At 34.0% G+C, this 57,671-nt stretch carries 48 protein-coding genes and 1 pseudogene (2 of these 49 running past the window's edge); 3 read left to right on the top strand and 46 right to left on the bottom strand.

What is annotated here, in order from left to right; genetic code table 11:
• The 29 genes from truB to ylqF all read right to left on the bottom strand — a co-directional run.
• On the bottom strand, positions 1-711 hold the 5' portion of the coding sequence (gene truB, locus HMPREF3239_RS09900) for a tRNA pseudouridine(55) synthase TruB (protein WP_053029329.1). Its footprint begins 207 nt before the window's first position; 711 of the gene's 918 nt are visible here — the first part of the coding sequence; the start codon lies at positions 709-711; its stop codon lies beyond the left edge, outside the window.
• Between the two features lie 316 nt (positions 712-1,027).
• Positions 1,028-1,378 carry a 30S ribosome-binding factor RbfA gene (rbfA, locus tag HMPREF3239_RS09895; RefSeq protein ID WP_053029328.1) on the bottom strand — a complete coding sequence of 117 codons (351 nt, stop codon included), beginning with the start codon at positions 1,376-1,378 and terminating at the stop codon, positions 1,028-1,030.
• A gap of 136 nt (positions 1,379-1,514) precedes the next feature.
• A complete protein-coding gene (locus HMPREF3239_RS09890; protein WP_070855539.1) occupies positions 1,515-2,111 on the bottom strand; it encodes a DUF5780 domain-containing protein in 597 nt (198 codons plus the stop codon).
• Between the two features lie 478 nt (positions 2,112-2,589).
• Positions 2,590-4,743 carry a translation initiation factor IF-2 gene (infB, locus tag HMPREF3239_RS09885; RefSeq protein ID WP_070855538.1) on the bottom strand — a complete coding sequence of 718 codons (2,154 nt, stop codon included), beginning with the start codon at positions 4,741-4,743 and terminating at the stop codon, positions 2,590-2,592.
• 4 nt (positions 4,744-4,747) lie between these two features.
• Positions 4,748-5,065 carry a YlxQ family RNA-binding protein gene (locus HMPREF3239_RS09880; protein WP_053029325.1) on the bottom strand — a complete coding sequence of 106 codons (318 nt, stop codon included), beginning with the start codon at positions 5,063-5,065 and terminating at the stop codon, positions 4,748-4,750.
• Positions 5,062-5,346, bottom strand: coding sequence for an RNase P modulator RnpM (gene rnpM / locus HMPREF3239_RS09875; protein ID WP_011275933.1), 285 nt, complete (start codon positions 5,344-5,346; stop codon positions 5,062-5,064). The genes HMPREF3239_RS09880 and rnpM overlap by 4 nt, the downstream gene beginning before the upstream one ends.
• A 25-nt stretch (positions 5,347-5,371) precedes the next feature.
• The gene (gene nusA, locus HMPREF3239_RS09870; protein WP_053029313.1) at positions 5,372-6,604 is read right to left on the bottom strand and encodes a transcription termination factor NusA; all 1,233 of its coding nucleotides are present in this window, start codon (positions 6,602-6,604) and stop codon (positions 5,372-5,374) included.
• A 20-nt stretch (positions 6,605-6,624) separates the two neighbouring features.
• Positions 6,625-7,092, bottom strand: a complete 468-nt coding sequence (gene rimP / locus HMPREF3239_RS09865; protein ID WP_070855537.1) for a ribosome maturation factor RimP — start codon at positions 7,090-7,092, stop codon at positions 6,625-6,627.
• A 175-nt stretch (positions 7,093-7,267) separates the two neighbouring features.
• Positions 7,268-11,584, bottom strand: coding sequence for a PolC-type DNA polymerase III (locus tag HMPREF3239_RS09860; protein ID WP_070855536.1), 4,317 nt, complete (start codon positions 11,582-11,584; stop codon positions 7,268-7,270).
• 257 nt (positions 11,585-11,841) lie between these two features.
• Positions 11,842-13,542, bottom strand: a complete 1,701-nt coding sequence (locus tag HMPREF3239_RS09855; protein WP_070855534.1) for a proline--tRNA ligase — start codon at positions 13,540-13,542, stop codon at positions 11,842-11,844.
• 18 nt (positions 13,543-13,560) lie between these two features.
• On the bottom strand, positions 13,561-14,847 hold the full coding sequence (rseP, locus tag HMPREF3239_RS09850) for an RIP metalloprotease RseP (protein ID WP_070855531.1): 1,287 nt from the start codon (positions 14,845-14,847) through the stop codon (positions 13,561-13,563).
• A gap of 210 nt (positions 14,848-15,057) precedes the next feature.
• A complete protein-coding gene (locus HMPREF3239_RS09845) occupies positions 15,058-15,840 on the bottom strand; it encodes a phosphatidate cytidylyltransferase (protein WP_053029303.1) in 783 nt (260 codons plus the stop codon).
• 3 nt (positions 15,841-15,843) lie between these two features.
• Positions 15,844-16,614, bottom strand: a complete 771-nt coding sequence (locus tag HMPREF3239_RS09840; RefSeq protein WP_070855529.1) for an isoprenyl transferase — start codon at positions 16,612-16,614, stop codon at positions 15,844-15,846.
• 225 nt (positions 16,615-16,839) lie between these two features.
• Positions 16,840-17,394: a ribosome recycling factor gene (frr, locus tag HMPREF3239_RS09835; protein WP_070855527.1), complete on the bottom strand. Its 555-nt coding sequence runs from the start codon at positions 17,392-17,394 to the stop codon at positions 16,840-16,842.
• Positions 17,395-17,411: 17 nt separating this feature from the next.
• Positions 17,412-18,134: a UMP kinase gene (gene pyrH, locus HMPREF3239_RS09830; protein ID WP_053029298.1), complete on the bottom strand. Its 723-nt coding sequence runs from the start codon at positions 18,132-18,134 to the stop codon at positions 17,412-17,414.
• Positions 18,135-18,270: 136 nt separating this feature from the next.
• A complete protein-coding gene (tsf, locus tag HMPREF3239_RS09825) occupies positions 18,271-19,149 on the bottom strand; it encodes a translation elongation factor Ts (protein ID WP_053029296.1) in 879 nt (292 codons plus the stop codon).
• A 164-nt stretch (positions 19,150-19,313) separates the two neighbouring features.
• Positions 19,314-20,102: a 30S ribosomal protein S2 gene (gene rpsB / locus HMPREF3239_RS09820; RefSeq protein WP_070855525.1), complete on the bottom strand. Its 789-nt coding sequence runs from the start codon at positions 20,100-20,102 to the stop codon at positions 19,314-19,316.
• Positions 20,103-20,380: 278 nt separating this feature from the next.
• The gene (gene codY, locus HMPREF3239_RS09815; RefSeq protein WP_070855523.1) at positions 20,381-21,154 is read right to left on the bottom strand and encodes a GTP-sensing pleiotropic transcriptional regulator CodY; all 774 of its coding nucleotides are present in this window, start codon (positions 21,152-21,154) and stop codon (positions 20,381-20,383) included.
• Between the two features lie 21 nt (positions 21,155-21,175).
• Entirely contained in the window at positions 21,176-22,579 is a 1,404-nt protein-coding gene (gene hslU / locus HMPREF3239_RS09810; protein WP_053029292.1) for an ATP-dependent protease ATPase subunit HslU, read from the bottom strand.
• A gap of 57 nt (positions 22,580-22,636) precedes the next feature.
• On the bottom strand, positions 22,637-23,182 hold the full coding sequence (hslV, locus tag HMPREF3239_RS09805) for an ATP-dependent protease subunit HslV (protein WP_053029290.1): 546 nt from the start codon (positions 23,180-23,182) through the stop codon (positions 22,637-22,639).
• Positions 23,183-24,046, bottom strand: a complete 864-nt coding sequence (gene xerC / locus HMPREF3239_RS09800) for a tyrosine recombinase XerC (RefSeq protein ID WP_239469276.1) — start codon at positions 24,044-24,046, stop codon at positions 23,183-23,185. It abuts the gene before it with no gap.
• Between the two features lie 174 nt (positions 24,047-24,220).
• Positions 24,221-25,528, bottom strand: coding sequence for an FADH(2)-oxidizing methylenetetrahydrofolate--tRNA-(uracil(54)-C(5))-methyltransferase TrmFO (gene trmFO, locus HMPREF3239_RS09795; protein ID WP_070855519.1), 1,308 nt, complete (start codon positions 25,526-25,528; stop codon positions 24,221-24,223).
• Positions 25,529-25,552: 24 nt separating this feature from the next.
• Entirely contained in the window at positions 25,553-27,622 is a 2,070-nt protein-coding gene (gene topA, locus HMPREF3239_RS09790; RefSeq protein ID WP_070855518.1) for a type I DNA topoisomerase, read from the bottom strand.
• Between the two features lie 179 nt (positions 27,623-27,801).
• Positions 27,802-28,665 carry a DNA-processing protein DprA gene (dprA, locus tag HMPREF3239_RS09785; RefSeq protein ID WP_070855516.1) on the bottom strand — a complete coding sequence of 288 codons (864 nt, stop codon included), beginning with the start codon at positions 28,663-28,665 and terminating at the stop codon, positions 27,802-27,804.
• 262 nt (positions 28,666-28,927) lie between these two features.
• Complete coding sequence (locus HMPREF3239_RS09780; protein WP_053029280.1) at positions 28,928-30,157, bottom strand: aminoacyltransferase; 1,230 nt, start codon at positions 30,155-30,157, stop codon at positions 28,928-28,930.
• A gap of 294 nt (positions 30,158-30,451) precedes the next feature.
• Positions 30,452-31,357 carry a succinate--CoA ligase subunit alpha gene (gene sucD, locus HMPREF3239_RS09775; protein WP_053029278.1) on the bottom strand — a complete coding sequence of 302 codons (906 nt, stop codon included), beginning with the start codon at positions 31,355-31,357 and terminating at the stop codon, positions 30,452-30,454.
• Between the two features lie 21 nt (positions 31,358-31,378).
• Positions 31,379-32,545, bottom strand: a complete 1,167-nt coding sequence (gene sucC, locus HMPREF3239_RS09770; RefSeq protein WP_053029276.1) for an ADP-forming succinate--CoA ligase subunit beta — start codon at positions 32,543-32,545, stop codon at positions 31,379-31,381.
• A 111-nt stretch (positions 32,546-32,656) separates the two neighbouring features.
• Entirely contained in the window at positions 32,657-33,424 is a 768-nt protein-coding gene (locus tag HMPREF3239_RS09765; protein WP_070855515.1) for a ribonuclease HII, read from the bottom strand.
• Positions 33,405-34,292 (bottom strand): ribosome biogenesis GTPase YlqF, encoded by an 888-nt coding sequence (gene ylqF, locus HMPREF3239_RS09760; RefSeq protein ID WP_053029272.1) that lies wholly within the window; start codon positions 34,290-34,292, stop codon positions 33,405-33,407. The genes HMPREF3239_RS09765 and ylqF overlap by 20 nt, the downstream gene beginning before the upstream one ends.
• Before the next feature lie 235 nt (positions 34,293-34,527).
• Here ylqF and HMPREF3239_RS09755 point away from each other — a divergent pair, with 235 nt between their 5' ends.
• Together HMPREF3239_RS09755 and HMPREF3239_RS09750 are read left to right on the top strand one after the other, a co-directional pair.
• The gene (locus HMPREF3239_RS09755; protein WP_070855514.1) at positions 34,528-37,122 is read left to right on the top strand and encodes a YfhO family protein; all 2,595 of its coding nucleotides are present in this window, start codon (positions 34,528-34,530) and stop codon (positions 37,120-37,122) included.
• A 1-nt stretch (position 37,123) separates the two neighbouring features.
• The gene (locus HMPREF3239_RS09750) at positions 37,124-39,733 is read left to right on the top strand and encodes a YfhO family protein (protein ID WP_070855513.1); all 2,610 of its coding nucleotides are present in this window, start codon (positions 37,124-37,126) and stop codon (positions 39,731-39,733) included.
• 160 nt (positions 39,734-39,893) lie between these two features.
• Here HMPREF3239_RS09750 and rplS read toward each other — a convergent pair whose 3' ends face one another.
• The 16 genes from rplS to HMPREF3239_RS12805 all read right to left on the bottom strand — a co-directional run bounded on the left by rplS (position 39,894) and on the right by HMPREF3239_RS12805 (position 56,484).
• The gene (gene rplS, locus HMPREF3239_RS09745; protein WP_002448843.1) at positions 39,894-40,244 is read right to left on the bottom strand and encodes a 50S ribosomal protein L19; all 351 of its coding nucleotides are present in this window, start codon (positions 40,242-40,244) and stop codon (positions 39,894-39,896) included.
• 107 nt (positions 40,245-40,351) lie between these two features.
• Positions 40,352-41,086: a tRNA (guanosine(37)-N1)-methyltransferase TrmD gene (gene trmD, locus HMPREF3239_RS09740; protein WP_070855511.1), complete on the bottom strand. Its 735-nt coding sequence runs from the start codon at positions 41,084-41,086 to the stop codon at positions 40,352-40,354.
• Positions 41,086-41,589 carry a ribosome maturation factor RimM gene (gene rimM / locus HMPREF3239_RS09735; protein WP_070855509.1) on the bottom strand — a complete coding sequence of 168 codons (504 nt, stop codon included), beginning with the start codon at positions 41,587-41,589 and terminating at the stop codon, positions 41,086-41,088. The genes trmD and rimM overlap by 1 nt, the downstream gene beginning before the upstream one ends.
• A 119-nt stretch (positions 41,590-41,708) precedes the next feature.
• The gene (rpsP, locus tag HMPREF3239_RS09730) at positions 41,709-41,984 is read right to left on the bottom strand and encodes a 30S ribosomal protein S16 (RefSeq protein WP_011275962.1); all 276 of its coding nucleotides are present in this window, start codon (positions 41,982-41,984) and stop codon (positions 41,709-41,711) included.
• A gap of 237 nt (positions 41,985-42,221) precedes the next feature.
• Positions 42,222-43,592: a signal recognition particle protein gene (ffh, locus tag HMPREF3239_RS09725; RefSeq protein ID WP_070855507.1), complete on the bottom strand. Its 1,371-nt coding sequence runs from the start codon at positions 43,590-43,592 to the stop codon at positions 42,222-42,224.
• 27 nt (positions 43,593-43,619) lie between these two features.
• Positions 43,620-43,952 (bottom strand): putative DNA-binding protein, encoded by a 333-nt coding sequence (locus HMPREF3239_RS09720; RefSeq protein WP_053029260.1) that lies wholly within the window; start codon positions 43,950-43,952, stop codon positions 43,620-43,622.
• Positions 43,939-45,165, bottom strand: coding sequence for a signal recognition particle-docking protein FtsY (gene ftsY / locus HMPREF3239_RS09715; RefSeq protein ID WP_053029258.1), 1,227 nt, complete (start codon positions 45,163-45,165; stop codon positions 43,939-43,941). The genes HMPREF3239_RS09720 and ftsY overlap by 14 nt, the downstream gene beginning before the upstream one ends.
• Positions 45,162-48,731, bottom strand: coding sequence for a chromosome segregation protein SMC (gene smc, locus HMPREF3239_RS09710; protein ID WP_070855506.1), 3,570 nt, complete (start codon positions 48,729-48,731; stop codon positions 45,162-45,164). The genes ftsY and smc overlap by 4 nt, the downstream gene beginning before the upstream one ends.
• Before the next feature lie 73 nt (positions 48,732-48,804).
• On the bottom strand, positions 48,805-49,557 hold the full coding sequence (gene rnc / locus HMPREF3239_RS09705) for a ribonuclease III (RefSeq protein WP_306431568.1): 753 nt from the start codon (positions 49,555-49,557) through the stop codon (positions 48,805-48,807).
• A 71-nt stretch (positions 49,558-49,628) separates the two neighbouring features.
• Positions 49,629-49,862 carry an acyl carrier protein gene (locus HMPREF3239_RS09700; RefSeq protein WP_001830184.1) on the bottom strand — a complete coding sequence of 78 codons (234 nt, stop codon included), beginning with the start codon at positions 49,860-49,862 and terminating at the stop codon, positions 49,629-49,631.
• Between the two features lie 177 nt (positions 49,863-50,039).
• Positions 50,040-50,777: a 3-oxoacyl-[acyl-carrier-protein] reductase gene (gene fabG / locus HMPREF3239_RS09695; RefSeq protein ID WP_053029252.1), complete on the bottom strand. Its 738-nt coding sequence runs from the start codon at positions 50,775-50,777 to the stop codon at positions 50,040-50,042.
• Complete coding sequence (gene fabD, locus HMPREF3239_RS09690) at positions 50,767-51,696, bottom strand: ACP S-malonyltransferase (protein WP_070855502.1); 930 nt, start codon at positions 51,694-51,696, stop codon at positions 50,767-50,769. Before fabD ends, fabG begins: the two co-directional genes overlap by 11 nt.
• On the bottom strand, positions 51,689-52,675 hold the full coding sequence (gene plsX / locus HMPREF3239_RS09685; RefSeq protein WP_053029247.1) for a phosphate acyltransferase PlsX: 987 nt from the start codon (positions 52,673-52,675) through the stop codon (positions 51,689-51,691). Before plsX ends, fabD begins: the two co-directional genes overlap by 8 nt.
• Position 52,676: 1 nt before the next feature.
• The gene (fapR, locus tag HMPREF3239_RS09680) at positions 52,677-53,237 is read right to left on the bottom strand and encodes a transcription factor FapR (protein WP_070855501.1); all 561 of its coding nucleotides are present in this window, start codon (positions 53,235-53,237) and stop codon (positions 52,677-52,679) included.
• 135 nt (positions 53,238-53,372) lie between these two features.
• Positions 53,373-55,424: an ATP-dependent DNA helicase RecG gene (gene recG, locus HMPREF3239_RS09675; RefSeq protein WP_070855498.1), complete on the bottom strand. Its 2,052-nt coding sequence runs from the start codon at positions 55,422-55,424 to the stop codon at positions 53,373-53,375.
• Between the two features lie 244 nt (positions 55,425-55,668).
• Positions 55,669-56,484 (bottom strand): thermonuclease family protein, encoded by an 816-nt coding sequence (locus HMPREF3239_RS12805; RefSeq protein ID WP_070855496.1) that lies wholly within the window; start codon positions 56,482-56,484, stop codon positions 55,669-55,671.
• Positions 56,485-56,611: 127 nt separating this feature from the next.
• On the opposite strand from HMPREF3239_RS12805, the pseudogene HMPREF3239_RS12340 reads away from it, so the two are divergent.
• A pseudogene (locus HMPREF3239_RS12340) lies at positions 56,612-57,128 on the top strand (transposase); the annotation flags it as partial.
• On the opposite strand, the gene fakA reads toward HMPREF3239_RS12340, so the two are convergent.
• A protein-coding gene (gene fakA / locus HMPREF3239_RS09665) for a fatty acid kinase catalytic subunit FakA (RefSeq protein WP_070855494.1) crosses the window boundary here: on the bottom strand, positions 57,104-57,671 show its final stretch. It continues 1,091 nt past the right edge of the window; the window shows 568 of its 1,659 coding nt (coding positions 1,092-1,659); its start codon lies off the right edge, out of view; its stop codon occupies positions 57,104-57,106. The pseudogene HMPREF3239_RS12340 and the gene fakA overlap by 25 nt on opposite strands.

Below are 57,671 nucleotides of genomic sequence, written 5' to 3'. Positions count from 1 at the left end.
ACCATATTCTATAGGAAAAAGCTGCGATTGTAATGCGTCTTGCTCATGTAATTGAGAAATTTGCTCTAATGTGAGACTATCCTCAACATCAAAACCACCTGAATTCGTTCGCGTTAATAAAGACATGTGTGCCGGATAACCTAATTGTTTACCGATGTCCGTAGCGAGTGTACGAATATAAGTTCCTTTACCACATTTCACCTTAATATTAAAATGACATTTCTTATTTTCAAATTGGAGATCAGATGTACGCTCAATTAAATCAATTTTCACTTGACGCACTGGCCTTTCAACTGTTTCACCATTTCTTGCGTATTCATATAACTTTTTCCCATTGACTTTAACAGATGAATACATGGGTGGAATTTGTTCTATAAGGCCTTCAAAAGTTCTCAAAACGTCATCTATGTCGGTTGTATTAACCTCATTTTCAAGAACCTCAACTTTATCTATAACTTCACCCGTCTGGTCTTCAGTAGTAGTACTTTCTCCTAATGTAATGGTCGCATGATAGGATTTACCCATGTCCATGACGTAATCACTTACACGTGTTGCAGGACCAATACATATAGGCAATACACCTGACACTTCAGGATCTAAGGTTCCAGTATGACCAATCTTCTTAGTTTTTAAAATCTTTCTTAGTTTGAAGACGACATCATGACTCGTCAATCCACGTTCTTTATAAACGGGTAAAATACCGTTATACATTTTTTCACGTCCTTCATTTTAACTACCTCTATGTATCATAACTTATCTGACTGAATATGTGTTATGAAAATTAATTGTTATAACTTAAATTGACTTAGCAAATCACACTTTTCACTTACTATCAATATTCCCTTGAAACTCAAAATGAGACGGGAGTGGAACATCATTCGATTTGAATTTATTGTCCCACCCCCGTATAGGCGACGATTATTTTGAATAGCTTAAAAATTAGTGTTTATTCTATTTCTCGTTCAATTTATATTTGTAATGTTAATAAAATAACAAAGTATATTGCTATAACTTAGTTAATAGACAATTATCTATCTTGCTTATGCAAATCTTGAATCATTTTCTCAATTTTATTACCATACTCAATTGATTCATCATATTCAAAGAATAATTCTGGAATAATTCGTAGTCTCATTCTTGAACCTAATTCAGATTTAATGAATCCTTTCGCTTTATCTAATGCTTTAAATGTATCATTAACCTCTTTTTCACTACCTAACACAGTAAGGTACACTTTGGCTTGTGATAAGTCGTTTGTTAATTCAACATCTGTAATTGTGATAAAGCCCACTCTAGGATCTTTAACTTTATTATTTACGATATCCATAATTTCTTTCTTCATTTGTTCGCCAACGCGTTCTGCTCTCATGTTACTCATGGATATTTCACCTCTTTAAAAAATTTGTCTTTTCATTATACCCTTATAACTATGCTCGTAAAGACATAGAAACTAAATTTATCATAAAATTTATTCATTATTTTATTATATCTTATTAGCGCTAAAAACAAAATTTCTAATGTTCATTATCAATTGAAATCGTTGTATTTTTGCTTCCTTTAATATCCTTTAATCGTTTTTGACCATAAATTTTCTCAAATTTATCATAAAGTGGATTCTTCCAAGTGTGGCCTTCAAAATCTTTATATTCAGAAACAATAAACTTATATGTTTCAATATCTTTATCATCTTTTAAATTAAATATTTCTTTCTTACTATCTCCATGGCCGGTCAAATTAATTTCTTCATCTACGTAATTGTTAATATAAGAATCACCACTAAGAGCCATAGCAAACTCAGGTTTAACCGGTAAACCGTTTTTGTCCCATGCTGCTACTGCTACAGTCACTTCTTTAATATCTTTATTACTCTCATTTACTATAATTGGATTTAATTGATCAAACGCACGTACATATCCATCATTAGTGTCTTTATCAATAAACTTTACTGTCCCGACGTGCACATCTTGATTATTTAATTTTTTATCAAGTGATGTTGCATTATATGAAGTTAACATTCCACCTTCTTTTCCAGCTTTTACAGAATTACATCCTGATAATAGTATAACCCCACTCAAGCAACAGCCTATTGTTAAATTTGCAAATTTTTTCATAGTTTTCCCCTTTGAAATCTCAAATTTTTCATTTTTATAATGAATATATAATATCAAATTTTTCATTTTTATTACTATATAACTTTTTCTTATTTATTTACTTTTTTATCTTAAAATATAAATAGATAAGAAAGTTTTAAAGTGATTTTCTATTTTGGGATTTGAGAACTTAGATTTTGTCTATGCATAAAGAAGCATTTTGTCGAGACTGTTTTTTAGAAGCATTAATTTCATGAAAATAAACACACTAGTACTTAAGTAAGTAAATCTAAAAGGATAATGAAATGTAGTTGAACGCGAGCTCCAATATAAAAAATCTTGAAAAGAGATTTCACAAACTAAGCAAGTTGGGCAAGCGCGCCTATCATACGAGGTATTGTAAAATGAAAAAGCCAGTAAATGAATTTATAAAAACTCATTTACTGGCTATATTGATGAAATTATGTCCCAGACTCAGTCCACTTCATAACTCATCGTTTTATCTTTCGATTTCAACCATCTCGAATGCTTCGATAATGTCGCCTTCTTTAATATCATTGAATTTTTCAATTGTGATACCACATTCATAACCTTGGGCTACTTCTTTAGCATCATCTTTGAAACGTTTCAATGTGTCTAATTCACCTTCGAATAACACAATTCCGTCTCTAATAATACGTACACCTGCGTTACGAGTAATCTTACCTTCTGTAACATAACTGCCTGCAATTGTACCAACTTTAGACACTTTAAATGTTTGACGTACTTCAGCTTGTCCGATAACTTGTTCTTCAAATTCAGGATCAAGTAAACCTTTCATAGCTGATTCAATTTCTTCAATAACGTTATAAATAACACGATGAAGTCTCATATCAACATTTTCTGCTTCTGCAGCACGTTTAGCACCAGCGTCAGGACGCACATTGAAACCAATGATAATACCATTTGACGCATTAGCTAATGTAACGTCTGATTCATTAATTGCACCAACTGCCGTATGAATAATACGCACGTTAACGCCTTCAACATCAATCTTCATAAGAGAAGCGGCAAGTGCTTCAACTGAACCTTGAACGTCACCCTTGATAATAACATTAAGGTCTTTCATTTCACCTTGTTTCATTTGTTCGAACAAATTATCTAATGATACATTTTTGCTTTCTTGACGTTGTTGAATAACGCTAGCTTCATGGCGCGCTTCACCAATACGACGCGCTTGTTTCTCATCTTTGAAGACAACGAAGCGGTCCCCAGCTAATGGTACATCATTAATTCCTGTAATTTCAACAGGCGTAGAAGGACCAGCTGATTTAATTCTTTGGCCCAAATCGTTAACCATTGCACGAATTCGTCCAAATGTATTACCTACTACGATAGAATCTCCGACGTTTAAAGTACCATTTTGAACTAATAATGAAGCGGCAGGACCACGAGATTTATCTAATTCTGCTTCAATTACTGTACCAATCGCTTGTTTATTAGGATTCGCTTTTAATTCTTGCACTTCAGCAACTAAACCAATCATTTCTAATAAATCATCAATACCGTCACCACTTAATGCTGAAAGTGGAACAAAGATTGTTTCACCGCCCCAATCTTCAGGAATTAAACCATATTCTGTTAATTCTTGCATTACACGATCAGGGTTTGCAGTTGGTTTATCAATTTTATTCACTGCTACAATTGTAGGAACATTAGCTTCTTTAGCATGGTTAATTGCCTCAATTGTTTGTGGCATTACACCATCATCGGCTGCAACAACTAAAATTGTAATATCTGTTACTTGCGCACCACGCGCACGCATTGTAGTAAATGCTGCGTGTCCTGGCGTATCAAGGAATGTGATTTTTTTGCCTGCATTTTCAATTTGATAAGCACCGATATGTTGTGTGATTCCACCCGCTTCTCCTGCTGTTACTTTAGTGTGGCGAATTGAATCAAGTAATGTTGTTTTACCATGGTCAACGTGTCCCATAATAGTAACTACCGCTGGACGTTCAATTGCATCAGAATCATCTTCTTCTTCATCAAAATAAATTGATAAATCTTCTTCGTTCACTACGACTTCTTTCTCTAGTTCAACACCATAATCGTCGGCAATTAATTCTAATGTTTCTTCATCTAACGCTTGGTTAATATTGGCAACAATACCTAATAAGAATAACTTTTTAATAATTCCTGCTGATTCAATATTAAGTTTATCAGCTAATTCGCCAACTGTGATACCTTCTTCATATGTGATTTTAGAAGGCATTTCTTTTGGTTCTGCTGCCGGCTTATTGTTTTTGTTACCTTTATTATTTTTATTGTTTTTGTTATTCTTGTTGTTTTTATTATTTTTGTTATTGCCTTTGTTATTGTTATTTTTGTTGTTATGATTGCCTTTTTGATTCACGTTACCTTTGTTATTTTGTTTATTATTTTTATTATTGTTATTGTTTTGTTGTTTTTGGTGATTATTTTGAGTGTTTTGTTTCGTATCATTACCACTTTCTTGTGGTTTAAACTTTTTATCAAGCGATTTAATTTGATCGTCCTCTAACGCTTGCATATGGTTAGAAACTTCAACATTCATACTTTTTAACTCATCTATAATCTCTTTACTCTTTACATTTAATTCTTTCGCATATTCGTAAATTCTTTTTTTACTCATATAATCACTCCTTACAATATTCATCTATCATCGACGTAAGCTTAGACGCAAACCCAGAGTCTATAACTCCTATGTTTACACGTTCCGACTTACCTAAAGATTGTCCTAATTCTGCTCTTGTACTAAAAATCCTAAATGGGACATGATACGTTTCACATTTATTTTTTATATTTTTCAAAGTGTTTTCTGAGGCATCCGATGCCATGATAACAAGTTTAATATTATTTTTCTTAATCTCAGTAAGCAATACAGATTCGCCAGATTTCACTTTACGCGCTCTCATTGCTAAACCTAAAAAATTTAAAATTTGTTCTTTATTCATTTAGGAATCTCTTCTCTATAAATCAAACGTATAATTTCTTTATAAACAGGGTCTAGCTTTTCAGAATCTGCATTAAAATATCTTTCAAGTACGCCCTTTTCTTGAGCTGCTTCTACACTTTGTACATCTTTTGAAACATAAGCGCCTCTACCTTGTTGTTTGCCAGTACCATCAGCAAAAATGTCGCCTTCTTTGTTAATTACAACGCGAATCATATCTTTCTTGGGACGCATTTCATTTGTAATAATACATTTGCGCATTGGAATCTTTTTCTTCTTCACTTAATTACTCACCCCAATTATTTGCTTATACGTCTTTGTCTTCACTGTCTACTTCATCAGTATTTTCAGAAGGTTCATCGATTTCTGCTGCTAATTCTGCAGTAGTTAAATTCGATTCTTCTAAATCAACATCATCAATTTCAATATCTTCATCATTAGAATCAGATAAAACAATATCATCTGCTAATGCTTCTGATTCAATCACAGGGTAAATTCCCGCTTCGCGCGCATCAGTTTCAGATTTAATGTCAATTTTCCATCCAGTCAATTTCGCAGCTAATCGTGCATTTTGACCTCTTTTACCAATAGCTAATGATAATTGATAGTCAGGAACAACAACAACAGTAGATTGATTGTCTTCGTCAACGATAACTTCTAATACTTGTGAAGGACTTAAAGCATTACGTACAAATACTTTTGGATCTTCATTCCATTGAACAATATCAATTTTTTCTCCACCAAGTTCTTCAACTACAGCTTCAACACGCGCACCTTTAGCACCTACACATGCGCCTACTGCATCAATGTCTGGATTATCAGAATAAACACTAATCTTAGAACGATCACCGGCTTCACGAGCTACTGATTTTACAATCACTGTACCATCATAAATTTCAGGTACTTCTTGTTCAAATAAACGTTTTAATAAGCCAGGATGACTTCTAGAAACATAAATTTGTGGTCCTTTAGTTGTTTGTTCTACTTTGTTAACATAAACTTTGATGCGTTCGTTAGGAATATATTTTTCATTTGGACTTCTTTCAGCTTCAGATAAAACCGCTTCAATTCTCCCTAAATTTACATATACATAACGATGATCAACTCGGTCGATAACACCTGTTAAAATATCGTCTTCTTTGTCAATAAATTCAGTGTATAAAATTTCTCTTTCCGCATCACGTAATCGTTGCATTACAGCTTGTTTAGCTGCTTGTGCACCAACACGGCCAAAATCTTTTGGTGTAACATCTTCTTCGTAAATATCGCCAACTTCATAAGCTGGATTTTTAACGAGTGCAGTACTTAAATCTACTTCATCTCTATCATCAAATACTTCTTCGACAACATCTTTACGTGCAATAACTTTGAATGTACCTTCATCCATATTTAACTCTACACGTACGTTTCTAGCACTATCATAGTTCTTTTTATATGCAGTAATTAAAGCTGCTTCAATCGCATCAATTAATACTTCTCTTGGAATTTTCTTTTCTTTTTCTAAATATTCAGTTGCTAATAAAAGTTCATTACTTGCCACAATTATTCCTCCTCATCACGTTAAATCATAACAGCGTGACGTGCTTTTGCAATTTTATTTCTTGGTATTTCAATTTGTTTTGTTTTAGCTTTCTCTTTAACTTCCATAGTAATTACATCATCATTAACAGCTTTTAAAATACCGAGCCATTCTTTACCGCCTTCAATTGGCGCATATAATGATACAAACACTGGTTTTTCAATTGCATTTTGATAATCTTTTTCTTTTTTTATTGGACGTTCTGCACCCGGTGATGCAACGTCTAAGTAGTACATTTCTGGAATTGGATCATTTTCATCCATTACTTCGCTGATTTTTTCAGAGGCAAGTGTGCAATCATTTAAATCGACACCGCCTTCTTTATCAATTGAGATTCTTAAGAAATGATCTTTCCCCTCTTTAGTGTATTCAACTTCTACTAATTCAAAATTCAATTCGTCTAAAACAGGAGTTATGATTGTTTCTACTTCCTCAGTGATTTTACTCATACAGGCCTCCTTTTTCGGCAAATAGAAAAGAGCGGGTATATGCCCACTCTTTCTGCCTGAGTCTAATTTTTTACGCACAATAAGTATATCACACTTTAATTCCTTAAACAAATGTATACTAACTGTGTCAATAGGATTGACGAAATGAAATCAAATGTTCACAACATAAGTTCGTTTACATATCAAAGATAGATAACTGTGCTTTGTCTGGTAGGTCAGGTAACGAACCTAAATCATCAAGGTACTCGATGATTTTTTGAGATAATCCAGCTTTCTTATTTAAATCTTCTTTAGATAAGAAAGGACCATCTTCTCGTGCTTCTACAATACGTTTAGCAACATTCTCTCCAAGTCCAGGCACAGAAATAAATGGAGGGATTAACGTATCTCCTTCAATAATAAAGTCAAATGCCTGACTTTTCTCGAGACTAATCGGTTGCATACGGAAACCACGGTGCGCCATTTCATTCATGATTTCTAACACAGTAAGCACATCTTTCTCTTTTTTACCGAGGTCCATGTATCTAGAATACATATCTTTCACTGTATTCTTAATACTTTCTTTATCTTTAATCATTGTAATCAAATCAAAGTCTGAAGCACGAATTGTAAAGTATGCTGCGTAATAATAAAGTGGATGATGCACTTTAAAGTATGCAATTCTCACTGCCATTAATACATATGCAGCCGCATGGGCTTTAGGGAACATGTATTTAATTTTCAAGCAAGAATCTAAATACCAGTCTGGTACATCATTCTCTTTCATAGCGTCTATCATTTCATCAGTTAACCCTTTACCTTTTCGCACTGACTCCATCGTTTTGAAGGCCATAGAAGGTTCTAATCCTGCATACATTAAATAAACCATTATATCGTCACGACAGCCTATAACGCTTGATAAATCACAAATACCTGTTCGGATTAATTCTTGTGCATTACCTAACCATACATCGGTACCATGAGATAATCCTGAGATTTGAACTAATTCTGAAAACGTCGTTGGCTTAGTATCTTCCAACATTTGTCGAACAAACCCTGTTCCAAATTCAGGCACACCAAATGTCCCTGTCTTACAAAGAATATCTTCTTCAGTTACACCCAATGATTCCGGACTACTAAAGATTTGCATCGTTTCTTTATCATCGACCGGAATGGTCTTTGGATCTATACCAGATAAATCTTGTAGCATACGAATCATTGTAGGATCATCGTGTCCAAGTATATCTAGTTTCAACACATTATCGTGGATAGAATGGAAGTCAAAATGTGTCGTCATCCAAGAAGCACTTTGATCATCTGCTGGAAATTGGATTGGCGTGAAATCATAAATGTCCATATAATCCGGAACAACAATAATACCACCAGGGTGTTGACCGGTTGTACGTTTGACACCTGTACATCCTTTAACAAGGCGATCGATTTCAGCACCACGTTTGTGGATACCTTGATCATTTAAATAACCTTTAACATAACCAAACGCTGTTTTTTCAGCAACAGTACCTATTGTTCCAGCACGGAATACCTTGTCTTCTCCGAACAGCACTTTAGTGTAGTTATGTGCGTTAGGTTGATATTCACCACTAAAGTTCAAGTCAATATCAGGTACTTTATCCCCTTTAAATCCTAAGAACGTTTCGAACGGAATATCTTGCCCTTCTTTGATAAGATCGGCACCACAAGTACTACATTTTTTATCAGGTAAATCAAATCCTGAACCTACAGAACCATCATCAAAGAACTCACTTGTTTTACAATTAGGGCAAATGTAGTGAGGTGGGAGCGGATTAACTTCAGTAATTTCTGTCATCGTCGCCACAAAACTTGAGCCTACCGAACCACGTGAACCTACTAAATAACCATCATCCAATGATTTTTTCACAAGACGTTGAGAGATCAAATAAATAACTGAGAATCCATTCCCGATAATACTTGCAAGTTCTTTTTCAAGTCGATCAATTACAATTTGTGGTAAATCCTCACCATATAATTTTTTAGCATTTGTATAGCTTAATTCACGTATTTCTTCATTCGCACCATCCATGCGTGGTGTGAATAGCTGATCTTTAATCGGAATAACTTTATCTATTCGGTCTGCTAAGTCATTGGTGTTTTTAACTACAATTTCGTGTGCTTTTTCTTCACCTAAGAAGTGGAACTCATCTAGCATCTCATCTGTTGTTCTAAAATATGCTTCAGGTAATGTTGAGCGATTTAAAGGATTACCGGGTTGTGAGGCAATCAATATTTTACGTGCAATGGCATCATGCTCATATAAATAATGTGCGTTACCTGTTGCTAAAACAGGAATACCAGTACTTTCTCCAGCTTTCAAGATACGGTCATAGATTTCGTATAGTGTTTCTGTATCTCTAATCAGCTCTCTATCAATCAAATCTTGATAAAGTTTTGGTGGTTGGACTTCAATAAAGTCATAATACTTAGCAATTTTTTCAACTTCTGACTGATCTCTTTGCATAACAGCCGTGAATAATTCACCTTCATCACATGCAGTTCCTACCAAGATACCTTCACGATATTCATTTAATAATGATCGTGGAATTCTTGGTGTACGATAGTAATATTTAACTAAAGAAGCACTTACAATCTTAAATAAGTTTTTTAGACCTTCTTGTGTTTGAACAATTAATGTTACATGTGTTGGTCGTGCACGTTTATATGCATCCTCATTCGATAGTTTTTGGTTGATGTCTTTGTGGTTTGTTACGCCTAATTCTTTCATTTGTTGGACCATTTTAATGAAAATATATGCCGTAGCTTCAGTATCATAAATGGCTCTATGGTGCTGTGTTAGTTCTACACCATATTTTTTAGCTAAAAAGTTTAAACCGTGTTTACCATATTCAGTATTAATCGTACGTGATAATTCTAATGTATCAATGACACCATTCGTTGATGGGCCAAACCCAAGTCTTTCATATCCTGTGTCGATGAAGCCCATATCGAATGATGCATTATGCGCTACAAATATAGCGTCGCCAACCCACGTTTTAAATTCTGTTAGTACTTCATCAATTTCAGGCGCATCTGTTAACATATCATCAGTAATATGCGTTAAATTTATAATCGTTTCTGATAATTTCTCATGTGGATTACTGAAACGTTCAAATTTATCAATAATTTCTCCATCTTTTACTTTAACAGCAGCCAATTCTATAATTTGGTCATATTGGTTTGACAGTCCTGTCGTTTCAACGTCAAACACGACATATGTAGCTTCTTTAAGATCTCGGTCTGTAGGTTTATAAGCAATAGGTACTCCATCGTCTACAAGCATACCTTCCATACCATAAATCATTTTGATGCCTTTTTTTTCAGCTGCGCCATGCGCATCGGGAAATGCTTGCACGACATTATGGTCAGTAACTGCTATCGCTTTATGTCCCCATTTAGCAGCTTGATCAACATACGCACTTATGTTAGGAATGCCATCCATTTGGCTCATTGATGTATGCAAATGGAATTCTACTCGTTTTTCTTCTGCTTTATCTTGCTTTGGCGCCTTTTTGATTTCTTCAATATCAGACATCATCATAACCAAATCTCTGACAAATGTGTCTTCTTCAATACGTCCTTGAGCACGAACCCATTTACCAACACTAAGTGCCTTAAAGTGATCTAAATCGTCTTTATTTTTTCGTGTAAACATTTTAAGCACTAAAGAGTCCGTATAGTCTGTCACTTTTAATTCAACAATGTGACGGCCACTCTTCAATTCTTTAAGGTTAATATCAAATATAACACCCTCAATTGCAACTTTGAATTCTTCTTCAACAATTGACTCAATAGGTTTAATATTTTCAACTTGTATTGGTTTACCAATTTGGCATTTTTCAACATTGCTTTCGTTATTATCTTGTTGTTTCGCTTTCTCAGCTTTCATTTTTTCGATTTTTTCGGTAGCTTCACGCGCACTCTTCTCATCTTCCTCTTGAATATGCGCTTCAAGTGAGGCTAAATCATCATAAGAACTTGAGTCATCTGTTTCAAATACGACTTTATCTATATCAAAACCACATTTACGAAATGCTTTTACTAAGCTACCATTACATACTTTATCAAAGTGATTTCTTTCGATGTCATTTGAGGTCATTACTTTGAGCACATTGCCTGACATAATTAAACGTTTCTGTTTAAGCTGACCTTTCACTTTAGGCGATAGTGCAGTGTGTTCAATACAATGACCAAAATATTTAATGGCATGTTCATCTTGGTTACTTGTATCTTGAATTGTAAAATGCCAATCAACTTTGGCAATGTCTTTAAATTCTTCAGTAATTGCATTTGTAAAAATTAAATAATCTTCGTGTGATAGAAAATATGGCAATGTAATTTGAAATTCCCACGTTCTATTTTTATTTGACACATCTACTCGCGTTAATTCACCTTGTTCAATAATTGTTTGATCAAGTTGATTGGAAACTTTAATTTGGTCCGCAAGTACTTTAAATTTTTCTTGATTCGTCATTGCCATGACAGATAACCACCCTTATATTTAACTCTTTTCTCAATTTTGTTTTAACGTAAAGTGTTATGTTCTAACTACAAACTTGATATCTATTATACTACTTTGAGTGATGCATTTCATTTGCTGCGTTTAATTCTTTTAATAAAAAAGAGGCTTAGACAACTATGAAATTGTCTTAACCTCATTTCGATTAGTGCATTGATTGCTATATTAACTCAGTAATGACTTAGACGCTTAAATCATACGTCTAAGCGTTCACCATATTATAATTGACTGTATAATGTAGCGATATAGTCAATTAAATCATTTATATGAACATCTTCACTCTCACCAGTTTGACGCACTTTGACTTCGACGATACCATCACTCGCATTTTTACCTACGACAATTCGTATAGGTAAACCAATTAAATCTGCATCGTTGAATTTAACGCCTGCACGATCTTTACGGTCATCATAAAGTACATCATATTGTTGTTGCAATGTTTCATACAATTGATTACCTAATTCAAGTTGTTCATCTTTTTTAGGATTTATTGTTATTAAGTGTAAATCAAACGGTGTTACTGATTTTGGCCAAATAATACCATTTTCGTCATTATTTTGTTCGACAATAGCACTTAATGTTCTTGATACACCAATACCGTAACATCCCATGATTAATGGTTTAGCTTTACCTTGATTATCTAAGAATGTTGCGTTCATTGCTTCTGAGTATTTTGTTCCCAATTTGAATACTTGACCAACTTCAATACCTTCAGCAAATTTCGCGTCACCAGAGCCATCACTTAATGGTTCACCTTCTAAGATAAAGCGGAAATCACCATATTCATCAACATTAAAGTCGCGTCCATTATTGGCATTTACATAATGGTAGCCATTTTCATTTGCACCTACAACTAAATTATTTAAATCTTTAACAAAATTATCAGCGTAAATTTTAATTTCTTTATCATGAATTGGTCCTAATGATCCTGGACTTGCACTTAATAAATTAATAATTTCATCTTCAGTTGCCATCTCAACATGATCTGTTCCGAAGTACGCTTTAACTTTGACATCATTTAACTCATGGTGACCTCTGATTAAGAACATGATAAATTCACCATCAATTTTGAATATCATCGTTTTCACAATTTCATCCAATGGACGATTTAAAAAGTCTGCTAATTCTTGAGCAGTTTTAACATTAGGTGTTTCAATCTTTTCAAGTGGTGCAACTTCAGTATGTTTTTCATTTGGATAATATGCAACTTCAGCTTTTTCAATGTTAGCTGCATAATCACTATGTTCACTATAAACAATCGTATCTTCACCAATTTCACTTAGCGCCATAAATTCATGTGTATGATTACCGCCAATCGCACCTGAATCTGCAACTACTGGACGCGCATTAATACCAACGCGTTTGAATATACGACCGTAAGCGTTGTACATATCTTGATACGTATCATCAAGTGATGCTTCATCAGCATGGAATGAATAAGCATCTTTCATAATAAACTCTCTACCACGTAATAACCCGAAACGTGGACGCTTTTCATCACGGTATTTAGACTGAATTTGGAATAAAGATAATGGTAATTGTTTATATGACTTAAGTTCATCTCTCACGATAGAAGTGACTACTTCCTCATGCGTTGGTCCTAGTGCAAATTCACGACCATTACGGTCTTTTAATCGCATAAGTTCTGGACCATAGGCACCCCAACGACCTGACTCTTCCCAAAGTTCTGCTTGTTGAAGCGCAGGCATTAAAATTTCAACAGCATCTATACGTTCCATTTCTTCACGAATAATTTTAGAAATATTATTTAAGACACGAGAAGCGAGTGGCAAATAGCTATAAATACCACTTGTGCTTTGTTTAATTAACCCTGCTTTTAATAATAATTGATGACTTAATGCTTCTGCTTCAGCAGGTACATCTCTCATTGTTGGAATGAAAACTTTCGATTGTTTCATCACTTACTCCTCCTTAATTTATAAGAAATAACGTTGTATGTCGTTCCAAGTTACTAGAACCATGATAATTAAGACAAATATAGCACCAGCTGCTATTATCATTGTTTCAGCTTTCTTATTCACTGGTCTTCTAAAGATGGCTTCATAAAGTACGAATAAGATTCGACCACCATCAAGTGCTGGGATTGGTAACAAGTTCATTATACCTAAGTTAACACTTAACAGTGCAGTGTAATACGTTAATGCAATAACACCCTGTTTCACAACAGAATCGACATTATGATAAATACCCACTGGACCATTTAACATGTCTAAAGAAAATTGACCAGTAAATATACTTGCAATCATTGTGCCTACTGCTTTAAATATTAACGTACTCGCACTTACAAACTGATCAAACCCTAAAGCTATTGGTTTAATTAATGTATGTTCTTTTTCCGGCTGGAAGCCTAAAATGTATGTCGTTTCAGAATTTAATTTTGTTTGTTTAATTACTTGTTTCTTAGGTGTTATATCAACTGACTTGATTTGATTATCTCTTTCAAATTTTATCGTTGTTTTGTTATCTTTAATTTTATTCGCAGCAGATTGTATATCGTCAAAATCCTTTGTTTTATATGGACCTACTTGAACAATTTTATCCCCAGCTTTTAATCCTGCTTGTTGTGCAGGGTAGTTATCAGCTAATTGCGCTACTGAAGTAGTAGGTGTACCTTGGAAATAAGCTAATGCAATAAATAAAACCAAAGCCAATATAAAGTTAAACAAAGGGCCTGCAAATAATGTTAAAAATTTTGGTAATGGTTTCTTGTGTGCAAATTGGCGATGGCGTGGTGCAATTTGGATTAAGCTTCCATTTTCAACGAAATAGGCCTTCTCAGCAATGTTAAAGTGATGGCGCTCATTGTCATATGATGTAATACCTTCTATATATAAATCTTCTTTAAAGTCACATTTTTTGACTTCGATTGCTTCTATTTTTTGAAATTTATGTTGATCATCTAAAATAATATGCGTAATTTCATCTTTATCATTAAGCTTAACTTTAACATTCATGCCTGGTTCAACTGGCGGTTCTTCTAAACCATCCCCAGCCATTCTTACATATCCACCGACTGGTAATAGACGGATTGTGTATAACGTTTCATTCTTTCGGAAACTAAAGATTTTGGGTCCCATACCTATCGCAAATTCAGGACACATTATTCCAGCACGCTTAGCAAAGAACATGTGACCATATTCATGTACTGTAACCAGTACACCAAACACGATTATAAATGAGACAATAGTGATTAAATAACTCACGTGTTACACCTCAATTAAATTAATTTTCTACTTTATTCATAAGAATGATGTAGATTATCTATGATTTAGTTAAATTATTCAAGAATTTTACTTTTAATAAAAGGAGTTAAGAATTACATCATCTACTATATCTAGTCAAATGTGCACTCAATAACTCCTCAATTATAGCACTATACATTTTTCATATATAAATAAAACATTAAAATCATACTACATTTGTATTAATAAAATGTTGAGTAATGGTAAAACAAACATAAAGCTATCAAAGCGGTCTAATATGCCGCCATGACCTGGTAAAATTCGTCCAGAATCTTTAACACCAAAATGACGTTTAAATCCTGATTCAACTAAATCACCTAGTTGACCAAAAATACTTAAGATGATTGTTACTAATAATAGTAACCAAATGTTTAAATTAAAATCAACAAACCATAACATAACAATTGGTACTATTAAACTACAAATTAAGCCACCAATAAAGCCTTCGATTGTTTTATTTGGACTGATCACTGGCCACAATTTATGTTTCCCCATCAAACGACCGAAAATATAAGCCCCTGTATCAGTTAACCATACCACTAAAAATGCATAAAGTATGTAATGTAAACCATCTGAACGTGTTGCATAGAAATACATAAATCCAATGCCTACGTATGCAACTGACATCAGACAAAATGCTGCGTCCATAAAACTAAATCTATTCTTAGACAATACAGTATAACTTAATAAAATAAAACTCATTGCGATTAAACTTTTTAACTGAATATCACTAACCCAGTCACCTGCTGATTGAGGCAACATAATAATGATTAATGCTAATGCACTAAAAATGCCAGGGACTGAAAGTAATTTAATCATATTCATATTTAAGAGTTCTTTTAAAGCAATTAAAGCGAGTAAGTACGCAAACAACATGAGTGTTGTTCCACCCATTAATAAAATTGGGAGAAATATTATCAAAGCAATAATTGCGGTTAAAGTTCTAACTTTCATACGCTACTCCTTACTTAACCCTCCAAAGCGTCTTTGGCGAGATTGATATATTTTTAAACAATTTTTAAATTCTTCACCGTCAAAGTCTGGCCATAATTTCTCATTGAATATAAATTCACTATAAGAAGACTGCCAAATAAGGAAATTACTAATACGTTGTTCGCCAGAAGTACGAATTAATAATTCAGGATCTGGGTATGAATGTGTCATTAAATGCTTGGTTATCATTGATTCGTCAATATCTTTACTGCCTTGACCGTTATGTTGAAGTTCATCATAAATTGATTTCATACTTTGTACAATTTCAGCACGTCCACCGTAATTAATAGCAAATATCAATTTTAATCCTGTATTATTTTTAGTTTTTTCTTTTGCGTGTTCAATCGCTTCTATCGTCGATTTAGGAACGGCTTCCAGAAATCCAATTGTTTCAATTTGAACATTTTTTTCAATGAGTTCTGGTAAGAATGTTTTCAAAAAATTTACAGGCAAATTCATGATATAATTCACTTCATTTTCAGGTCTAGACCAGTTTTCAGTTGAAAAAGCGTATAAGGTTAAGTATTTAATGCCCAAATCACTTGCTTCTCGCGTTACCGTTTTAATCGTTTGCATACCTTCATAGTGACCTTTTATTCTAGGCATTTTACGCTTTTTGGCCCAACGTCCATTGCCATCCATGATAATCGCTACATGTTCAGGTAAATTATGTAAATCTAAATCATCGTTCTGACTGATTTTAGTCTTATTTCTTTTTATTAGCTTTTTAAACATGGTCTTTCCTCCGAGCCTGATCATCTCTATTATATTATATTAGTTATTTAAGAAATCATCTATCATTTTATCATACTCGATAATGGCATTGAATAAGCAAATGAAAAAACTGTACCAAAGTCTGAATTGGCACAGTTTAGACTAAAATAATTTATAGTAATGTATAAAGTACGCTTTAAATACAACTTACACATTATTAAATGAATTAATTTATTGTCGAACTCATTAAACAGACATAATGTCTTTTTCTTTGTCTTCTACTAATTGATCAATTTCCTTAATAGAATTATCAGTTGCTTTTTGTACATCTTCTGTTTGACTTCTTAAGTCGTCTTCAGTAATGTCTCCATTTTTTTCATCTTTTTTCAATTGGTCGTTAATATCGCGACGAATGTTTCGAATTGAAACTTTCGCATCTTCACCAATTTTCTTAACATTTTTCACTAACTCTTTACGACGTTCTTCAGTTAAAGCAGGAATTGTGATACGAATAACTTCGCCATCACTTGTAGGATTTACACCTAAGTTCGCAGCGTTAATTGCTTTTTCGATATCAGCCACTGAAGTTTTATCATATGGAGAAATAACTAATAAACGTGCTTCTGGCACATTGATACTAGCTAATTGTTGAACTGGAGTTGGAGCTCCATAATAATCAACTGTTACGCCACTTAATAAATTTGAATTTGCTCTTCCAGCACTGATATTTGCTAATTCACGTGATAAATTATCGATAGATTTACTCATTCTAGCTTTAGTGTCTTGAATAATGTCACTCATACTAATTACACCTCTAATTATTTAGTTATTAATGTACCTATTTTCTCGCCCATAACTGCACGTTTAATATTTCCTTCTTCCATAATTGAGAATACATTTAATGGAATATTATTATCCATGCAGAATGATGAAGCTGTTGAATCCATCACTTGTAATCCTTCTTGTAACATTTGGATATGTGTTAAGTGATCATACTTAACCGCATTCTTATCTACTTTAGGGTCTGCTGAATATACACCATCAACATTATTTTTACCCATTAAAATAACATCGGCTTCGACTTCTGCTGCACGTAACGCTGCAGTTGTATCTGTAGAGAAGTAAGGATTGCCAATACCTGCTGCGAAAATTACAACACGTTTCTTCTCTAAATGTCTAATAGCTCGTCGACGAATATAAGGTTCAGCTACTTGTTTCATTTCAATAGAAGTTAACACTCGAGTGTCACATTCTAATTGTTCTAAACTGTCTTGAAGTGCAAGAGCGTTCATAACTGTAGCAAGCATACCCATGTAATCCGCTGTACCACGGTCCATACCTAAGTCACTACCAGTTTTCCCTCTCCAAATATTACCGCCACCAACGATAACTGCGATTTCACAATCCATCTTAGCAACTTCAGCTACTTGCTGTGCTACACTTTTAATAATGATTGGATTAATACCAAAACCTTTGTCTCCTGCGAGTGCCTCACCACTAAGTTTTAATACTACACGTTTATATTTAGAAGTTTGCGCCATTGTTTTTTCCTCTCTATTGTAAAAATATGTAATATATACAAGTAAAGAAGACACTGACGCGCCTTCTAACATAAAGTATGACTTTATAATAGAAAACCTCAAAGGTGTCTTCTTTCTTGTAAATCCTGTCGACAGATTATTTCATTTGACCTTTAACTTCATCTGCGAAGTTTTCTTCACGTTTTTCCATACCTTCGCCTACTTCATAGCGAACGAAGTCAACAAGTTTACCACCTTTAGATTTTAAGAAAGCTTCAACTGTTTGATCTGGATCTTTAACAAAGTTTTGATCAACTGCACAAATTTCTTGAAGATATTTACGTAAACGACCTTCAACCATTTTTTCAACGATTTTTTCTGGTTTACCTTCATTTAATGCTTGTTGTTTTAATACTTCTTTTTCGTGGTTGATTTCTTCTTCTTTAACTTGTTCAGAAGAAACATATTTTGGATTGATAGCTGCGATGTGCATTGCTACATCTTTAGCAGCTTCTTCATCAGTAGAACCTTCAACTACAGTTAACACACCAATGCGTCCACCCATGTGTAAGTATGCACCAAATGCATCGTTATCAGATTTAGTTCTGATTTCGAAACGACGGATGCTTAATTTTTCACCGATTGTTGAGATTGCTTCTTTCATTCTTTCATCAACTGTTTTACCACTTGATAATTTAGTTTCTAATAAAGCATCTACTGTTTCAGCTTTGCTATCAAGAATTTGATTAGCAATTTCTTTAACTAATTCTTGGAAGCCTTCATTACGAGCTACGAAGTCAGTTTCAGAGTTGATTTCAACGATAGCAGCTTCGTTTCCTTTAACTTCAACATGTACTAAACCTTCAGCTGCAATACGGTCTGCTTTTTTAGCTGCTTTAGCGATACCTTTTTCACGTAAGTAATCAATCGCTTTATCGATGTCACCATCAGTTTCTGTTAGCGCTTTTTTACAATCCATCATACCAGCGCCAGTTCTTTCACGTAATTCTTTAACAAGTTTTGCTGAAATTGCCATTAATTATTCCTCCAATATTTCTAATTGTAATAATAGATGATACCTAAATATTACCATTAAAGTCACTATAATTTCCAATACTCTAGTTAACTTTAATTATTATTTTTTATTATTTGAAAAAAGGGCGATAAGCATTACATCTTATCACCCATTTAAACTATATCTTAGTTTGATTCAACAGTAGTATTTTCTTCAGTTGATTCTGATTCTTGAGATTCTTCTTTTTCATCTAAATTGATGTTTTGCTCTGCAGCTACTTCATCGTTAGAAACACCTTGTTGACCTTCTAAGACAGCGTCAGCCATTTTACCAGTTAATAATTTAACGGCACGAATAGCGTCGTCGTTCGCTGGGATAACATAATCAATTTCATCTGGATCACAGTTAGTGTCAACAATACCAACGATTGGAATATTTAATTTACGTGCTTCAGCAATCGCGTTGCGCTCTTTACGAGGGTCAACGACGAATAATGCTTGAGGCATTGATTTCATATCACGAATACCGCCTAAGAATTTGATTAAACGGTCGTATTCTTTTTTAAGTTCAACAACTTCTTTTTTAGGTAAAACGTCGAATAAACCGTCTTCTTCCATTTTCTCGATTTCAGAAATACGTTTAATACGTTTAGAAATTGTTTTATAGTTAGTTAAAATTCCGCCTAACCATCTTTGGTTAACGTAGAATTGACCAGCACGTTCTGCTTCAGCTTTAACTGATTCTTGTGCTTGTTTTTTAGTACCAACGAATAAGACTCTACCGCCATCTTCTGATACTTGTTTGATGAAGTTATACGCTTCTTCAACTTTTTTCACTGTTTTTTGTAAGTCAATGATATAGATACCATTTCTTTCAGTGAAGATATATTTTTTCATTTTTGGGTTCCAACGGCGTGTTTGGTGACCGAAGTGAACACCGGCTTCTAGTAATTGTTTCATTGAAATTACTGCCATTTTAAATTCCTCCTAGTGGTTATTTACCTCCATAATAAACTCATATAAAGACAATGATTGAATTGCACCCTCTACATGTGCGTTTATTATGTGTGTATTGGCTTTATAGCCGACAATAATAATATCATACTTTTAATTGCCGTGCAACGTTAATTTATTGATTACGTCAATACGTAACTCTTTCGATATTTCGAGCAATTAAAAAACTGCTGCAGATACATGTTTTAGCCTCGCAGCAGTTAAACTTCAATTTATTAGAATAATTATGCTAATACTAATTATTTATTACGTTCTAATTCTTCAAGAAATTTTTCTTTTTTAACTTTAATAAAGGTACCTTTCATCCCTAAGGATCGTGATTCGATTACACCAGCACTTTCAAGTTTACGTAATGCGTTAACGATAACTGAACGTGTGATACCTACTCTATCTGCTACTTTAGAAGCAATAAGTAAGCCTTCATTACCACCTAATTCTTCAAAGATATGCTCAATAGCTTCTTTTTCTGAATAAGATAATGAATTAATAGCCATTGTAATAGCTGCTTTATCACGCGCTTCTTTTTCAACTTCATTATGCTTCTCACGTAAAATTTCCATTCCAATTACTGTAGCAGCATATTCACCTAATACTAAATCATTTTCGTTAAAGTCATCTTTAACACGACCAAGTACTAATGTACCTAATCTTTCTCCCCCACCAAGAATAGGAAATACAGTCGTACGACTGTCGTTAAATAATTCTTTGTCTTCTGGAGGGAATACTGTTAATTCATTATTAATATCAATATTTGATTCAGTTTGTCTAACATCCATTAATAGTTCAATATACTCACTAGGAATATGTTTACTTTCTAACATGTCATTGATTCTTTGACTCTTTAAAAGTTCATTCAAACTTGAACCTAAAATTTTACCTCTACGTGAAACAATAAATACGTTCGTTACAGTAACGCTACTAATTGTTTGAGCAACGTCCTTAAAGTCAACGGCAATACCCTTATGTTTTTGTAATAGTGTATTTAATTCTCTAGTTTTAGATAATAAGCTCATAAAATTTCTCCTTTATTTATATTATAAAATAAATGCACTTAAATCTTTATTTGTTGAAATAGATTTCAACTTATCATCAACATATTGTGGTGTTATATCTACTACAGCATTTGGCATGCTAGGTGCCTCAAATGATAAATCTTCAAGCATTTTTTCTAGGATTGTGTGTAAACGACGCGCACCAATGTTATCAGTGTCTTGGTTTACTTGATAAGCCATTTCAGCCAATCTTGTAATCGCTTCCTCGGTAAAGTTCACAGTGACCTCTTCAGTTTGGAGTAGTGCCTCATATTGCTTAATAAGTGATAGTTTAGGTTCTGTTAATATTCTGTAGAAATCATCCACAGTTAAGCTTTCTAATTCTACTCTAATCGGGAAACGACCTTGCAATTCAGGTATTAAATCGCTAGGTTTAGATACATGGAATGCCCCCGCACCAATAAATAGCATATGTTCAGTATTTACAGTACCATACTTAGTTTGAATCATGCTACCTTCTAAGATTGGCAAGATATCTCGTTGAACACCTTGTCTTGAAACATCTTGACCACTATTAGCATTATTCGTTGCTACTTTGTCAATTTCATCAATGAAGATAATACCCATTTGTTCTGCCAACTCTAATGCTTCTTGATTCGCCGTCTCTTGGTCTATTAACTCATCCGCGAAATCATCAGCTAAAATCTTACGCGCTGTTTTAACAGGCACTTCACGTTCAACCTTACGTTTAGGCATGAGTTGATTCATCATATCTTGCATTTGCTGATTTTGATTAGTACCTAGCATTCCAAGCGCACCTGGATCTTGTTCAACTTTAATTCTAACTTTCTCTTCTTCAAGTTTACCATCTAATAATTGTTTTTTGATTTCTGAACGCTTCGTTTTAATTTCTTCAGTTGGTGTTTCTTCTTCCTCATCATCATTATTACCAAAGTTTGGAATTGCGCCACCAAATAATGACTCTAATGGATTGTTATTATTTGATGCTTTTTTCTTCATACTTGGCACTAATAATTTAACTAATTTTTCATTTGCTTTATTAAGCGCTTCATCTTTGACCAAGTCTTTCTTTTGATCTTTAACAAGTCTTACTGCCACATCCACTAAATCACGAACCATACTCTCAACATCTCGTCCAACGTAACCTACTTCAGTAAACTTAGTGGCCTCCACTTTGATAAATGGGGCGCCAACAACCTTAGCCATACGTCTAGCTATTTCCGTTTTACCAACACCAGTTGGACCAATCATTAAAATATTCTTAGGCGCGATTTCTTGTTTAGTTTCTTCGTCAAGCAAACTTCTTCTATAACGATTTCTTAACGCAATGGCAACTTTACGTTTAGCATCATCTTGCCCAACTATATATTCATTTAATTTAGATACGATATCTTTAGGTGTTAATTTTATACCATTTGCATCCATATCTTTTACCTCCAACCTAATATACGTCCATTTATATTCATTTCCATTTGTTTAACGTTAAAGTGTTTCCACTATAATATTATCATTAGTGAACACACAAATGTCAGATGCAACTTTCAAACTTTCATAAGCCATTTCTTTTGCTGATAAATGACTAGCATGGCGTTTCAACGCTCTTCCAGCACTTAATGCGTAGTTTCCACCTGAACCAATTGCAATTAAATCATCATCTGGCGCAATCACTTCTCCAGTTCCGCTCACCACTAATATTGCATCTTTGTCCATTACAATTAACATTGCTTCTAATTGACGCAGTTGTTTATCCCCACGCCATTCTTGTGCTAGCTCAACAGCTGCACGTTCTAAGTTACCACTAAATTGTTGTAACTTTGTTTCGAATTTCTCGAACAATGTGAAAGCATCTGCAACACTTCCAGCAAATCCAGCAAGCACTTTCCCTTCGTATAATCTACGAACCTTACGTGCTGTTTGTTTCATAATGACTTGCTCACCAAGTGTCACTTGTCCATCACCAGCCATTGCCGCTTCACCATTGTGTCTAACAGCATAAATCGTTGTTGCATGTAATGATGTTTTACTCATTTATTTACTCTCCTTTTTCGCTCGAGGATGTGCATTTAAATACACTTTACGTAATTGTTGATTAGATACATGTGTATATCGTCCACTGGTTGATAGATTTACATGTCCTAATAAAGATTGTACCGTTCTCAAATCCGCTCCTTGATTGAGTAAGTGTGTTGCAAACGTATGTCTAAGTTTATGGGGATGAATTTCTGTCACTCCTGCTGTACGTTTTACAACATCATTTAATACATACCTAACGCCCCTTTCAGTTATAGGTGCGCCATTCATATTAACTAACAAATATGAATGTTTGGCATGTTGTATCGGTTTGAATTCACTTAAATATTGTTCAATACTTTGGCGACAAAATTCTCCAAACGGAACAAATCGCTCTTTGTTTCCCTTTCCTAGTACCTTTACACCAGGTAAAGACATATCAATATCTTTAAGTTGTATATTTACTAGTTCTGAAACACGTATACCAGTTGCATACAATAATTCTAAAATAACTCGATCACGTAATCCCTTTTTAGAATCTTGAGCTACAGTTTTAAATAAAGCCTCCATCTCTTCTTCATAAAAAAACTGTGGTAAATAGTTTTCCTTCTTAGGATGAACCAGTTGAACAAAAGGATTGATGATTGTCTCATCTTGTGTCATCCAAAACTCATAGAAAGTTCTTAACGTTGAAATCTTCCTTGATACAGTAGTACGTTTCAAATTTTGCGAATATAAATAACTTAAATAATTTCGAGCATCTTTATATTCAAAATTTTTTATGCTTAATAACTCTTGATCTAAAAAACGATTAAATTGTACTAAATCATCATGATATGATTTTAAAGTATGGTCGGAGAAATTCCTTTCAACTTTGAGCATATTTAAGAATGTAACTTGGATTTCTTCCACTTAAAAATCCCCTCCATCATATGCATTGTAGCATATAACATGAAAGGGACTAAAACAATTAGCTATAGAATTCAAAATCTTTTGAGAATTCTTTAAAACTTTGAATTGACACATTTTCTATCAATTATAAAGTTTATATTATTTTTAAAGTGTTTTCTTATAATTTTCTAAATATTCGAGTGCTCTATTTGCTTGTGCCTCGTAACGTTCTTTTTTATCTTTGATACGTTTTTCAAGTGATGGGAGTAAACCAAAATTAGCATTCATAGGTTGGAAATTCTTTTCATTTTTGGCATGAGAGATGTAATATGCCATACTACCTATCATTGTTTCTCTTGGGAATATTACTTCACCTTTATCTAATATTTTATGAGCTAGATTGATGCCAGCAACAAGGCCACTTGCTGCACTCTCAACATAGCCTTCAACACCTGTCATTTGACCTGCAAATTGAATTCGATCTTCTTTAATCAATTCATACTTTTCATTCAACACGTCAGGAGAGTTAATAAAAGTATTTCGATGCATGACACCATATCGAACGATATCTACATTTTCTAAACCAGGGATAAGGCGAATGACTTCTTTTTGAGCACCCCATTTTAAGTGTGTTTGGAAACCAACAATATTATATAGCGTGCCTGCAGCATCATCTTGTCTTAATTGAACAACAGCAAATGGACGTTTGCCTGTTTTTGGGTCTTCAAGTCCCACTGGTTTCATGGGTCCAAATAATAATGTTTTACGTCCACGTTCAGCCATTACTTCAAAAGGCATACATCCTTCAAAGTATTTTTCTTTTTCGAATTCATTTGTTGGTGCAACCTCTGCTTCAAGTACTGCATCATAAAAGCGATTGAATTCTTCTTCGGTCATTGGACAATTCAGATAAGCTGCTTCACCTTTATCATAACGTGATTTCAAATACACTTTATCCATATCTATGGATTCTTTTTCTATTATTGGAGCGGCAGCATCATAAAAATAAAGTTGATCTTTACCAGTTATGTCTACGATTTCTTTAGCTAAATTTTCAGTAGTTAATGGGCCCGTAGCAATAATCGTATACCCTTCAGGAATACTATTTATTTCTTCATTAATTACTGTAACGTTTGGATGATTTCTTAAAGTTTCAGTAATGTAACCAGAAAAATCATGTCGATCAACTGCTAATGCACCACCGGCAGGCACTCTCGCTTTATCAGCAGTAGAAATAATTAACGAGTCTAATCGTCTCATTTCTTCTTTTAGTACACCTACACCATTTGTTAAAGCATTACCACGAAGTGAGTTAGAACATACTAGTTCTGCAAATTTATCAGTATGATGCGCTGGTGTTTGTTTAACAGGACGCATTTCAATCAAATTAACCTTGATTCCTCGTTGAGCTAATTGGTAAGCAGCTTCTGAACCAGCTAAGCCTGCGCCAACAATATTTACAGTTTGACTCATGGTTTTCCTCCTTTTAATTTCTATCTATTTTTGAACTTCTTCTTTGTAATCACAGTTAGAACATATAACTTGTGAGCTACGTCCTTTTTTATGTTCCATTAAGTAATGATTACACTTAGGACAATCACGGCCAACAGGTTTATCCCAAGAAATAAAATCACATTCGGGATAATTTGAGCAACCATAGAATAATCTATTTTTCTTAGATTTTCTTTCAACAACATCTCCATCTTTACATTTAGGACATGTAACACCAATCGTTTTAATAATCGCTTTCGTATTTCTACAATCTGGGAAGTTTGAACATGCCATGAATTTACCATAGCGTCCCATTTTAATTACCATAGGCGAACCACAAACTTCGCAATCTTCACCGGCTGGTTCATCTTTAATTTCAACTTTTTCCATTTCTTCCTCAGCACGTTCAACGTCTAATTTGAAACTTCCATAAAAGTTATCAATTACTTTTCTCCACCCGATATCTCCTTCAGCAATTTTATCCAATAATGTTTCCATATTAACCGTAAATTCCACATCAATAATTTCAGGGAAATAGTCCTTTACTTGTTCGTAAACGATTTCACCTAATTCTGTAGGAATAAATCGTTTGCTTTCAAGTTTGACGTAATTACGTTTTTGGATTGTATCAATAGTAGGTGCGTAAGTTGATGGTCTACCGATTTTTAGTTCTTCTAATGTTTTGACTAAACGTGCTTCTGTATATCGTGGCGGTGGTTGTGTGAAGTGTTGTGCTGGCTCAATTTGCGTCGCAGTTACTTCATCACCTTTACTTAAATTTGGTAATTTGTTTTCTTTTTCATTATCTTTATCGTCTTTGGCCTCAACATAAAGTGTCATGAAACCTTTAAATTTAATTGTTTGACCGTTCGCTCTAAATTTAATGTTATTTTGAGTAACATCTAAAGCAACCGTGTCTAGGATTGCTGGTGCCATTTGACTTGCCACAAAACGTTCCCAAATCAATTTATATAAACGATGCTGATCTCTCGTTAAGTACGATTTCATTTCATCAGGTGTGCGTAAAGTACTCGTTGGACGAATTGCCTCATGGGCATCTTGGTCACCTTGTTTACCTTTCGCTGTTCGATTAGAAATATAATCTTTACCATACTTATCTTCAATATATTTTTTTGCTTCGTCTTTTGCTGTTTGTGAAATACGAGTAGAGTCCGTTCGCATATATGTGATTAATCCAACTGTGCCTTGTCGTTTTAGATCAATACCTTCATATAATTGTTGCGCAAGCATCATTGTTTTTCGCGCTTTAAAGTTCAACTTACGCGCGGCTTCTTGTTGTAATGTTGATGTTGTAAACGGATTAGCAGGATTTCTAGTTTTTTCCTTTTTATTCACATTTGTTATTTCAAATTTATCGCTGTCTAGTTCAGTTGTGATTTTTTCAACATCTTTTTTAGTTTTTAACTTAAATGGTTTGTTTTTATAATGAAGAAACTTAGCAGTAAATTTTGATTTTTTATATCTAAATTCACCTTCTATAGACCAATATTCTTCAGGCTTAAAGTTACGAATCTCGTTTTCTCTATCGATAACTAATCTTAAAGCAACAGATTGAACACGTCCTGCTGAAAGTCCTTTTTTCACTTTCTTCCATAAAACTGGTGAAATGTTATAACCAACTAATCTATCTAAAATACGGCGTGCCTGTTGTGCATCTACTAAATTCATTTCAATGCCACGAGGGTGTTTGAAACTTTCTTTTACAGCATCTTTTGTAATTTCATTAAATACTACTCTGTTTTCTTTTGTATCATCAAGTTCTAAAATTTTTGATAAATGCCAAGCAATCGCTTCACCTTCACGGTCAGGGTCACTCGCAAGAAAGACATTTTTAGCTTTCTTAGCGTATTTTTTTAAATCTTTTACTACTGGTCCTTTACCGCGAATTGTAATATATTTCGGTTCAAAATTATCTTCTACATCGACACCCATTTGACTTCTTGGTAAATCTCTAACGTGTCCCATAGAAGCTATCACTTTATACTTTTTACCTAAATATTTTTCAATGGTTTTAGCTTTTGCAGGCGACTCAACTATGACTAAATTATCTGCCAAAGTGAATTCCCCCTTGCTATTTCAATTACTAAAGATAAATGATAAACGGTCAATTTTGATTTTGTCAATGTTTAAATTCTATTTAAGTGTTTTTTAAACTTATTTTAATAATATTTTTAGCTATATATTAGAAATAAATGTACATTATTTATACAATAAAACGGCTATATTTATGTATGTTAATAATCACAAGTGATATCATCTGCTTTAGTAACAATCATCGCTCCTTCTTGTGCACGTCTCAAATTCCCTTTCGTTAATGGGTTGAAAAGTGAGCCTGGCAGTACGTATACATTTCTATTTTGTTCTAGTGCACAATCAATAGTAATTTGACTACCACTCTTAACCCGAGCTTCAGTAATTAATACACCTTTAGAAAGACCACTTATCAATCGATTGCGTTGCGGAAAGTAATAGCGTCTGATACGTTCAAAGGGTGGATATTCACTTATGACTAATCCTTTTTCTTCAATTATATTGCGTAATTCTTGAGTTTCTTTGGGATAATGATGTAAATGGCCATAACCTAAGATAGCTATAGTTGGAAGATGGTATTTCAACGCGAATTGATGCGCCATACTATCGGCACCTTTCGCCAAACCAGAAATGATTGTTAAAGGAATATGCGTAAATTGTGGAAATAAGTATTGAATTGCTTTAGCAGAATACTGTGTTGCGCTTCTTGAGCCTACAACGCCTAATGTATTTAACGATGTTAGCAAGTTAATCTTACCGCGGTAAAATAATACAAATGGATAATCGTAAATTTCTTTTAATAGTTTAGGATAGTTCCCATGAAATATTGTTATAAAATTTATATTATATTGGTTAAGAAATGATAGAATATCTTTCTCGTCTAGATCATAGAATTTATTGTAACAATGGCCCTGGTGATATAAAGTGTCCCAGATTTTAATTGTGCCAATTTGGTCATTATTAGAGTAGCTAAAAAAGTCAGGATACAATCTTAATAAATGATGAAGATGTTGTGTCGTATATCCCGCCCATATCAATTTCAAAAGTATCATATCGTTGTTAATCATGAAGTCGTCTCCTTTGATAACATTATAGAATAAATATGTCTTGGTGCACATTTCAATTACAATACAATTTAGCACAAATATTCATTAACACTTAATGAGTAATTTCTACATTGAATTATGTAAACTATCCAATATAGATTAAAACAAATAAAATAATCTGAAACTTAAAAGTCTCAGATTATTTTGAAGTTATCATGTTACATGTGTCCGCAGACGAAAGGTTCAAGTTGACGTTAATTTAGTTGTTCCCAATTAGTTTTACTCATTTTCGGTATAGCTTGTATAAAAATTTATTGACTGGCTTAATAAAATCCCCTACGTATTCCTCAATAAAGGCATTAAATCCTTTTTTAAACTGTTGCACACCATAATCTTCTGCTTCATTGCCAAAGTCACCAGTAATTCCATAAAAATTGTACCGATGAATACCTAGTTGTTTCGCGTGACATATCATATCCCATTGTAATCGATATGCCCCCATAAATTCATTATATTTAGGATTTGAGCCACTTGATAAATAATACATTTCATGCGCATTATGAATAAATAATGCCGCTGCTAAATCTAATAATGTACCATCTGTAATGATTAACTGCTCAGTATTTCTAATTTTATTATGCGTGCTATCTAATTGCTGTTTAATTTGTTGATATTTCACTTTTGTCTTTTTTGAATTGACATTGACATCTAGCATTTGTTTGATTTCAGTCATCGCACATTCTAAATCATTAGCTTTGGACTTTAAGGTTCTTAAATAATGATTTAAATCAATATAAGCTAGTTTCAAACACGCATTGTCTCCATAAGTGTCTAACATCTTTCTAAAATAGGGTTCTTCTTGAAAATGGAAACCATGTTTTTCTTCAGCCATGTGAAATAATCTATAAAATCTATTCGTATCTTCAATAGACAATGTTTTAATTTGTACATTCATTTCTATTGTTTTTAAGATATTGCGTCGCGTTTGATACGACATCTCTTTTAACAATTGTTGTTCGCTTTTATCTTTTAAATTTAAAATAGAATGCCATCTAATTTGACTCATTCCTGAGTAACCAGTAGTAAATCCTTGATGTTGATAACCAAGTCGATTCATTACTTCAAACCAGTTATCGTTATTAATGTGTTCAATTATGTCGCCATCAGCAGTTCTAACATTCTCAACTATATATGGATCAACCTGTATAAAAATGCCTCTTCGACGACGTACATATTGTGTTAATTTTTTAAAGAAAAATTCAACTAATGACAAATTAGAATAATCCATGACTGGCCCACGATGTGTATAAAAATATTTGAATGCCTTTAACACTCGAGCATCTGTCAATAAACATGCTGCAATAACAGTGTTATTTTCCTTCACTCCGACAAGGTGAGCACCTAAATGTCGTTCCTTACGATAAATATATAAATCTTTTACCTGTGTATAATGTGAAAAATGATGATCTACGAATGTATTAAATTCTTCTATGCTAAGCTTTGTAAAAATCATATTTAAAACCCACTTCCAATCATTTATGATGGCCCTAATATAAGATACGTCTTCAGTGCAAATCATAAATTCAAAGCGGTCTTATTATTGAATGTTGTCGTTTCATGTTGTTCTCCCCTATCATTCATACACTATAAATATAATATCACTATTAAATAAAAAAATAAATATATTTCTCGAAAATTTATTATAAAAAGAGACGTATTTTAAAACAAAATAACTCCGTTCAAAGTATTTAGAAGTTATAATACTTTGGACGGAGTATAGTGGATCATTTATTGATTTACAATCTCATTATTTAATTGTTAATAATTCTTCATAGATACCAGCGTCTTTAGCTGCTTCGATTAATGTTGTACCGATTTCAGAAGGTGTATCAGCAGTTTTTACACCACAATCATTTAATGTTTTAATCTTTTCGGCTGCTGTACCTTTACCACCAGAGATGATTGCACCAGCGTGACCCATACGTTTGCCTGGAGGCGCTGTTTGACCGCCAATAAATCCAACAACTGGTTTATTCATATTAGCTTTAATCCATTCAGCAGCTTCTTCTTCCGCTGTACCACCGATTTCACCAATCATTACTACAGCTTTCGTATCTTCATCTTCATTAAATGCTTTAAGCACGTCGATAAAGTTTGTACCGTTGACTGGGTCGCCACCAATACCTACAGCTGTAGTTTGACCAATACCTTCTTCAGTCAATTGATGAACTGCTTCATATGTTAATGTACCAGAACGAGATACAACACCAACGTGACCTTTTTTATGAATATAGCCTGGCATAATACCAATTTTACATTCATCAGCAGTAATAACACCTGGACAGTTAGGTCCTACTAAACGTGTTTTTCTACCTTCTAAATAACGTTTAACTTTGACCATGTCTACAACAGGAATATGTTCAGTGATGCAAATTACCATATCTAAATCTGCATCCGCAGCTTCTAAAATAGAGTCCGCAGCAAATGGCGCTGGAACATAAACTACAGATACATTAGCACCTGTTTCTTCTTTAGCTTCAGCAACAGTGTTATAAACAGGCACGCCTTCAACAACTTGTCCACCTTTACCTGGTGTTACCCCTGCGACAATTTGTGTGCCATAATCAAGCATTTGTTTTGTATGGAAAAGGGCAGTAGACCCTGTAATACCTTGTACCATTACTTTAGTATTCTTATCTATAAATACACTCATCTTAGTGTTCCCATCCTTTCCTTACGCTTCTTTAACAAGCTTAACAATTTTTTGTGCACCTTCAGCCATTGTAGCTGCTGGTTCAATTGCTAAACCTGATTCATTTAAGATTTCTTTACCGCGTTCTACATTTGTTCCTTCTAAACGGACAACTAGTGGTAAAGTTAATTCAACTTCTTTAACTGCTGCCACAATACCTTCAGCGATAACATCACATTTCATGATTCCACCGAAGATGTTTACAAAGATACCTTTAACATTGTCGTCACCTAAGATGATTTTGAATGCTTCAGTAACTTTTTCTTTTGTAGCACCGCCCCCTACGTCTAGGAAGTTAGCTGGATTTCCACCAAAATGATTAATTGTATCCATTGTAGCCATAGCTAAACCAGCACCATTAACCATACAACCAATATCTCCATCTAATGCAATGTATGATAAGTCATATTTAGATGCTTCGATTTCTTTCGGATCTTCTTCTTCTAAGTCTCGTAATTCTTGAATATCTTTATGTCTAAATAATGCGTTATCATCGAAATTAATTTTAGCATCTAACGCTAAAACGTCACCGTCTCCAGTAGTAACTAATGGGTTAATTTCAACGATTGAGCAGTCTTTTTCAATAAATACATTGTATAGAGAAATTAAGAATTTCGCTGCTTTGTTAATTGATTCTTTTGGAATATTAATATTGAAAGCAATACGACGCGCTTGATATGGTGATAATCCAACAACTGGATCGATTGTTTCTTTGAATATTTTTTCTGGTGTTTTAGCAGCAACTTCTTCAATTTCAGTACCGCCTTCTTCTGAAGCCATTAAAGTTATGCGGTCAGTTGCACGATCAATAACAAAACCTACGTAATATTCTTTTTGAATATCGCAACCTTGTTCGATGTACAAACGTTTTACTTCTTTACCTTCAGGTCCAGTTTGATGTGTGACTAATTGCTTACCTAATAATTCATTGGCATAAGTTTCAACCTCAGATAATGATTTAGCAATTTTAACTCCACCTGCTTTACCTCTACCCCCAGCGTGGATTTGTGCTTTAACCACATAAACCTCAGTGTCTAATTCTTTTGCCTTCTCCACTGCTTCTTCAGCAGTAAATGCAACTCGTCCTTCTGGAACGGCTACGCCCATAGAACGAAATATTTCTTTACCTTGATACTCGTGGATATTCATCTTCCATCCTCCTACTTCTTAGGTTAAGTTCAGTTATAATTATAGAAAATGAAAGCGCTATTGTAAACTGAAAGTATTCTACTTTTTGCAATTAATTTAAAATTCAAATAATTACGTCATAGATTTGATTGGTTCGAAGCTACGTCGATGATGAGGCGTAACGCCATAGTTATCTAAACCTTCTAAGTGTGCTTTCGTTCCATAACCAACATTTTTTTCAAATTCATAACCTGGATATTCCTCAGCAATTTCTCTCATCAAATCATCTCGATACTCTTTTGCCATTATACTCGCTGCTGCAATTGATACACTCTTAGCGTCACCTTTAATAATCGATGTTTGAGGGATTTGAGTGTCTAAAGCCATTGCATCTATGAGTAAATGATCTGGCTGATTTACCAGTTGAGTCAAAGCTCGATTCATTGCTATTTTAGTTGCATTATAAATATTGAATTCATCAATTTCTTTAGGACTTGCTATACCATAGGCGTATTCAAGTACACCCACTTTAAGTTGTGCATTAAGCACTCGTCTTTTAGTCGCCGATACTTTCTTAGAGTCATCTAAACCTAAATAGCGATGACCTTGATTTAATATAACCGCACATGCAACCACGGGCCCTGCAAGCGGACCGCGACCCACTTCGTCAATCCCACAGATTAATGCTTCGGGATGGGTAGCTAACAACGCATCCTCAAATTGATTCATTTGATAATAGTGGTCGACAATGTCTTGTTCTTTAAGCAGTTGTTTACGACGTCTTGATATAGCTTGGTGTACACCTTTACGGGTGTCTTGGTTGAATTCATGCTGCTCTAATTCATCTAATGAATGTATGTCAGCTAATATACGTTTAATTTCATTTATTGTCTGTGTCATTTTCTAATTCACACTTCATTTCTGAATATAAGTCGAAACAATATGTACCAATTTTAGCATTGCGTACATCGTTTATGATAAGTTCAATAACCGCTTCATAATCCACTTCATTTCCTCTTTGTAAAAGACCGCGTCGACGACCAATCGCATCAAACCATTCTAATATTTCGGCATCTGCAGGTACATCAATTTTATAATGTTGTTTAAATCCATCTAAATCATGATGAATTAAAAATTGTAGACCATAGATTGCAACTTCATCTAAATGTACGATGCTATCTTTAATCGCACCCGTTAGACTTAATTTCTTACCAACCGTTTCATCTTCAAATTTAGGCCATAAGATACCAGGTGTATCTAACAATTGTAGCGACTGTCCTACTTTAATCCATTGTTGTTGTTTTGTCACACCAGGTTTATTACCAGTTTGAGCAATATTCTTTCTTGCTAATTTATTAATTAATGTCGATTTACCCACGTTAGGTATCCCCACAATCATAGCTCTGATGGCCCTTGGTTTAAGACCTTTAGCTTTCTCACGCTCAAATTTTTCTTTTGTTGCAGCAATCGCCGCAGTTTCGACGCCCTTTAAATTTTTACCATGTTTTGCATCTACTGCAACAGGATAATATCCTTTATCTATAAAGAAGCTTTCCCATTTCTGCATCTCATTTAAATTAGCCATATCTTTTTTATTGAGAATAACCACACGTGGTTTCTGTTTAATTACTTCATCAATCATTGGATTACGAGAACTATATGGAATTCGTGCATCAACTAATTCAAATACAACGTCTACTTTCTTCAGTTGTTCTGTAACTTCTCTTTTAGCTTTTGCCATATGTCCTGGATACCATTGTATTGCCATTGATTGTCACCTTACTTTCTTTATATTTTACTTTAACTTGTTGATTATAATTGAAATTATAAATAAGAGCCACTGTTTAATTGGTTCACCCTTTATTTTAGCATTCATCATTTAAAACGAGAAAGTGCAATAAAAGGAATCATGGTAAAAAGCATAATTACTTTTATTCATATGAACTATCCCCTACAATTTAAATGTACTATTTAAATTTCAATCCGATTATTAGAGGTAAGTTATGAAGAAAATATTTATATATATAGGTATATTTTTTACTTTGTCACTCTTAGGACATAGCTATATTATTTACCGCTTCATTCATGACGGTATATTATTTACAGGTCCAAATGATGGTATTGAACAGATGGTACCGATTCAGATGTTTTTATTTGAAAAGTGGAGTCACGGTAACCTCTTTTATGCTTCTGATTTTGGATTAGGTGGAGACTTTTTCACTGATTTAAGTTATTACTTTTCAACGAACATCCTATTTATTATCAATGTTCTATGTATCATACTATTAAAAACGATTATACATATAAACACACAAGGCTTACTATTTTGGATGGTAAATGCACTCGTTATCTCTATAATTAAAGCTACAATTGCAATGTATTGTACCTATCTTTATAGCAAATACTTATCACGTAATACGTGGATAAGTCTTATCATGGCGTTTTTATTTGTCATGTCGCCACTATATTATCGCTTTACAGTGTATTGGCCATTCTTTAGTGATGTCTTCATTTGGTTGCCGTTACTCTTGCTCTCGATTGAACGCGTGCTTCAAAAACAGAAATTGGGTCTTTTCATTGTTACAGTCACACTGATCATGATAAATAATTTCTATTTTGCATATTACCTTTGTCTAATAGGTGCAGGTTACATACTTATTCGTATCATCTTTAGACATTCAAAAGATATTATTTCACGCGGTAAAGCGATAATATTATTTGTAATTAGTGCTATTTTAGGATTAGGTAACAGTTTATTTATGTTTTTCCATGGTGTTCAAAGCTTCCTAAACAATCGTCGTGTCCCCTTCTCTGGAACGGTGGATACCTTTGAAAAGCTGAATATTAACACAAATATCTTCTTTGATAACTATTTAATTGTGTTACTCTTCTTAACAATTCAAGCGCTATTGTGCTTTAAGCTTTATAAACATTACTACTATCGCTTATTCGCCATGTTAACACTAGTGTTTATCTTACTCAGCTTTGTGCCATTTATTGATCAGGTGTTTAATGGATTTTCCGCACCACAAAAACGCTGGCATTTTATACTTTCATTCAATTCAGCAATGTTAATTGGGTTATTCATTAAATATTTTAGAACATTAAAAATTAAAACTTACGTATTTAGTAATATTATTGCTGAACTCATCATTTTCGCCAGTGCGATTACGTATCATAAATTTGTAGCTTGGCTTATCCTTGTGCCAATCGTTTCAATTATAGGTTTACTTATTTTAATTTTAAAAGACAGACATTACCGTATTAATTTAAGTTATATTTTTGGAATATCTATTCTCTTACTTAATATAATGGTTTCTTTCGTCTTTATTAAAAATCAAATTTATTTTAAAGATCATGAAGAACGTGCGAATACGTTTTATATTAACTCAAGTTTATATAGTTCAGATTTACAACGTTCTTTAGTCAATATAATGAATAACAGTAAACGGGAAGATGAACGTATTGATTGGCGTGTAAATGAACAGGATAATACACCGATGTATCAACACTTTAAGGGATTGAGTTTGTATTCTAGCATCTTCCATCATCATATTCTGGATTACTATTATGATGCCCTTAAAATCAATCTTGCCGAAGAGTCGTTAAGTCGCTATCAATCAACGAATGGTCGACAAAATATCGCAAGCCTTTTCTCGGTACGCTATATGATGTTGAAAGATTACCAAGGCAATTTGCCTGCTTATTTTAAAAAAATTAAAACAAGTGGACAATACACTATATATGAAAATTCACTTAACTTACCAAGCGTAAAAGTAACAAATAACATCTATGATTCTAAATCTTTAAACACAGCTATCGATCGAGAACATGCAATGTTGAACGGTGTCGTAATGGATAATAAAGGTACGTCTTATAAATCATCGTCGCCAAATTTATTATCGAAAGTCGATATGCAACATCAGAATATTAAACTTAATGGTAAACATCGCTATAAAGTTACCGGTGAACAAGGTGGCACAATAAAACTACATTTACCGAAACATTTACGTGATAAATACGATGACTTTTATTTAACTATGAAGATTAAGCGAGGCAATCCTGATAGTAATTACACAGTTGCGATTAATAATTATGCAAATCATCGCTTGTTTAACAACTCTACTTATCGTACAGGGGTAGATACGCAACTTTATCGAGCGCAATCAGATAAAAATGGTGATATTACGATAACCCTTTCACCTGATGGCGAATTTTATATCGAATTACAACAATTAAATGGCGAGAATTATGATACGCTTAAAAAGGCACATAGGGATGCTCATTTTAGTGCTGGTTATAAGGATATTAAAAATGGTGTTCAAGTCAATCTCAATCATCATGATGGTGGTATTGCTGCCATTAATATTCCTTACCGTAAAGGTATGCATGCGTACGTAGATGGTGCACCTGCCAAAGTTCAGAAAGTTAATTATATGATGACTGGTGTTTCAGTCAATAAAAATGCTAAGCAGATTGTCATCAAATATCAACCACCTTACTGGAATACTATGATTATCACATCACTCATAAGCATGCTTTTAAGTGCTATATTTATTAAAAATTATAATTTAAAAAAACGAAAGATGAGGAAGTAAATTGATTAAAAAAATATGGTCGAAACCTTTATGGAGATTTGGTTTTATTTTTATCATAGCTAATATCGTAACACTAACGATTTATTATCCATTTATACGTGATTATCTTAAAGATGGTGTAGTGTTTAGTGGATCTGGCGATGGCTTTAGACAAATGATGCCATTTCAATTATATTTATATGAACATTACACACACTTAAAAGGATTTTACGATCACTCATTTGGACTGGGTGGGGATTATGTAAAAGGTTTAGCATACTATTATTCCCTATCCCCCATCATGTGGGTCAATTTTATTTTTGTATGGATTGGCGAGCAATTATTTCATTGGCAACCGCACAATATCCGCTTTTGGCCAACAAACCAACTCATTGTAGCTTATGTCCGTACGATAATCACTTTTATTTGTGCATTTTATTATTTTAGATATTTAAGATTAAAATCTGTACCTCTATTAATAGCAACACTACTATATGGTGCATCAACAGTCGTATTATATTACAATTTCACATGGTCATTTTATGGTGACCTATTAATTGTATTACCATTATCTTTATGGGGAATGGAACGCTTTTTCCAACGTAAGAAGATTGGTTTGTTTATTTTTGCAGTAGCGATTACACTCTTTTCAAATTTCTATTTTACTTATTATCAAGCCATTGTGTTAGGTATTTATTTCATTTTGCGAGTTGTGTTTCAATATCGCTATGATATCGTATCACGCTGGCAGAAATGTTACTTATTAATTATTGGTGCTATGTTTGCGCTTTTATCAAGTATATTAGGATTTTACACTGGTGTATCATCATTCTTAACTAATGATCGTCAACAAAATTCAGAATTTAATATTTCTTTGTTTACTGATTTAACAAAAAATAATTATTACATATTTTCAAATGGTTTCTATGTCACAATTTCACTTGTCGCACTCGTGGCATTGTTAACGCCTAAATTATATAAACACTACTACTATAAAGTTTTTGCGATTATAACTTGGTTCTTACTTATTGGTTCATTATCACAATACTTTGATAGTGCTTTTAACGGATTCTCTTTACCGCAACGTCGCTGGGTTTATTTCTTAGTGTTATCTACAAGTGGACTTATTGCGTTATATATTCATCACTTATCTGAAATAACAATGAAACAGTATTTAGTTGCTGCTATACCTGTATTTATTGCAGGATTGTGCCGATACATCATTGCCGATGATTTTGTGGATTGGATGCCTATAGCATTATTTATCATCATTGTATTAGGTTTATTCATTTATCGTAAATCTCTACTTAAGCAACCAATAATCATGTTATCGTTGATTGTGCTCTTTTTCGGCCAGCAAATTGTAATGACACATGATTCAAGACAAAGAACAATAGATCCATATGCAACGACAATCCATACTTTAAATGATCCATCATACTTTGATGACACAATTGCCAAAAAAATCGATACGATCAAACAGCATCAAAATGACCCATTTCACCGTATCGATTATATGTCAGCATACGCACTAAATTCACCATTTATTTATCACTATAATGGTATATCGCTATATTCTAGCATTTTTGATGGCGATATATTGAAATATTATGATAAATTAATGCAAATCAATATGCCTGTGGATAAAAATAGCACGTATCGCTTTTTAGGAAATCGTGCGAACTTAGCTGCGCTATGGAATGTTCAAGATCGTTTACGTCATCCTGAAGATCAAAATATGCCTTACGGATTTAAAAAGAAAGATACCATTTTGAATGGTAAAGATACGCTCATTCACTCCGAAAATACGATTGACTACCCAGCAGCTCATGTGACGAATCGAATTTATAATTCTAATGACTTAAAGTCACCATTAGATCGTGAGCAAGCAATGTTAAAAGGCATCGTCTTAAATGGTCAGCCAGAGAAAGCGAATACTTCATTTAAATCAAATCAAAACTTGTTAGACAAAGCGAACATGTCGACAAATGATTCAACATGGCACAATCACAAACATCTTACTGTGCAAAAGGATAATGGTGGTGTTACGTTATCTTTACCTAAATCAGTCGCTAATCAATATAAAGATATGTATGTGGAAATGGATGTCGAATTGCTGTCGCCTGACAAAGCGCATTCAGTCGGTGTTAACGAATATTCACAAAGCCGAAATAATCTAAGTTATAAATATCGACGTTTTGTCACTCCTGTTACAATGCGCGTAAAAGCATCTAATAAACTTAATATTCAACTATCGAAAGGTAATTATCGTTTATCTGTTAAAGGCATCTATGGTGAAGATTACAGTACTTTACAAAAAGCGTCTAAAGACGTTACACCTGTGAAGGTTAAAAGCATGAGAAATGGTTATATTGTTCATAAACCCAAGAATGCATCAGGCTATGTTGTACTACCAACTGTATATGCAAAAGGCATGCATGCATACGTCGATGGTAAAGATGTACCTGTACAACAAGCAAATGGTATTATGACGGCAATACCGGTAAATAAAGGTGATAAGGTGATTAAAGTCTCTTATACCCCGCCGCATTTCTATCTACTTATCATTTTAAGTATCATCGGCGTTATAGGTAGCGTACTATTTAGCTTATGGGTAAAAAGAAAACAATAAACTGAAATAAACAACTACGTCTAAGGTCAGACTTCAAAATTTTAAATACAATAAATAAAAGCTTCCAATCTCAACTTGAAAAAGAAGATGATTGGAAGCTTTGTTAGTAAGACAAACGTTGTAACTAACCTTTATCTTATTCATATACTCAATTTGCTGATTAACGAATTTCTTGGATTCTAGCAGCTTTACCACGTAAACTACGTAAGTAGTATAATTTAGCACGACGTACTTTACCACGACGTTTAACTTCGATTTTTTCGATTTTTGGAGTGTGTAATGGGAATGTACGTTCCACACCTACACCTGAAGAAATTTTACGAACTGTGAAAGTTTCAGAAATTCCTCCACCACGGCGTTTGATTACAACACCTTCGAATACTTGGATACGTTCACGTGAACCCTCAACGATACGTACGTGTACACGTAAAGTGTCACCAGTACGGAATGTTGGTAAGTCTGTACGTAATTGTGATTTAGTAACTGCTTCGATTAACTTATGATTACTCATTGATATACTCTCCTTCAACCTATGTTCTTGCCTAGACATTCATATAGCAGCGGACCATAGTGATATTTAGTGTCTTTTCACACTTGATATATATTAGCATAATACTACTAGTTTTTCAATTGCTTTTTATAGCTTTCTATTATTTTTTTATCTTCTTCTGTTAGAGGATAATGATCAAGTAAGTCCGGTCGCTTATTAAACGTCCGAATTAATTTTTGTTCATGTCGCCATTGTTCGATATTTGCATGATTACCTGACAACAATACATCTGGAACAGTCATATCCTCAAATACTCTAGGGCGTGTATATTGTGGAAACTCTAGAAGTCCATCTGAAAAAGAATCATCTTGGTGCGACTGTTGATTACCTAATACGCCAGGAATTAATCGTACAATTGCATCTGTCATCGTCATGGCAGGCAATTCGCCTCCAGTTAACACATAATCTCCCATTGAAATTTCATCTGTCACAAGATGTTCTCTGATACGTTCATCATAACCTTCATAATGTCCGCAAATAAATACAATATGTTCTGCTTCACTTAGCTCTTGTGCAATACTTTGAGAGAATGGTCTACCTTGAGGACACATTAAAATCACACGCGTCTCTTCAGTGCGTTGCAAGTCTTTCATAGCATTGAAAACCGGCTCTGGCTTTAATACCATACCTTGCCCACCACCAAATGGATAATCATCTACTTGATTATGTTTATTGATAGCGTAATCTCTGAAATTAATTGTATTTACACTAATAATTTCTTTATCTTGTGCTCGTTTTAAAATGGAGTAATTGAGTACGCCATCAAACATCTCTGGAAATAAAGTTAAATAGTCAATTTTCATTAATCTAACAACCCTTCCATAGGTGTTATGTGGATTGTTTTATTTTCAATGTCAATGGCCTTAACAACATCAGCTATATAAGGAATTAGGTATTCTTTATCACCTTTAACGACCCAAACATCATTTGCGCCAGTTTCAAAAATATTGATGACTCGCCCAATAGGCGTCTCTTCATCATCAAACACGGTGCATCCTATAATATCTGAATAGTAAAACTCATTCTCTGCTAATTCAATATCTTCGTGATCGCGTTCTTGATATAAGAAGTCACCTTTATACTGTTCAACTTCATTAATGTTATTAATGTCTTTAAATTTAAGCATATGAAATCCTTTGTGTACACGATACGATGTGACAGTTAATTGAATTTCATTGTTATTATGTTTTACGGTTAATACTTCACCAGGTTGAAAACGCGTTTCTGTAAAGTCAGAATTCGATTTGACTTTGACTTCACCTTTAATACCGTGAGTGTTTACAATTTGACCCACTTCAACTTGCATAGTCGCACCTCTCTTAATACATTAATTTATTTCTTTCATATTAACATGAATATTTCAGTATTGAAAAAGGCGCCACGTAATGGCGCCTTAAGAAACTTTATATTAAAGTGTAAGCTAAATTATTTAGCGTGTTTTTGTTCATCAAAAGTTTTTAAAATACCTTGTTTAGATAAGATATTATGAACTGTATCAGTTGGTTTAGCACCGTCTTTTAACCATTTTAATGCTAATTCTTCGTCAATTTTAACTTCTGGAGCATTAACACTAGCTGGGTTGTAAGTACCGATTTGTTCGATAATACGACCATCACGTGGTGAACGTGCGTCTGCAACTACGATACGATAGAATGGATTTCTTTTTGAACCTAAACGAGTTAAACGAATTTTAACTGCCATATATAAAACTCTCCTTTAAATCTTTTACTTTTTATTTTCTACAAGAAATAATATTAACAGTAACTTGATTATTTGTAAAGACTTTTTTCTTTACCTAAAGCCCCACTTCTAAATTTATTTAGTTAGTGGGACTTACGCACTAACTTTAGCTATGGTGTTCCTTTATCTGGGTTTATGAAATAAACCGACATAAAAATATCGAGCGCTTATCAAAAAGCGTCCGATATTTTTAAATCATTAAAATGGTAAGTTCATGCCTTTTAACATATTTTCCATTTGACTTCGTTTACCTTTTTTACCTTTACGACCAACACCACTAAATTGTTTCATCATTTTCTTCATATCATTAAATTGCTTCATTAAGCGATTCACTTCTTGTAATGAACGACCTGAACCTTTAGCAATACGTTTTTTTCTAGAAACATTTAAGACTGCTGGATTTTCTCTTTCACTTGGTGTCATAGACTGGATAATCGCCTTAATATGGTCAATTTGTTTTTCATCCATATTAAGCTTATCCATGCCTTTCATTTTGTTCATTCCAGGAATCATTTTCATAATATCATCCAGTGGGCCAAGGTTTTTAACTTGATCCAATTGTTCAAGAAAATCATCCAATGTAAATGTTGAATTACGCATTTTTTGTTCTAAGTCTTTAGCTTTTTCTTGGTCAACATCTTGTTGTGCCTTTTCGATAAGACTTAGTACATCGCCCATACCAAGTATACGAGAAGCCATTCGCTCTGGGTGGAAGAGTTCAAGTCCATCCATCTTCTCACTCATACCAACAAACTTAATTGGCTTTTGTGTTACTGAACGAATTGATAACGCTGCACCACCACGCGTATCGCCATCTAATTTAGTCAATGTAACGCCAGTCACATCTAATTGATCATCGAATGATTGTGCAACATTAACTGCGTCTTGACCAGTCATTGCATCCACAACCAACATAATTTCATTTGGTTTAGAAATTTCTTTAACTTCTTGTAATTCATTCATCAATGCTTCATCAATATGCAAACGACCTGCTGTATCAATGATTACAAAATCTAAATGTTCTTCTTTAGCGTGCTTTAATGCGTTTTCCACGATTTGTTGTGGTTTGACTTGATCACCTTCACTATACACAGGAACATCAAGTTGTTTACCTACAGTTTGTAATTGATTAATTGCAGCTGGACGATAAATATCTGCAGCTACTAACATAGGTTTTTTATTGTATTTTTTACGCATTAATAATGCTAATTTACCGGCAGTAGTCGTTTTACCTGCACCTTGTAAACCAACCATCATCACAACAGTTGGTGGCTTGTTCGCCATTTTAATCGTTGCGTTTTCGCCACCCATTAATTGTGTTAATTCGTCTTGTACAATTTTAATGACTTGTTGACCAGGTGTTAATGATTGCATTACATCTGATCCTAAGGCACGTTCTGACACAGTTTTCACAAATTCTTTAACTACTTTAAAGTTTACATCGGCTTCTAATAATGCTAATCGTACTTCTCTCATCATAGCTTTAATATCAGCTTCTGTGACTTTACCCTTACCACGCATTCTTTGCATCGTAGCTTGTAAGCGATCGGATAATCCTTCAAATGCCATACCAAATGCCCTCCTTTATATATCTGTTTATTCTAATTCTTCTAATTGATTAATATATTGTTCTAACGCTGTAGCATCATTTAAAGATTGTTTCATTGCTTCATAAATGTTACGACGTTGTTCGAATTTTTCATATAAATTCAACTTAGATTCATAATCTTCAACTAAATCGCCAGTTCTTCTTATATTATCATAAACTGCTTGTCTACTCACATCAAATGTCTCTGCAATTTCACTTAATGAATAGTCTTTTAAATAGAATAGCTCTAAATAATTTCTTTGCTTATCAGTTAATAACGTTTGATAGAAATCAAACAAATAATTCATTCGTAATGTTTTAACTAAATCATTTTTCCCCATGTGGATGATCCTCGTTATTAAAATCTAATTCAGCAACTTCATCTGGAATATCTTCATTTTGTTCTATCATATCTGCAAATAATCCATAAACGTAGCTTTCTGGGTTAAATGGTTGCAAGTCGTCAAGTTTTTCACCTAAGCCTACATATTTAACTGGGATATGAAGTTCATTTCTAATTGCAAGCACAATACCACCTTTAGCCGTACCATCCAATTTAGTTAATACGATACCTGATACGTTTGTAACTTCTTTAAATGAACGTGCTTGAGATAAGGCGTTTTGGCCTGTTGTTGCATCTAAACACAATAAAGCTTCATGAGGTGCATCTGGTACAGCTCTGCTAATAACACGTTTCATTTTATCTAATTCTTGCATTAGGTTTGATTTATTTTGTAAACGTCCTGCAGTATCACAAATTAAAATATCGACGCCTTTATTTTTAGCCGCATTAATTGCATCATAAACAACTGCTGCAGGGTCAGATCCCTCACTTTGGCGTATAACTTCAACACCTACTCGGTCACCCCACACTTGTAATTGATCAATAGCACCAGCTCTGAATGTATCTCCAGCTGCAAGCATTACTTTTTTGCCTTCCATTTTATATCTATGTGCAAGTTTACCGATAGTAGTTGTTTTACCTACGCCGTTTACACCAACCATTAAAATGACGTTTAATCGGCCATCTTCAAGATTCATAGCTTCAGATTGGTCGTCTTCTTGATGGTATATTTCAACAATCTTTTCGACAATGACTTCACGTAAATCTTCCGTTTCCTTAATATTACGACGTTGTGCCTCCGTACGTAATTCTTCTGTTAATTGCATCACTGTGTTGAAACCAACGTCGGCAGTAATTAACATTTCTTCAAGTGCTTCGAAGAAATCTTCATCAACCGTTCTATAACGCGCAATTAAATTATTAAGTTGTTCTTGGAAGTTCTGACGTGATTTTTCAAGACCTGCTTTAAACTTAGCACCCATTTTTTGTGCTTCAATTTCTTCAAAATCTTCAATCGAGATTAAACCATCATCATCAAAATCTGCTTCACTTAACTTACGTGGTTTCTTCTTAGGTGCCGGTTGTGATACTTCTTCATTATCATCACGTGGTGTGCTACTCTGCTCACTTTCATCTTGTGATAATTCTTGTTCTATATCTTCCGTTGATTTCGTAGAAAATTTATCTTTTAAACGTTTAAAGAAACTCATGCTTGTTCCTCCTTCATGACCTCATCAATAGTATTTAAGTTAACACTTACTAATTTTGAAACCCCTGATTCTTGCATTGTCACACCATACAAACGATCTGAATATTCCATTGTCCCTTTTCGATGCGTAATCACAATAAATTGAGTTTGCATTGATAACTCTTTTAGAAATTGTGCGTATCGAATGACATTTGCTTCATCAAGTGCCGCTTCTACTTCATCCAGTATAACAAATGGTGCAGATCGTACTTTCAAGATAGCAAATAGCAATGCAATTGCACATAAGGCACGTTCACCACCACTTAACAACGACAAGTGTTGTAATTTTTTGCCTGGCGGTTGAACAATAATATCGACACCAGCTGATAAATAATCATCATCTGTTAATTCTAATTTAGCATGTCCTCCACCAAATAACGACTGAAATACTGTCGTAAAATGAGATTGAACCTGTAAAAATGTCTCTTTAAAACGACCCTTCACTTCTTGATCCATCTCATTAATAATTTGCTCAAGTGTCTGTTTCGCTTCACGCAAGTCTGTGCGTTGTTCATCTAAGAAAGTATAGCGCTCATTTAACTCTTCAAATTGTTCAATCGCATTAATATTAACAGGGCCTAATTCATCGATTGACATTTTAGTTAATTTAACTTTCTTTCTTAGCGACTCAATTGGTGTTTCCGAGAAGAATTCATCTCTGGCACGTTCGACTGTTAATTGATATTCATCATTTAAATGATCAATGGCATGATGAATTAATACATCTAATTTAGATTGTTGCGCTTTGATATCTTGATAGAAACTTTCTATCGATAATAAATCTTGATGGCATTCTTGTAACTGTGCTTCATGTATTTCCACATCTTCATTGACATCTACACGTTGCTTTTTCAAATCTTTTAATTGATTAGTAATTGATTGTCGTGAATTTTCCTTAGATTTAATCTCTTGTTGTAATTTATCAAATGCTTGATCACCCATCATTTCATCAGAATTAAAGAGTTTAATCTTGTCTTCAACGTTCGTTAACTGTTGATGAATCGTTGCAATCTGTTTATCTGTACGGGTTAATGCCCCTTTTTGTGCATGTATTCGTTCTTTAATAACTGCTAAATCAGAGCGTTTTTGGTTTAATTGCTGTTGTACTTGCGTAGTCGTCTCTTTACCTTCCTTAGATAATTGCGTATAACGTTCAATGTCCGTTTCAAGTTGTTTTAACTTACCTTGAATAATAGATAAACGTGCTTGTTTTTCATTTAAAGTAACACGACTATTTTCACTTTGGTATCCGTCATTCTTTTCAAACTCAAATTCTTCATGCTCATTTTTAATATGTGCTTCTTGTGTTTTAAGACGGTCTAATGCTAACGCTTCGTTATGTGATTGTTCTTTCACTTCATTATATTGTTGACTCAAATTAAAATACGTTTCACTTAATTGCTCGACGTCATCTTTTTGATTTTGCAATTGTTTTTCAAAATCTTTAGTTTGCGATTCATAATTTTTTAATTGGTCACGCATTGTAGTCAGTTCATCTTTTTGTGATAAAATGCTCTTCGTCTTACGCGCACCACCACCAGTCATAGAACCACCTGGATTAACAATATCGCCTTCTAAAGTAACGATACGTGTTTTATATTGAATCGCTCTCGCCAGTTCATTCGCATGCTTTAGATTATCTACAATAATCGTCGTACCAATTAAATTTTCAACTACGGCTTGATATTGCGCATTCACTGTAATTGCATCAGAAGCAACATTAATATAACCTGCTGTACTTTCAGCAATTTGACGAATATGATGAGATAGCTGTCTTGATTTAATAACATTTAATGGTAAAAATGTTGCTCTACCAAGTCCTTTTTGCTTTAAGAATTGGATTGCTTGGCGACCATCTTTTTCGTCGTCAACGATGATATGTTGCAATGAAGCGCCTAATGCGGTCTCAATTGCCTGTGTCAATTCTGATGGTACAGAAATCACTTCTGCAACTGCACCATGAATACCTTGTAAGCTATCGTTTTTAGCTTTTAACACATGCTTAACGCCATTAAAGAAGTACGTATAGTCTTCCTCTTGTGTTTCCAAACTTTCAATTCGAGCTCTCATTTTATCCATATAACGATATGCTTGATACAATTTATCTTCGTATTCAGTTTGAATTTGTTTCGCTTTTGATAATTGTTGCTCTATTCGACTTATTTGGTCTTCAATATTGCTCAATTGTTTAATTGTAGCTTGATGATGTTGTTCTGTAGAGGCAATTTCGCTTTGTAACGCCTTGAGTTGATTAAATGCTTCAACTAAACGTGAATCTAAGCGTGATTTCTTAGCTTCATTTTCTTTAATGGTATGCTCTAAGAAACGAATGTCATTATTGACATCTGATTGTTCAGACATTAATTCATAGTATTCATTTTTAATAGATTCGAGTTTTTCATCATGTTGTTCATCAGAAACGTAAAGTTGTGATTCTAGTTCATGAATATCATTATTTAACGTTTTCTGTTTTTCTTTTAACGTCTCAATTTGTTGCGTAATCTCATTTTTTTCATCTTGAGCGTTCTTAAATTCGTGATTTAAATTATCTAATTCTTCTTCAAAGCGCGCATTCGTTTCTGATTGATTACGTTTTCTTTCTTCTAAGACATTTAATTGACCTGTAAACTTCTCATATGCTTCTGTAGCTTTAATTAAATCATAATTCAATTGTTCAATATCATTATCAATATGTTGACGTTGAGACTTTTGCTTTTGAATATATTGATTTATTTGTGCTTGTTTCGCCTCTTTATCTGCTTGTTGGCTTTTTAGGTCATTAAGTTTGACGTCTAATTCACGATTATCTTCCGAATACTGATCGATATCATGTACAGTAACAATGACATCGCTTTGTTTCATTTCTTCAGAGAGTTTCAAATATTCTTTTGCGCTAGACGCTTCTGCTTTTAATGGTTCTACGCGCCCTTCCAAGTCATATAAGATATCTTCAACTCGTGTAAGATTGTCTTCTGTTTGGTCTAATTTTTGTAGTGATTCAGCTTTTCGTTTTTTGTATTTTAATACGCCAGCAGATTCTTCAAGAATTTGACGACGATCAATCGGTTTAGCGTTTAAAATTTCATCAACTCTACCTTGAGATATAATGCTAAATGCTTCTTTTCCCAAACCAGAATCCAAAAACAATTCAGTAATATCTCTTAAGCGTGCTTTATCATTATTAAGATAATATTCACTCTCACCACTGCGGTACAAGCGACGCGTCACGACAATATCATCTGAATCAACTTGTAATTTTCTGGCTTTATTATCAAGTTTCAATTGTACTTCTGCATAATTCTGAGCATTTCGATGTTCAGCTCCTGAAAAGATAATATCTTCCATTTTAGAGCCACGTAATGATTTTGCGGACTGTTCACCTAATACCCATTTGATAGCATCGGTAATGTTACTCTTGCCGCTACCATTAGGCCCAACTATTGCTGTCACACCTTTATCAAATTGGACATCTGTGTGATCTGCAAATGATTTAAAACCTATGGCATCAATTGATTTTAAATACACCATACTATTCTCCTTGCTAATCATTCCACTCATTCTAGTTGAGAGGAGGACAATATTTTAAAGATGATTGGTCATCTTAAACACTGCTATTATTCTTAAGTTCTGAGTAAGCACGCTCTGCTGCTTTTTGTTCAGATTCTTTTTTAGTTTTACCTTGACCTGTTGCAACTGCATTATTTTCCAAAATAACTTCCGATGTAAATAAACGATGATGCGCTGGGCCTTCTTCCTTAATTAATCGATAAGTTACATCTCCACGATTTTGACTGTGAACATACTCTTGAAATTGTGTTTTAAAGTCGACAACACCAACTAATTCATCATCTTCTACATATGGGAAAATGACTTTCTCAGCAAATTGCCATACGACATCTAATCCTTGATCGAGATATAAAGCCCCAACAAAGGCTTCAAATGCGTCAGACACAAGTGAAGGGCGCGTTCTTCCACCCGTTTTTTCTTCACCTTTACCTAATAGGATGAGTTGATTTAGCTCGATTTTATTAGCAAATATTACAAGTGAGGGCTCACATACAATTGTTGCACGCATTTTTGTTAAGTTACCTTCAGGAAGATCTGGATGTTTATCAAAAAGGTAGCGTGATACCGTCAATTCTAATACCGCATCGCCTAAAAATTCGAGTCGCTCATTATGCGCTAAACGATCCATATTAAAGTCATTGATAAAACTTGAATGAGAAAATGCTTGTTGATATAACTCGATATTTGAATATGTAAATCCTAATTCATTCATTTTCTTCGCAAACTGTTGTTGAAAATCATTAACCATTTCTATTTTTTTTGGATTAGTCACATTAGAACCTCCCATATATTTATGCTTTGTTTGATTCTTAAGAAAAAAATCTGAGCCATCTTGTAGACGACTCAGATGTAAGTTTTTTATTTTTCAAGACTATTGATGTATTTAACTGCATCACCAACAGTGTTGATTTTTTCAGCTTCTTCATCAGGAATTTCAGTACCAAATTCATCTTCTAATTCCATCACTAATTCAGCGATATCAAGTGAGTCAGCGCCTAAATCATCTTTGAATGATGCGTCTTCAGTTACTTTGTCAGCATCTACACCTAAACGGTCAACGATGATATCTTTTACTTTATCGAAGTTTTCCACGTCGATTCACCTCCTTTGAAAGTGTCTATCCATAGACTATTATATTTTCCCATTTTAATGGGTAAAATACAAGCATTTCTTAAATACTCATTATAAATAGTATTTTGTTTAACAAAGCGATTTCTCATCAAAGTGTTATCGAAATAAAACTTATTTCAACTAACTAACTTTAGATGATTACATGTACATACCACCATTAACATGAATGGTTTGGCCAGTAATGTATTTTGCTCTATCAGATGCTAAAAATGCAACTGTATTCGCTATATCTGTATCTTGACCAAATCGAGATAATGGAATTTGTTCTAACATTTGTGCTTTTAATTCATCACTAAGTGCATCTGTCATATCTGAAACGATAAATCCTGGTGCTACAGCATTTACAGTAATACCACGTGATGCAAGTTCACGTGCACTTGATTTAGTTAATCCTTCTATACCTGCTTTCGTAGCGACATAGTTTGCTTGACCTGGATTACCCATTGCACCAACTATACTTGATAAGTTAATAATTGCACCACCACGTTGACGAAGCATTTGTGGCGTCGCCTTTTGAATGCAATTGAAAGTGCCTTTTAAGTTTGTATTAATTACATCATCCCATTCATGCTCTTTCATACGCATTAACAAATTATCACGCGTGATACCAGCATTATTTACAAGTACATCTAATGAACCAAATTGACTAACGACTTCTTTAATCATCGCTTTAACTTCGTCGCCTTCAGCTACATTAGCTTGAATTGCAAAACTTTCAACGCCTTTTGCTTTAATTTCAGACACAACCGCTTCAGCCTTTTCTTTATTACCAGCATAGTTAACAGCTACATTGAAACCATCTTCAGCTAATTGTAATGCGATACTACGACCTATACCTCTTGAAGCACCAGTTACTAATGCATTTTTATTCGTCATGATTATTCCAACCTTTCACATCTTCTAATGTTTGAATTGATGTTAATTTAACATCACGATTGATTTTCTTAATTAAACCGGATAACACTTTGCCTGGACCAATTTCTATAAAATGATCGACGCCTTGTTCAATTAACCATTCTGCAGAATTGATAAATTCAACTGGTGAATATAATTGCTTAATCATATTTTGCTTAATAGTTGTTGCGTCCGTTTCACCTTGCGCATTGACATTTTGCACAATAGGGAATGCTGCATCATGCCACTCAAATTGATTAATATACGACTCGAAGTCTTTTTCAATCACTTGCATCATTGACGAATGGAATGGGCCAGAAACTGCTAAAGGCAAGACACGTTTAGCGCCTAATGATTTACCTTCTTCAACTAATTTATCAATGAGTGATTTATGACCTGACACTACAATTTGTCCAGGGCAGTTAATATTCGCAGGTTCAATCAGTTCTTCAGATGTTGATAAGTCTTTGCAAATTTTATCTACTTCTTCATAGCTTAAACCTAATACAGCTGCCATACTACCTACACCATTTGGAAAAGCTTGAGCCATGAGTTGACCACGTTTACGAACAATCTTAACTGCATCCTCAAACTTTAATACGCCTGCAGCGACTAAACTAGAGTATTCACCTAGACTATGTCCCATCGTGTAGTCAGCATTAATAGAATTTAAGGCACGATATAAGGCGATGCTATGTGTTAATAAAGCTGGTTGTGTATGTTCAGTTTCGCCTAATTTGTTGTCACTATCCGTAAACATTGTTTCTAATAAATCGAAGTCTACGGCTTCTTGTGCTATGTTTAGAATCTCTGTTGCTTTTGTATCTTCATTATATAAATCGCTAGCCATACCAACTTTTTGTGCACCTTGACCCGGGAAAATAATTGCTACTTTACTCATCCTTTTCACCTACCGTCTCTCTCATAATTTCGACAATTTTCTCATCACCGGCAATTTTAGCTTGTCGGATTGCAGAATAAAACGCGCGAGCATTAGAACCACCATGTGCTTTAACAACTGTACCATCTAGACCTAATAATACCGAACCACCGTATTCTGCATAATCCATTTTTTTAGTAAATGTGTCTAAGTCCTTTTTTAACACTAATGCAGCAAGTTTGTTTTTTAAACTTCCTAAAAATGTTTCTTTCAACATTTTACCAATGGATTTTGCAGTACCTTCGATATTTTTTAGCACCATATTCCCAGTGTAGCCATCAGTTACAACAACGTCAGTGTTACCTTCCATTAATGTTTTAGCTTCAATGTTACCATCAAAATTAAAGCTTTGATCATCTTTTAGTAATTGATATGCTTTTTTAGTCAATGTATTACCTTTAGCTGGTTCTGTACCGATGTTTAATAATGAGACCTTAGGGTTTTGAATGCCTCGAATTTTTTTAGCGTAGATATTACCAAGTTGCGCATACTGTAATAAATGTTCAGGTTTTGCATCAGCATTGGCACCAACATCTAAAAATACAAAACCTTTACCATCAATTGTTGGTAATGTTACTACAAGGGCTGGTCTGGCAACACCTTTAATACGTCCGACAATAAACAATCCAGCTGACATAAGTGCGCCTGTATTACCTGCAGAAACACATCCGTCCGCTTCGCCATTTTTCACTGCTTCCGCCATTCTGACCATTGAGCTATCTTTTTTACGTTTAATCGCTCTCACTGGTTCGTCTTCCATCTCTATTTTTTCAGAACAATGTCTAAATTCAATTCGTTCATGATTGAGTGTATATTGGTTTTTATCTCCAAATAAAATTATTTCTAAATCTTTAAAATCATTTACTGCTTTTTCAACAGCCTCTAACACGATACCAGGCGCGTCATCTCCGCCCATCATATCAATAGCAATCTTAACCATGTTATTCATCCTCGCTTATATAAAACATTTTAAACGTTCCTTTAAACACCAATGTATCTCTTACATATGAATTCACTTCAATAATATAATGCTGCGCTGTTTTATTAACAACGCGTGCTTCAGCTCTTACAGTGTCATCCAGTTTTACTTTCTCGATAAAAGCGACATTACTTTCTTGTGTTAATACGGTTGATTTATGTATTAGAGCGACACAAAGCGAATTCGCTTGAGCAAATAAAACATGACCTCGTGCAATCTGTGTCTTTGCAAAGACTGATTCTTCAGTGATTTCAATGAGTGATTGTGCAGTTATGTCTGGTTCAACTTGAATTAAATCTCCAACCACTTCATTTGCTTCAAGCGCACGAATTTGTTCATAGTTTTGCTCAGCTACTATTTTAATACGCTTACGTAGTTCTGGAATATTTAGATTTGTTCTATCTAAACGTATCGTTTGAATACTTACTTCAAACTGTTCACATAATTCACTATCCGTAATAAAGGGGTTTTGCTCAATTGCTTTTTGAATCGCCTCACGACGTTCTGCTTTTTTTAATTTCATACATATCCCCCTTTAAATGCGAAATTAGTACCAAGTCTTAAACATTCCTCACATATCATAACACTTTCCGTTTAATAAGCTCAACAAATATCATAGTGCTATATTTTACTTTTTAAAAATAATTACCTTTAAACACTAATCAAAACTCATATGTAGTAAATTCTGATCAATAAAATCACGTAAATGTTGATATGTTTCTGTAAAGAATTCTCCCGATTGAATCAACTCTGCCGCTTCATCTCGAGCGACTTCAAGCATTCGATAATCTTCCACAATATTCGCTACCATGAAATCCGGTAAACCACTTTGTTTAACGCCAAAGAAATCTCCGGGTCCACGCATTTCTAAATCACGTTCACTCAACTCAAAACCATCCGTTGTTTGCGTCATTATAGTCATTCGTTCTATTCCTGTTTCCGTCTTAGGTGACGCAATAAGTACGCAATAACTTTGATGTTCGCTTCGTCCAACACGACCTCTTAGCTGATGTAAAGTAGATAGTCCAAATCGATCTGCATCATAAATCATCATAAACGTTGCGTTCGGTACATTGACACCAACTTCTACTACAGTTGTAGAGACAAGAATGTCTATATCATGTTGACTAAAACGCGTCATAACTTCATCTTTCTCTTCAGCCGACATTTTGCCATGTAATAAACCGACACTCCCCTCTCCATAATAGGCTTGAAGTGAGTCGTACAACTCAACTACGTTTTGTACATCATCTAAATGTTCCGAACTTTCAATGAGCGGACAAATCACATAAGCTTGACGACCTTTTTTAAGTTCCGTTGTCATTTGAGACAGCACTTGTTCGTATTGCTCGTGTTTTGCCCAGTTCGTAATAATCGGTTTACGCCCTTTGGGTAACTGTTTAATAGATGAAACATCCATTTCACCAAATACTGAAATAGCTAGGGTTCTAGGAATCGGTGTCGCTGTCATGAAGAGGACGTTCGTCATTGCTCCTTTTTCTCTTAACAGTTGACGTTGATTGACCCCAAAACGATGTTGTTCATCGGTAATAACCAGTCCTACATTTTGAAATGCTACATCATCTTGTATAAGCGCATGTGTACCTATTAGACAATCAATGGTGCCATTCTCTAATTGTTCTAAGAGGACTTTTCTTTTTTTACCTTTAACGGATCCAGTTAATAATGCGACGTTCATATAGTCTCCAAATAACTCAGTTAAACTATTTGCGTGTTGCTCCGCTAGAATTTCAGTAGGAACCATTAGCGCAGACTGATATCCAGCTGTTTTTAACGCATACATACAAATAGCTGCAACAACTGTCTTCCCTGAACCTACATCACCTTGCAATAATCGATGCATGCGAATCGGTGCTTTCAAATCTCTAAAGATTTCGTTCACACTCTTTTTTTGCGCATCCGTTAACTCAAAAGGTAATGTTTCTATAAACGCTTTTACCTTTTGGATGTCATAGTTGATTTCAATGGCTTTGTCCGATGTCTTCTCTAGACGATTCAACCATTGCATTCGTAATTCAAACATGAATAATTCGGTAAAGGCATACGTCCGTCTAGCACGTAATAAGTCATGGCGATCTTTAGGATGGTGCAGTGCATGTATGGTATCAGATAAAGATTCTAATTTATACTTCTGTCTTAATTCATCTGTCAACCATTCATGTATCGTAACATCATCTAACGTTTGATAAATCATATCTCGCATTTGCTTTTGTTTAATGCCCTCTTTGATACGATACACAGGTTCTAATTTAACTTCAGATGCATCTTGAGACTGTGCATTAAAGAACATACGATTTCCGTTAATTTCTTGTTTCGCACTATTCCATTTTCCTTTAACAGTTACCGTACCATGAAGTTCAATTTTCTTTTTTAAGTATGGTTGATTAAAGAAGACACATTTAACTGCGATATTGTCCACCATTAAATGGACTGTTAACTTCGATTTATTTCTTCCGAAAAAAGCAACCGTCGGCATAGAATAAACTTCTCCAACAACTGTCACTGTAGATTGATCTTCAGCCATATTTAAGTCTACAACTGTATTATCTTCATAGCGACTCGGTAAATAAAGCACCAAGTCTTCTACCGTATTAATATTGAGTTCTTGCAATAAAGCAATTCGTTTTGGTCCTAGCCCTTTAATCTTTTGAAGCGGATATGGACTTTCTATTAAATTGACTTTAGACATAACTTCTCACCTAGTATTTATAATATTAATATTTATTTTATCATGATTAAGCAGAATAATTGATTGTTAAACCTTTGATATTTAAAAAGGCGGGAGTGGGACAGAATTCTTTTTGAATTCGTCGTCCCACCCCCAGCTTGCTTTAAGCGTCTTCTCAGTACAGTCAGCTACTGCGAATTTGCAAAATAGATTTATTATATTATTTATGTCCAAGCCTCACTCTAATTCACTGAACGATACATGTTTAACGTTCACATGCCCATCCATCTTTATCGCGGTCAAACTTTGTTTGATAAGCAGGATGACCCTTTTTCACACCATTTGGATATTTCTTTCTCAATAAAGTACAATTTTTATAATTTTCTGTTGATTGCTTTTTCGTTGTCTTTGAAGTTGACGAGGTTGATGTTTTCGGTTTAGTTGATGATTTTACAGATGCTTTTGTAGATGATGTTTGACCCGTCTTAGCTTTCGTGTTCGACGTGGTTGTAGACCATATATTTAGCTTTTCAGCTTGTGCTTTGGATTGTCTTACCTTTAACATTTGTTCAAATGTATTGTTCGGCGGATAGATATAAGTCACTCTAGCTAATCCTTGTCTAACAACCGCTTCATTAACCATTCTACCATCTGCATAAACGTATGCTAAATAACGACCATATTTATCTGTTCGTTGACCACGATCAAATTGAACTTGTACCGTACGCGCATTAGCCAACATTCGTGTTGTAAATTGACTAGCTTCCGGACCATATTTTTGAACAGGCTTTCGTGGATCCTTAGTTTCAGGTGTATTAATCAACAATAATCTAAAGGTTGATTTCTTCCCTTTATAAAGTAATTGAACAGTGTCTCCATCAATACCTTTAACAAATTTAACTTTCTCTTTAGTAAGTGCACTACTTTGTGCATTAACTCTATTGAGTGGCATTGCTATAAGTGTAGATGATGTTGTGATTAAAACCGCCAAAGCTGTAACAGCAATTGGTTTCTTTTTAAAAAGCATTAATATAAAACATATGATACTAAGACCAATAACTACTAAAAGTATATTTCCCATGTGCATACTCCTATTGTTTAATATACATATATTTTATACTAATACACATTAAAAATACTATTAAAATTTTAATATTTTAATATTTATATTTTTTGTAATCATTAAACACATGTATATATGAACTATTTTATGTTTTAAACGGTATCCCTATCGCTATGATAAGTATGGTTTTAAATGTGACTTAAAATTATATGAATGTGATGTTTGTTTAGAATGTTCTCAGAAAAATCAATGTATAAACTTCAATTCAAAAACAAATAAAAATAATGAAGAATTATAACTGGGAGTATTTTAAATCCCAAATTAACAAAAAGCTTTCAGAACTAGAAACGATAATCATCTACAGTCAAAGCAAAATTGATGTGGTGCTGACTTTTGGATTTATGAAGGCGATCTTAAGTTTCACTCAGATGTCTGTCCAAGGGATAAATAAAGTCAAAAGAGAACTTGGTTTTATATGAATAACGCTTAATATAATAAAAGTAACAACTCAACGAGCTGAAAATAATCAAAAAAATATAAAAAAAGACAATTTCTATATTATTTCAATAGAAATTGTCTTAATTTACTCATCCAGGAACTTTATGTCCACGACCCTTCATAGCTTTTCAATTGATATTTATTCGACTGAGAATAAATATTGATAGATAGGTTGGCCACCGTTATGTTCTTCTACTTCAACGTCTGGATATTCGCTTTCAACCCACTCTACTAATTTATCTGAGGTTTCAGTATTTGCATCCTCACCAGCGATAATAGTTAAGATTTCACTATCTTCATTTAGCATCGCTTTAAGTAAACCTGTGATTGTCGCAAATTCATCATCATTACTTGTCACAATTTTACTTTCAGATAATCCCATGAATTCGCCTTTTTTAATCTCTACGCCATCAATTTTAGTGTCACGAACAGCAAATGTTACTGAGCCTGATTTCACACTATCTAAAGCTGTTGTCATGTGAGATTGATTATCTTCAAGTGATGATGATGGATCGTATTGGAACAAGGCCGCAATACCTTGTGGAATAGATGTTGTAGGAATTACAACTGTATCTGCTTCAACTAAAGTTGCAGCTTGATCACTCGACATTCTTATATTTTTATTATTTGGTAAAATAATGGCACGTTTACATTGAGATTGTTCAATGACCTTTACAATGTCTTCAGTAGATGGATTCATTGTTTGT

This window comes from Staphylococcus sp. HMSC34C02, assembly GCF_001838705.1.
Taxonomy (GTDB): domain Bacteria; phylum Bacillota; class Bacilli; order Staphylococcales; family Staphylococcaceae; genus Staphylococcus; species Staphylococcus borealis.
The sequence above is the reverse complement of the archived record's forward strand: the minus strand, read 5'-3'. Positions and strand labels throughout refer to the sequence as shown.

What these genes read in the sequence shown, in the direction of transcription:
- rbfA (WP_053029328.1), bottom strand. Translation starts at nt 1,378, where the DNA reads ATGAGTAACATGAGAGCAGAACGCGTTGGCGAACAAATGAAGAAAGAA.
- HMPREF3239_RS09890 (WP_070855539.1), bottom strand. Translation starts at nt 2,111, where the DNA reads ATGAAAAAATTTGCAAATTTAACAATAGGCTGTTGCTTGAGTGGGGTT.
- infB (WP_070855538.1), bottom strand. Translation starts at nt 4,743, where the DNA reads ATGAGTAAAAAAAGAATTTACGAATATGCGAAAGAATTAAATGTAAAG.
- HMPREF3239_RS09880 (WP_053029325.1), bottom strand. Translation starts at nt 5,065, where the DNA reads ATGAATAAAGAACAAATTTTAAATTTTTTAGGTTTAGCAATGAGAGCG.
- rimP (WP_070855537.1), bottom strand. Translation starts at nt 7,092, where the DNA reads ATGAGTAAAATCACTGAGGAAGTAGAAACAATCATAACTCCTGTTTTA.
- HMPREF3239_RS09860 (WP_070855536.1), bottom strand. Translation starts at nt 11,584, where the DNA reads ATGGCAATGACGAATCAAGAAAAATTTAAAGTACTTGCGGACCAAATT.
- HMPREF3239_RS09855 (WP_070855534.1), bottom strand. Translation starts at nt 13,542, where the DNA reads ATGAAACAATCGAAAGTTTTCATTCCAACAATGAGAGATGTACCTGCT.
- HMPREF3239_RS09845 (WP_053029303.1), bottom strand. Translation starts at nt 15,840, where the DNA reads ATGAAAGTTAGAACTTTAACCGCAATTATTGCTTTGATAATATTTCTC.
- HMPREF3239_RS09840 (WP_070855529.1), bottom strand. Translation starts at nt 16,614, where the DNA reads ATGTTTAAAAAGCTAATAAAAAGAAATAAGACTAAAATCAGTCAGAAC.
- frr (WP_070855527.1), bottom strand. Translation starts at nt 17,394, where the DNA reads ATGAGTGACATTATTCAAGACACTAAAGCTAGAATGAGTAAATCTATC.
- pyrH (WP_053029298.1), bottom strand. Translation starts at nt 18,134, where the DNA reads ATGGCGCAAACTTCTAAATATAAACGTGTAGTATTAAAACTTAGTGGT.
- tsf (WP_053029296.1), bottom strand. Translation starts at nt 19,149, where the DNA reads ATGGCAATTTCAGCAAAACTTGTTAAAGAATTACGTGAAAGAACTGGC.
- rpsB (WP_070855525.1), bottom strand. Translation starts at nt 20,102, where the DNA reads ATGGCAGTAATTTCAATGAAACAATTACTAGAAGCCGGTGTTCACTTC.
- codY (WP_070855523.1), bottom strand. Translation starts at nt 21,154, where the DNA reads ATGAGCTTATTATCTAAAACTAGAGAATTAAATACACTATTACAAAAA.
- hslU (WP_053029292.1), bottom strand. Translation starts at nt 22,579, where the DNA reads ATGGATGCAAATGGTATAAAATTAACACCTAAAGATATCGTATCTAAA.
- hslV (WP_053029290.1), bottom strand. Translation starts at nt 23,182, where the DNA reads ATGAGTAAAACATCATTACATGCAACAACGATTTATGCTGTTAGACAC.
- xerC (WP_239469276.1), bottom strand. Translation starts at nt 24,046, where the DNA reads ATGCTCAAAGTTGAAAGGAATTTCTCCGACCATACTTTAAAATCATAT.
- trmFO (WP_070855519.1), bottom strand. Translation starts at nt 25,528, where the DNA reads ATGAGTCAAACTGTAAATATTGTTGGCGCAGGCTTAGCTGGTTCAGAA.
- dprA (WP_070855516.1), bottom strand. Translation starts at nt 28,665, where the DNA reads ATGATTAACAACGATATGATACTTTTGAAATTGATATGGGCGGGATAT.
- HMPREF3239_RS09780 (WP_053029280.1), bottom strand. Translation starts at nt 30,157, where the DNA reads ATGATTTTTACAAAGCTTAGCATAGAAGAATTTAATACATTCGTAGAT.
- sucD (WP_053029278.1), bottom strand. Translation starts at nt 31,357, where the DNA reads ATGAGTGTATTTATAGATAAGAATACTAAAGTAATGGTACAAGGTATT.
- sucC (WP_053029276.1), bottom strand. Translation starts at nt 32,545, where the DNA reads ATGAATATCCACGAGTATCAAGGTAAAGAAATATTTCGTTCTATGGGC.
- HMPREF3239_RS09765 (WP_070855515.1), bottom strand. Translation starts at nt 33,424, where the DNA reads ATGACACAGACAATAAATGAAATTAAACGTATATTAGCTGACATACAT.
- ylqF (WP_053029272.1), bottom strand. Translation starts at nt 34,292, where the DNA reads ATGGCAATACAATGGTATCCAGGACATATGGCAAAAGCTAAAAGAGAA.
- HMPREF3239_RS09755 (WP_070855514.1), top strand. Translation starts at nt 34,528, where the DNA reads ATGAAGAAAATATTTATATATATAGGTATATTTTTTACTTTGTCACTC.
- rplS (WP_002448843.1), bottom strand. Translation starts at nt 40,244, where the DNA reads ATGAGTAATCATAAGTTAATCGAAGCAGTTACTAAATCACAATTACGT.
- trmD (WP_070855511.1), bottom strand. Translation starts at nt 41,086, where the DNA reads ATGAAAATTGACTATTTAACTTTATTTCCAGAGATGTTTGATGGCGTA.
- rimM (WP_070855509.1), bottom strand. Translation starts at nt 41,589, where the DNA reads ATGCAAGTTGAAGTGGGTCAAATTGTAAACACTCACGGTATTAAAGGT.
- rpsP (WP_011275962.1), bottom strand. Translation starts at nt 41,984, where the DNA reads ATGGCAGTTAAAATTCGTTTAACTCGTTTAGGTTCAAAAAGAAATCCA.
- ffh (WP_070855507.1), bottom strand. Translation starts at nt 43,592, where the DNA reads ATGGCATTTGAAGGATTATCCGATCGCTTACAAGCTACGATGCAAAGA.
- HMPREF3239_RS09720 (WP_053029260.1), bottom strand. Translation starts at nt 43,952, where the DNA reads ATGGGGAAAAATGATTTAGTTAAAACATTACGAATGAATTATTTGTTT.
- ftsY (WP_053029258.1), bottom strand. Translation starts at nt 45,165, where the DNA reads ATGAGTTTCTTTAAACGTTTAAAAGATAAATTTTCTACGAAATCAACG.
- smc (WP_070855506.1), bottom strand. Translation starts at nt 48,731, where the DNA reads ATGGTGTATTTAAAATCAATTGATGCCATAGGTTTTAAATCATTTGCA.
- rnc (WP_306431568.1), bottom strand. Translation starts at nt 49,557, where the DNA reads ATGGGAGGTTCTAATGTGACTAATCCAAAAAAAATAGAAATGGTTAAT.
- fabG (WP_053029252.1), bottom strand. Translation starts at nt 50,777, where the DNA reads ATGACGAATAAAAATGCATTAGTAACTGGTGCTTCAAGAGGTATAGGT.
- fabD (WP_070855502.1), bottom strand. Translation starts at nt 51,696, where the DNA reads ATGAGTAAAGTAGCAATTATTTTCCCGGGTCAAGGTGCACAAAAAGTT.
- plsX (WP_053029247.1), bottom strand. Translation starts at nt 52,675, where the DNA reads ATGGTTAAGATTGCTATTGATATGATGGGCGGAGATGACGCGCCTGGT.
- fapR (WP_070855501.1), bottom strand. Translation starts at nt 53,237, where the DNA reads ATGAAATTAAAAAAAGCAGAACGTCGTGAGGCGATTCAAAAAGCAATT.
- recG (WP_070855498.1), bottom strand. Translation starts at nt 55,424, where the DNA reads ATGTCTAAAGTCAATTTAATAGAAAGTCCATATCCGCTTCAAAAGATT.
- HMPREF3239_RS12805 (WP_070855496.1), bottom strand. Translation starts at nt 56,484, where the DNA reads ATGGGAAATATACTTTTAGTAGTTATTGGTCTTAGTATCATATGTTTT.